Below are 43,266 nucleotides of genomic sequence, written 5' to 3' on the forward strand. Positions count from 1 at the left end.
GCCCGGCGCAGCGATCCGATATGGGCATCAAGCGCCCGGCGTGCCAGCTGATACTGGTCCTCGCTGGTGCGGGTGATGGACCCCGCCCAGCGGGAGGAGGACTGCGCCGTCAGCGCCTTCTTCCGCGCGGCCCGCTGGTTGAAGGCCGGGGACACATTGCCGATAGCCACCCGAGCTGCCAGATCCGCCCCCGCCAGAGCACCCAGGTGGGTACCCGCCGCGCGAAGCACCTCCTCGTCGGCGGGCGAGAGGTGCAGGCGGGTGCGGATGCGGCACCCGGAGGGCGGGGCGACCACGAACGGGACGCACAGCGCACGGTAGGGGCGCTGCTCCCGCCCTCTCGCTCCCCGCGCCCGCTTAACTGATCCCATCTGTACAGGAAGGGCCGAAGATGGCCGCCGGCCAGATCGTTCACCGCCGACCGCAGCACCCTGACCTGTCCGAAATGGCCGACGCCGGCCTACACATCCGGGAACTGCTTCGAACCCGTCGTGGGTGGTTCCGGATACGGTGCTGACATGGTGAACGACAGGGGGGACACGGACGCGAGGGCGACGGGCGGGGTCGGTTACGCACTGCTCGTCGCCGCCGCCCCGGGTGGCAGACAGCGGCTGATGGACGCGGCAGGGGCACTGCACCAGCTCGCGGCCGTACCGCCCGCCGCGTTACTGGGGACCGCGGGCGGGGCGAGCGTCGTACAACTGGTGGATCCGGCCGATCCGCAGACGGTGTTGACACATCTGCGGACCGCGGCCGCCCACGAGGGGCCGGTGTTGATCTATCTCGCCGGTCAGCTCACCTTTGACGCCAAGCAGCGGCTGCCGCACTTCGCACTGGCCCGTACGACGCCGAGGACCGCCCGCTACACCGCGCTGCCCTGGCACTGGCTGGCGGCCGAGCTCGCGCGGCGGCCGGCGGGCAGCTCCACGGTGCTCGTCGATCTGGTGGCCGACGAGACGGCGTGGCCGCGGCTGTCCTCCGACCCCGTCCCGGCCGGGCGGCTGCTGGCGGCCGGGCTCACCCTCTACGGCTCTGTCGCGTCCGCTCCGCCCAAGCGGCAGACCGCGGCGCCGTTCTACAGCCGGGCGTTCGCCGCGGCTCTGAGGGGCGCGGCCGAGGACGCGTCGTTCGCGCTGCTGCACGAGCGTGCGGTCGCCGAGGCGCATCTGGGCGGCGGCCCGGAGCTGCTGTTCGACGGGTCCGCCGCCCATGCCTACGTCCCGGCGGCCGCTCCCGCGGGCCTCCCGCACCAGCCCCAGGCCGCCGGTGCGAACGGCATAGTGACGCGCGTTGCGGACGGCCTGACGCAGGCGCAGGCGCAGGCAGAGGTGGAGGCAGAGGGCGACGCCCCGGCGCCCCGTCCGCAGGACCGCCTCCCGGACGGGCTGGCGCCCGAACCCTTCGCCGCGCTACCGCCCCCGCCGCCGCCCCCCGAATGGGAACAGACCCCGCCGCCCGCGACGGATCCGCACGCCGCGATCTTCGAGGCCGCGCACGCCGGGCGGCACAGCGAGGCCGCCTCCATTGCGGCGGCCTGGGAGCAGGAGGCCCTTCGCGCGGCCGGTCCGCGCTCCGGTGAGGCCATCCACTGGCTGGAGGTACGGGCCGACCTCGCGCGTCTCGCCGACGATCCCGCCCGCGCCTGCGAGCTGTGGATGTCGGTGGCGGACGCCCGGCTGGGCAACGGCCAGGCCGCCGACGACCCGGACGTCGAAGGGGCGGTGGACCGGGCCCATCACCAGTGGCAGTACGTCCAGGACTCGGCCAGGGCCGGCTCCCTCGCCCCCTTCCTGATATCGCTGCGCGGGCGGGTGCCCGGCCGCAGGCCCGGCGCCCTGGAGGCGGTTCGGCGCAGGGCCGAGTTCCTACAGGAGACCTCACAGACGGGCTGACGGCGGGCCCCCAGGACGGGCCCAGGACGGGCCCAGGACGGGCTCAGTGGTGGAACGCCGTCGCCAGGTTCTCGGGCCGGTCCAGCGGGTGCGGCTGGCTCCGCAGTTCGGGCAGCAGCGTCTCCAGGTCCTCCAGGAAGAGGTCGGAGAGGTCCGTCGTGAATCCGTTGCGGCACACCACCCGCAGCACGGACAGGTCCTGCCGGTTCGGCGGGAAGGTGTAGGCGGGCACCAGCCAGTTGTGTTCGCGCAGCCGCCGCGACACATCGAACACATCGAAGTTCCGCACGCCCTCGGCCGTGGTGAAGGCGAAGACCGGCAGTTCGTCCCCGCGCGTCAGCAGCCTGAAGTCGCCCAGCGCCTCGATCCGCTCGGCCAGCGAGCGCGCCACGTCCCGCGTCGTCTGTTGCACGGCGCGGTAGCCCTCGCGCCCCAGCCGCAGAAAGGTGTAGTACTGGGCGGCCACCTGGGAGCCGGGCCGGGAGAAGGTCAGCGCGAAGGTCGGCAGTTCACCGCCCAGATAGTTGACGCGGAAGACAAGCTCCTTGGGAAGGTTCTCCATCGTGCGCCACAGCGCCCATCCCACGCCGGGGTAGACCAGGCCGTACTTGTGCCCGGAGGTGTTGATGGAGGCGACCCGGGGCAGCCGGAAGTCCCACACCAGGTCCGTATCGAGGAAGGGCGCCACCATCGCGCCCGACGCGCCGTCCACATGGACCGGGATGTCCAGTCCGGTGCGCTCCTGTAGGTCGTCAAGCGCGGCGCAAACCTCCGCGACGGGTTCGTACGAGCCATCGAAGGTGGACCCGAGGACGGTGACGACGCCGATGGTGTTCTCGTCGCACAGATCGGCGGCCGCCTGGGGGTCGAGGTGGAACCGGTGGCCCTCCATGGGCACCTGGCGGGCCTCGACCTCCCAGAAGTTGCAGAACTTCTCCCAGCAGACCTGGACGTTGACCCCCATGACCAGGTTGGGCCGGGCCGTCGCCGGATAGCGTGCCGGGTTGCGCTTGGCCCAGCGGCGTTTGAAGGCCATTCCGGCGAGCATGCACGCCTCGCTCGAACCGGTGGTGGAACAGCCCATGACCGAGTCCGGGTCCGGGGCGTGCCACAGATGGGCCAGCATCGCGACGCAGCGCCGCTCCAGCTCGGCGGTGCGCGGGTACTCGTCCTTGTCGATCAGGTTCTTGTCGCGGCACGCGAACAGCACCTGGTCGCCCTGCGGCTCCATCCAGGTGGTGACGAAGGTCGCGAGGTTGAGCCGGGCGTTGACGTCCAGCATCAGCTCGTCGTGTACGAGCTGATGGGCGGTGGTGGGCGCCATCGGGCCGTCGGGCAGCCGGTTGCGCGGTACCTCGTCGGCCATGCCGCCGACCGGGTCGGCCACCCCGTAGAAGGGGTTGACGGCGACACTGCGCCGCCGCCTGCCGTCGTCCCGCTTGCCGTGTCTGCCCGTGTGGAGCGTCATGGGCCGCCCAGTCCCCTCGGTCGTATGAGAGCCGTCGGCTGACCTTGGCGACAATACGGGCGTATCAGTCGAATATCCTGCTCCCGCGCCGCTACCCCGCGCTGCTCAGCGACAGCTTCACCGCGAACCCCAGGAACGCCGTGCCCGCCGCCGCCGACAGCCCGGCGGTCAGCCGCTTCCGCCGCCGGAAGGCCGCCGCCAGATGCGCGCCGGTGAAGATCAGCACCGACAGATACGTCAGGCTGAACAGCTGCACCCAGGCGCCCAGCGCCACAAAGGACAGCACCGGGTGGGCGTAGTCCGGATCCACGAACTGCACGAAGAAGGAGATGAAGAACAGAATGGCCTTCGGGTTCAGCAGGCTGATCACCAGCGCCTTGCGGTACGGACGCTCCGCCGCCTTGGCGCCGTGACCCCCAATCTCAGCCTCGGCCATCGCCGGGCCGTCCTGCGCCCCGTGCGAGCCCCGCGTCCGCCACAGCCGCCACGCCCCGCGCAGCATGCCCACCGCCAGCCAGCTCAGATAGCCGGCGCCGGTGAACTTCACCACGGCGAAGAGCGCCGGGCTCGCCTGCAGCAGCGAGGCCACCCCGCCCGCCGACAGCACCATCAGCACCGTGTCCCCGCACACCACGCCCAGCGCCGCACGGTAGCCGGTGCGCGCGCCACTGCGGGCGGCGACGGAGACCACATAGAGCGAGTTCGGCCCCGGCAGCAGGATGATCAGGGCGAGACCCACCAGATACGTCGAAAGATCTGTTATTCCCAGCACAGCAGGCAGGATGCCAGCCGCCCCGGACACCTCCCACCGAGTTTCCGGGATGCGGACTTGCACCTCACGTCGCGTGAGGACGCACCGTGGAGCGCGTACCGAGGAAGGAGCGGACGGGCCATGAGCTACTCCGTGGGACAGGTGGCGGGCTTCGCCGGGGTCACGGTGCGCACGCTGCACCACTACGACGAGATCGGGCTGCTGAGCCCGAGCGCCCGCAGCCGGGCCGGGCACCGGCGTTACGACGACGCCGACCTGGACCGGCTGCAGCAGATCCTGTTCTACCGGGAGCTCGGCTTTCCGCTCGACGAGGTGGCGGTCCTGCTGGACGACCCGGACGTGGATCCGCAGGAGCATCTGCGGCGTCAGCACGCCGTGCTGGCCGAGCGGATCGAAAGGCTCCGGAAGATGGCCGCCGCCGTCGAACACGCCATGGAGGCACGGAAGATGGGCATCAACCTCACGCCGGAGGAGAAGTTCGAGCTCTTCGGGGCCAAGAACCCCGAGGCCTACGCGGAGGAGGCCGAGCGGCGCTGGGGCGGCACCGAGACCTACGCCGAGACCCAGCGGCGCACGGCCCGCTACACCAAGGAGGACTGGCGGCAAATACAGGAGGAGGTCGCCGACTGGAGCGCGCGGTTCGCCGCCCTCATGGAGGAGGGCGAGCCGGCTTCGGGTGAGCGGGCGATGGACATGGCCGAGGAGCACCGGCGCCATATCTCCACGTGGTTCTACGAGTGCACCTTCGAGATCCACCGGGGGATCGGCGAGACGTATGTGACCGACGAGCGGTTCCGGGAGTTCTACGACTCGATCCGGCCCGGTGCTGCCGAATTCCTGCGCGAGGCGATCGCGGCCAACGCCGCCCGCCACGGCTAGCCCGCGCCGCGCGCCCGCCACGCCCTGCGGCTGGGCCGTACGCCTCCCCGGGCGTACGGCCAGCGGGAACCGAGGGAACGCATACGGCGTTGATAGCTTTGGGCGGCACACTGTGATGACCCCACCCTGTCCGCCCCCACCCTGCGGCCGGGCCTCGCATGAGCCTGCACCCCTCGACCCAGGAGCCTGTCACCCGTGACCAATCTCGCGCTCGGCCCCAGTTGGCTGGACCCCGACCATCTGATCAACACTTTCGGCCTGCTCGGCGTCATGGCGATCGTCTTCGCGGAGTCCGGCCTGCTCATCGGCTTCTTCCTGCCGGGCGACTCGCTGCTGTTCACCACGGGCCTGCTGGTCACCACGGACGTGATCAAGCAGGACCTGTGGCTGGTCTGTGTCGGGGTCGCCGCCGCCGCGGTCATCGGTGACCAGGTCGGGTATCTCTTCGGCCGCAAGGTCGGCCCCTCGCTCTTCCGCCGCCCGGACTCCAAGCTCTTCAAGCAGGAGAACGTGGAGAAGGCCCATGAGTTCTTCGAGCAGCACGGGCCAAAGTCGCTGATCCTGGCCCGCTTCGTGCCCATCGTGCGCACGTTCACGCCGATCATCGCGGGCGTGAGCCGGATGAACTACCGCTCCTTCATCATCTTCAACATCATCGGCGGCGTGCTGTGGGGTTCGGGGGTCACCCTGCTCGGGGCCGCTCTGGGGAAGGTCGACTTCGTCCACGCGCACATCGAGCTGATCCTGGTCGGCATCGTGCTGCTGTCGGTGATCCCGATCGCCATCGAGTTCCTGCGCGCCCGCAGCAAGGCCAAGAAGGAGGCCGCGGCGGGCCCGGCGGAGCCGATGGGCGCCCAGGGCCCCACGGCGGGCCCGGCGGCCGGGCCGGGAGCCGGCCCCGAGGCGCGCTACCAGGCGCAGCAGCCCTCGGGCCCGGCGTCGCGCGGCCGTCACGCCAAGCGCTGACACCCAGCCACCCCACACGCACAAATCCCACACGCACAAACCCCACAACCCCCACCCTTCGGCTAGCGGCCATCGACCCGCACAATGGGCTCGGTGGCCGCCATGCTGCATGGCGGCCGGCGCACATCAGGCACAGAGGCGGGTGAGGAGCGAAGCGACGTGGGGTCCGAACGACAGCGCGGTCAGCGCGGTGCGAGCGTGCCGGAAGCGGAGGCGGCGGGGAGCTGCAAGCCGCAGTCGGACGAGGCGCACAGCGCCTTCACTCCGCCGCTCGGGATGCCCTTGCCGCCCGTACCCGAGGACGACCACCCCACCTCCGAGTTCGCCGTCCCCGAGGGGCTGGGCTCCGGCCGGTCCGAGTCCGCCACCGAAACCGACACCGAGGGCTCGGCCTTCGTACCGCCCGCCGGGGTCAGGACCGGCCCGCAGAGCGGCCAGGCCGCGAACTTCCCGGCGTTCACCCCGCCCAACGGCATCCCAGCCATCCAGCTCACCAATGAGGGCCCCTGGCAGGACCGGATGCGCACCATGCTGCGCATGCCGGTCAGCGAGCGCCCGGTCCCCGAGCGCCAGGAGCGGCAGGACGACGCGGGGCCCGCCGTGCCGCGCGTACTGGACCTGATCCTGCGCATCGGCGAGCTGCTGCTCGCGGGCGGGGAGGGGGCCGAGGACGTCGAGGCGGCGATGTTCGGCGTGGCGCATGCGTACGGGCTCGACCGCTGCGAGCCGACCGTCACCTTCACCCTGCTGTCGGTCAGCTACCAGCCCTCGCTCGTCGACGACCCGGTCACCGCCAGCCGGACCGTACGCCGCCGGGGCACCGACTACACCCGGCTGTCCGCCGTCTTCCGGCTGGTCGACGACATCACCTCCGGCGAGGACTTCACCCTGGAGGAGGCATACCGCCGCCTCGCCGAGATCCGCCGTAACCGCCACCCCTACCCCGGATGGGCGCTCACCCTGGCCGGCGGCGCGCTGGCCGGCGCGGCGAGCATGCTGGTCGGCGGCGACTGGCCGGTCTTCTTCGCGGCGGCGGTCGGCGCGATGCTCGGCGACCGGCTGGCCTGGCTGGCCTCGGGGCGCGGGCTGCCGGAGTTCTACCAGTTCGTGGCAGCGGCGATGCCGCCTGCCGCGATGGGCGTCGCGCTCAGCCTGGCCGGGGTGGGGCTGCAGTCCTCCGCGGTGATCACCGGCGGGCTGTTCGCACTGATCCCCGGGCGGGCGCTGGTGGCGGGCGTCCAGGACGGGCTGACCGGCTATTACATCACCGCCGCGGCCCGGCTCCTGGAGGTCGTCTATCTGATCGTCGGGATCGTGTGCGGCGTGCTGACCGTGCTGTACGGGGGCCTTCAACTGGACGCCAAGCTCAACCCGGAGGCGGCGCTGCGCCAGGTCGACCGGCCGGTGGTGCAGATCGTCGCGGCGATGCTGCTCGCGCTGACCTTCTCCATCCTGCTCCAGCAGGAACGTCACACCGTGCTGTTCGTGACCCTCAACGGCGGGGTCGCCTGGGTCGTCTACGGAGCGCTGCACAACACCGCGGGCGTCCCCGCGGTCGCCGCCACGACGGTCGCCGCCGGGCTGGTGGGGCTCTTCGGGCAGATGCTGTCCCGCTATCGCTACGCGTCCGCACTGCCATACGTCACGGCCGCGATCGGGCCGCTGCTGCCCGGTAGCGCCACGTACTTCGGCCTGCTGGCGCTGGCCCAGGGCAATCTGGACCGCGGTATCGCCCACCTCACCCAGGCGGCGGCGCTGGCCCTGGCCATCGCCATCGGGGTGAACCTGGGCAACGAGGCCGCGCGGCTGTTCCTGAAGGCCCCGCGGCCCGAGACCGAGGCATCGGGCCGCCGCGCCGCCAAGCGCACCCGCGGTTTCTGAGACCCCACACAGCACAGAGGGCGGGCCGGAAAACCGGTCCGCCCTCTGTGCTGTTAAGGCCTTTAAGGCTCAGCGCAACTCAAGAAGAGAAAAGCCGGCACGCTCAGTGGTGCGCGCCGCCCGCGGCCTCCAGCCGCTTCACGGACGCCTCGACCTCGGCCTCGGCCTCGGCGCGGCCCACCCAGTTGGCCCCCTCGACCGACTTGCCCGGCTCCAGGTCCTTGTAGACCTCGAAGAAGTGCTGGATCTCCAGGCGGTCGAACTCCGAAACGTGGTGAATATCACGCAGGTGCTCGACCCGCGGGTCGGACGCGGGCACGCACAGCAGCTTGTCGTCGCCGCCGGCCTCGTCCGTCATCCGGAACATGCCGATCGCGCGGCACTTGATCAGACAGCCCGGGAAGGTCGGCTCGTCCAGAATGACCAGCGCGTCCAGCGGGTCGCCGTCCTCGCCGAGGGTGTTCTCCACAAAGCCGTAGTCAGCCGGGTAGCTGGTCGAAGTAAAGAGTCGACGGTCGAGACGGATGCGCCCTGTCTCGTGGTCCACCTCGTACTTGTTGCGCGAACCCTTGGGGATCTCGATGGTGACGTCGAACTCCACGGGTGGCTCCTCCATGATCAACACATACGTCTGGTGATTAAGTGTCCCCCACGCAGGTGTGTGGTGGCGAAAGGGGCTGGTCCGACGTGCCTGAAGCCAGATCGTGGCAGGTCAGGTGGTGGCAGAGCCAGTGGCAGAGCGCCACGGGCCGGTGGCGGAGCGCCACGGTGGAGCAGCGGCTGACGTGGCGACTGTCGGCGATCTCCGCCGTCGTCGGCCTGGTGGTGGCGGTCGCGACGGTGTTCGCGGCCGGGCCGTGGGACTCCGGGCAGCGTACGGCCGAGCGGGCCCGCGCCGCCGGGAGTCCCGGCACAGGTGGCGAGCGTCACGGCGAGGGCCCCGGGCGGTCCGTGCCCAGCGCCTCGCCGGTGCTGGCCCCCCTGGGCACGGCCGCCGTCGCGCCTTCCCCGGACAGCGGCGACGACGCGGTCCCGCAGCCCACCCGGGCGGGCCTGGCCGACGCGCTTGAGCCGCTGCTGGACGACGGGGCGCTGGGCAAACCGCGCTCGGTGTCCGTCGTGGACTCGGCGACCGGGCGGCAGCTGTACGGGGCGCAGGCGGACACCCAGGCGGTGCCCGCCTCGATCATCAAGCTGGCGACCGGCGTCGCCGCGCTCTCCGCCCTCGGACCCGACCACCGCATCGAGACCACCGTCGTCGCCCCCGGAGACGGAGACAGTGCGAAGGGCGGCGCGAAGGGCAAGGGCAAGGCCAAAGACGAGGACCGCATCGTGCTGGTCGGCGGCGGCGACCCCACCCTCACCGCCCGCGCCACCAAGGGCGCCGACGCCCCGGCCAGCCTGCGCAAACTGGCCGACAAGACGGCCTCCGCGCTCAAGAAGAGCGGCACCGAAAGCGTCCGGCTGGGCTACGACACCTCGCTCTACTCCGGCCCGGTCCTGCACCCGATCGGCCCCAACGAGAACATCTCCCCCGTCACCCCCCTCATGGTCGACGAGGGCCGCCTGGACGACAGCGACCACGGCCCGGCCCCCCGCTCCCACGACCCCGCCGCCGACGCGGCGGAGGAGTTCGCCACGATGCTGCGCGACCGCGGGATCGATGTGAAGGGCGAGCCGCGGTCCGTAAAAGCCGCCAAGGCCGGGAAGAAGGCGCGGCCGCTCGCCACCGTTCGCTCTCAGCCGCTGTCCTCCCTGGTCGAGCGGGCGCTGACCAACAGCGACAACGACATCGCCGAAGCCCTCGCCCGGCAGACCGCCATCGCCGCGGGCGAACCTGCCAGCTTCGACGGCGCGGGACGGGCCGTCATGGACCGGCTGAACAGGCTCCGGCTGCCGCTGTCGGGCGCCCGTATCGTCGACGGCAGCGGCCTGAACCGGGCCGACCATGTGTCCGCGGCCCTGCTCGCCCAGGTCCTGGTGCGCGCCGCCGACCCCGACCACCCCGAGCTGCGCTCGGTCCTCACCGGCCTGCCGGTGGCCGGCTTCACCGGGACGCTGCGCGGCCGCTACGCCCAGCAGGCGGTCGGCCGTGGTGTGGTCCGGGCGAAGACCGGGACCCTGACGGGCGTCAACACGCTCGCGGGCACCGTCGTCGACGCGGATGGCCGCCTTCTGGTCTTCGCGTTTATGACGAACGGAACCACCGACCCCCAGGGCGCACAGCGCGCGCTGGACCGCATGGCGTCCGCACTCGCGAACTGCGGCTGCCGCTGATGACCTCGTCGCCTCCCGGAAGGACCGCGCGCCACGTACCGTGAAGCCATGACGAGCATCGGTGGTGCGGAGATGGTCGACTGGAACCTCGCGGTCGCGACCGCGACCCGGCTGGTGCGGCCGGGCCCCGACGTGAGCCGGGACGAGGCGCGCGCCGTCGTCGCGGAGCTGCGCCGGTACGCCAAGTCGTCGGAGGAGCACGTCCGGGCGTTCACCCGAATGGCCCCGGCGGGCGGACCGGGCTCGGACACCCCGGTTCTCGTCGTGGACCGCGCGGGCTGGATCAAGGCGAACGTGGCGGGCTTCCGCGAGGTGCTGAAGCCGCTGCTGGGCAAGATGCAGGAGCGGCGCGGGGGGCTGCCGGGCGGCGCCGTGCTCGGCGCGGTCGGCGGCAAGGTCACCGGGGTGGAGCTGGGGATGCTGCTGTCCTTCCTGGCCTCCCGGGTGCTCGGCCAGTACGAGACGTTCGCGCCGCCGAGCCGTGACCTGCCCGCCTCCTCGGGCGGCGGGCGGCTGCTGCTGGTGGCGCCCAACGTGGTGCATGTGGAGCGCGAGCTGGACGTCGCCCCGCACGACTTCCGGCTGTGGGTGTGTCTGCACGAGGAGACGCACCGTACGCAGTTCACCGCGGTGCCCTGGCTGCGCGACCACATCGAGTCCGAGATCCAGGCTTTCCTCGGCGAGACCGAGGTGGACCCGGCCACCCTCCTGGAGCGGTTCCGCGAGGCGGTGCAGTCGCTGGGCGGCGGCCGCCCGGAGGCGGACGGCGACCGGGAGGGCAGCACGCCCAGCATCATCGAGCTGGTGCAGACCCCGGCCCAGCGGGAGATTCTGGGCCGGCTGACCGCCGTGATGTCGCTGCTCGAGGGGCATGCGGACTATGTGATGGACGGGGTGGGGCCCGAGGTCGTGCCGTCCGTCGCGGAGATCCGCGAGAAGTTCCAGAAGCGCCGGGCCAGCGGCGCGGGCCGGCTGGACCAGGCGCTGCGCAAGCTGCTGGGGCTCGACGCCAAGCTGCGGCAGTACCGGGACGGGGAGCGGTTCGTACGGTCCGTCGTGGACCAGGTCGGGATGGACGGCTTCAACCGCGTCTGGACCTCTCCGAACACGCTTCCGACCAAAACGGAGATCAGCAAACCCGCGGACTGGGTCGCGCGGGTGCACCGTAGGACGGAGTCATAGGGGCGCTATGCCCTCTTAATCACCCGTCCGAGGGACCGTGAGCGACGGGTAGGCGTGCGATGCTCGGGGAACAGCGCACTTCTGTCACCATCGACGTACTCAGCGTGACGAACTCTGTGTGACGAAACCCTCGTAACGGCCCCGAGGCACCCCCTCGAACGACAGATGGGAAACGGACATGGGTCCCCATCCAGCGGTCGCCGCGATACGCCTGGCGGTCCGCCGCGTCCTCCACGACGTACTCGTCGGCCCCTCGACCTCGCCGCCCTCGCCCCCCGCCCCCGCCGCGGCGCCCCTGGTGCTCGTCGCCTGCTCCGGCGGCGCCGACTCCATGGCGCTCGCCTCCGCCCTCGCCTTCGAAGCCCCCAAGCTCGGGGTGCGCGCCGGAGGGGTCACCGTCGACCACGGTCTGCAGGACGGCTCCGAGGCGCGCGCGGCCGAGGTCGCCGAGCGGCTGCGGCTGCTCGGGCTCGAGCCGGTCGAGTGCATCGGCGTGTCCGTCGGCCGGGACGGCGGCCCCGAGGCCGCCGCCCGTGACGCGCGCTACGCCGCCCTCGACGCCGCGGCCGAGCGCCATGGCGCGGTCGCCGTGCTGCTCGGCCACACCCGCGACGATCAGGCCGAGACGGTCCTGCTGGGGCTGGCCCGCGGCTCCGGTATCCGCTCGCTGTCCGGTATGGCCCAGGTCTCCGGGGCGGGCGGCCGCTACCGCCGCCCCTTCCTGCGGCTCGACCGGCAGACCGTCCGCCGGGCGTGCCTGGCCCAGTCGCTGCCCGTATGGGACGACCCGCACAACGTGGACCCGGCCTACACCCGCTCCCGGGTCCGCCACGAGGCGCTGCCCATCCTGGAGAAGGCCCTCGGCAAGGGCGTCGTCGAGGCGCTGGCCCGCACCGCCCAGCTCTCGCGCGACGACGCCGACGCGCTCGACGCCTGGGCCGCCCGGGCGGAGGCGGAGGTGCGGACCGATGTACGGCCCGTCAAGGCCGCGAAGGCCGCCAAGCCCGCCCCGGCCGGCACCGAGGCCCCCGCCGAGCCCGGCACCGCCGAAACAGCGGCCCAGACAGCAGCCGAGCCCGGCACCGCCGAAACAGCCGCCCAAACAGCTGCCCAGACAGCCGCCGAAACAGCCGCCGTCGAGCTCGACGCCGTCGGGCTGCACGCGCTGCCCCCCGCCGTCCGCCGCCGGGTGCTGCGCCGCGCCGCGATCGCCGCGGGCGCCCCCGCCGGTTCGCTCTTCGCCCGCCACATCGAAGAGGTGGACCGCCTGATCACCGGCTGGCGCGGTCAGCGGGCCCTCAACCTCCCGGGCCGCGTGGAGGTCCGCCGGGAGGGTGGCAGACTGGTCATCCGGCAGGGCTGACCCGCCCAGCCAGTCAAGCCGGTAACCCTAACGAGAGTGGCGCGGGTGGACGACAAGGACATGGGCACCGAACTCAAGTCGGTCCTCATCACCGAGGAAGAGATCAACGCGAAGCTGGCCGAACTGGCCGCCAAGATCGACGCGGAGTACGCGGGCAAGGATCTACTGATCGTCGGAGTCCTCAAGGGCGCGGTGATGGTCATGGCGGACCTGGCACGCGCCCTGTCCACCCCGGTCACCATGGACTGGATGGCCGTGTCCTCGTACGGCGCGGGCACCCAGTCCTCGGGCGTGGTCCGCATCCTCAAGGACCTGGACACCGACATCAAGGGCAAGCACGTCCTGATCGTCGAGGACATCATCGACTCCGGCCTGACCCTGTCGTGGCTGCTGTCCAACCTGGGCTCGCGCGAGCCCGCCTCGCTGAACGTGTGCACCCTGCTGCGCAAGCCGGAGGCGGCCAAGGTCGCCATCGATGTGAAATGGGTCGGGTTCGACATCCCCAACGAGTTCGTCGTCGGCTATGGCCTCGACTACGCCGAGAAGTACCGCAACCTGCGCTTCGTCGGCACGCTCGCCCCGCACGTGTACGGCGGCTGAGCACCCTTCCCGGAGGGTGGCGCAGCCCCTGTTCGGACGGCGCGGGAACCGCCTGGGAACCTGGCGCGGTTTCCCGCCGTTGGAGCAGGGGAAGGCGGATTTGTTAACAGTCCACGGCGGCGTCGGGTGACAATGCTGGGGTACCGTCCGAAGGTCAGTCTTTTTTGAGACTGAGGATTACACAGCTCATTCACCACAAATACACCGCAATACACCGCACGCACAGGCGCCCCTCCAGGGCTGCCGTGCCTCACTGTGGCAGGAGGGACGGGGCGGCATCGCCCCGTATGGATGGACGTGAAGCGCTACTTCCGTGGGCCGGTCATGTGGATCGTGCTGGCCGTCCTCGCCGTGGTCGTGTTGATGCAGGTCGTCGGCTCGTCCGGCGGCTACAAGTCGGTGGACACCAGCCAGGTCGTCAAGGCGATCAACCGGAACCAGGTCCAGTCCGCCGAGCTGACGACCGGCGACGAGCACAAGATCAAGATCGAGCTCAAGGACAACGTCGCCAAGATCTCGGGCAGCAGTAAGCTCCAGGCCACCTACATCGGTGACCAGGGCCTCGACATCGCCCGGACCTTGCAGGCCAATGCTCAGAAGCAGGGCGGGATCCCGGACGGGTACAACGTCTCGACGTCGAAGCAGAACCCGTTCGTCGGGATCCTGCTGTCGCTGCTCCCGTTCGTGCTGATCGTCGTGGTCTTCCTGTTCCTGATGAACCAGATGCAGGGCGGCGGCTCCCGAGTGATGAACTTCGGGAAGTCGAAGGCCAAGCTGATCACCAAGGACACCCCGAAGACCACGTTCTCGGACGTGGCCGGGGCGGACGAGGCGGTCGAGGAGCTCCAGGAGATCAAGGAGTTCCTGCAGGAGCCGGCGAAGTTCCAGGCCGTGGGCGCCAAGATTCCCAAGGGCGTGCTGCTGTACGGCCCGCCCGGCACCGGTAAGACGCTGCTCGCGCGCGCCGTCGCGGGCGAGGCGGGTGTCCCCTTCTACTCGATCTCCGGCTCCGACTTCGTCGAGATGTTCGTGGGTGTGGGTGCCTCCCGCGTCCGCGACCTGTTCGAGCAGGCCAAGGCGAACGCGCCGGCGATCGTCTTCGTCGACGAGATCGACGCCGTCGGCCGCCACCGTGGCGCCGGCATGGGCGGCGGTCACGACGAGCGCGAGCAGACACTGAACCAGCTGCTGGTCGAGATGGACGGCTTCGACGTGAAGGGCGGCGTCATCCTGATCGCCGCCACCAACCGGCCCGACATCCTGGACCCGGCGCTGCTGCGCCCGGGCCGCTTCGACCGGCAGATCGCCGTGGACCGCCCGGATATGCAGGGCCGCCTGGAGATCCTCAAGGTCCACCAGAAGGGCAAGCCGGTCGCTCCGGACGTCGACCTCTCGGCCGTCGCCCGCCGCACCCCCGGGTTCACCGGTGCCGATCTGTCCAATGTGCTGAACGAGGCCGCGCTGCTGACGGCCCGCAGTGACAAGAAGCTGATCGACAACCACTTCCTGGACGAGGCGATCGACCGCGTCGTGGCCGGTCCGCAGAAGCGGACCCGGATCATGAGCGAGAAGGAGAAGAAGATCACCGCGTACCACGAGGGCGGTCACGCCCTGGTCGCGGCGGCCTCTCCGAACAGCGACCCGGTGCACAAGGTCACCATCCTCTCCCGCGGCCGGGCCCTGGGTTACACCATGGTCCTGCCCGAGGAGGACAAGTACTCGACCACGCGCAACGAGATGCTGGACCAGCTCGCCTACATGATGGGTGGCCGCGCCGCCGAGGAGCTTGTCTTCCACGACCCGACCACGGGCGCGTCCAACGACATCGAGAAGGCCACGACCACCGCCCGCGCGATGGTCACGCAGTACGGCATGACCGAGCGGCTGGGCGCGATCAAGTTCGGCTCCGACAACTCCGAGCCGTTCCTGGGCCGTGAGATGGCTCACCAGCGCGACTACTCCGAAGAGGTCGCCGCGCTGGTCGACGAGGAGGTCAAGAAGCTCATCGAGTCCGCGCACAACGAGGCGTGGGAAATCCTCGTCGAGAACCGCGACGTCCTGGACAACCTGGTCCTGGCGCTGCTGGAGAAGGAGACGCTCAACAAGGAGCAGATCGCCGAGATCTTCGCCCCGATCGTCAGGCGCCCGGCCCGCCCGGCCTGGACCGGTTCCTCGCGGCGTACGCCCTCCACCCGCCCGCCGGTGCTCTCCCCCCGGGAGCTCGCCCCGGCCAACGGTGCCCAGCCCCCCTCGGCGGCCGGTCTCGCGAAGGCCACCACCCCCGAGGACAGTGCGGAGCGCCCGGAAGAGGCCGGTCCCGAGAGCTGACCCGACGGGAGGGTCGTCTGCGGGCCGTACGGGCCCGTAGCGGCCCAAACCGACCCGGAATGAATGCCGCGCCCCCCAGGTTCTAGCCTGGGGGGCGCGGCATCCGCGTTTTGAGGTTTCGCGTTTTGAGGTTTTCTACGTCTTTTCGGTGCGCATGAGGAACGAGGCAGCTGAATGACCGACCCCATCTCGCTGGACGGCCAGGGCCCCGTCGGCGTGTTCGACGAAAAGCGCGCCGAGCAGGCGATCCGCGAGCTGCTTATCGCTGTCGGCGAGGACCCGGACCGGGAGGGGCTGCGGGAGACCCCGGGGCGGGTGGCCCGTGCGTACCGGGAGATATTCGCGGGGCTGCGGCAGAAGCCCGAGGAGGTCCTGACCACGACCTTCGACCTGGGCCATGACGAGATGGTGCTGGTGAAGGACATCGAGGTGATGTCCTCGTGCGAGCACCACCTGGTGCCCTTCGTGGGCGTCGCCCACGTCGGCTATATCCCGTCCAACGACGGGAAGATCACCGGGCTGTCCAAGCTGGCCCGGCTGGTCGATGTCTTCGCCCGCCGCCCGCAGGTCCAGGAGCGGCTGACCACGCAGATCGCCGACTCCCTGATGCGGATCCTGGAGCCGCGCGGTGTGATCGTGGTGGTCGAATGCGAGCACATGTGCATGACCATGCGCGGGGTGCGCAAGCCGGGGGCCAAGACGCTCACCTCGGCCGTACGTGGTCAGCTGCGCGACCCGGCGACCCGCGCCGAGGCGATGAGCCTCATCATGGCGCGCTAGCCGCGCGCCGTATTGCTGCCGTTGCCGTGCTGCCGCCGTGCTGAGCTATGCCCGGGCCGCAGCGCCCGGCCCGTTCCCGGTGTCGTCGTCCTCGGGCAGTTTGCAGACCCGCTCCAGGAAGAACGCGGCGGCGACCACGGCCGCCCCTGCCAGTACCGAGGCCGCCGCGTAGATCGCCTGGTCCTTGCGGGCGGGCACATCCAGCTGCTCCAGCAGCAGAAACACCCCGACCCCGCCGTACATCCCCGAGACCAGCGCCGCCACCAGCGCGCTCGCCTGACCGAAGACCACCGCGCGGGCGGCCACCAGCGGATCCACGCCCTTCGCACCGGGCCGGCGCTCGCGCTGGGCGCGCAGCCGGGCCCGTAGGGACAGGGCGGTCGCGGCCAGCACGACCGCGATCAGGGCCAGTACGATCGGCGCGGCCACCGGCACGCTGGGCAGCGAGCCCAGCGTGTCCCACAGCCGGGCGCCCGCCCATGACACCACACCGGCCACGACGAACAGCCCGAGCAGCACCCTGATCCGAAGTTGCTTCACCGAGCGGTCGCCCCTCAAGTCGTACGTAATCGCGAAGTCGTACGCAGTCGCGCGGAATCTACGGGATCCGCGGAATCTGCGGATCCGTGAAATCTACGGGATCCGTGGAACCTGGGTGATTCGCGGAATCCACGGCGCCCACGAGGATCAACGTCTATTCGGGCAGCCGCAGTTCCAGGTCCGCCCGCGCCTGTACGCCCTCCTGGCCCACCTCGGCCAGCAGCCGCGAGACCGCCCCGAGCCCCGGGACCTCGGCCCCCGGGTCCACGTCGTGCCAGGGGACGAGCACGAAGGCGCGCTCGTGGGCGCGGGGGTGCGGCAGGGTGAGCACCGGGTCGTCGGAGATCACGCCCTGGTACGTGACGATGTCCACATCCAGCGTCCGGGGGCCCCAGCGCTCATCGCGCACCCGCTCGAACGCCTCCTCGATGGCGTGGCCCCGCTCCAGCAGCGAGGAGGGCGGCAGCGTCGTTTTGATCAGCACCACGGCGTTGAAATACGTCGCCTGGGCGCCCGGTTCCACCCCCCACGGCTCGGTCTCGTACACCGGAGAGACCGCCTTGACCCGCAGGCCCGGGGTGTCCTCCAGCGCGTCGACCGCGCCCTGCAGGGTCTCCAGGCGATTGCCCAGATTGCTGCCGAGCGAGATCACCGCCCATTTCGGATTCGACAACGTCACATCGGCCGCGTCCACCCGCTCCACGACGGAGGCTGGGACGGGCTGCACGGTCGGGTCGCTGCTGCTCATGCTCGGCTCCGGGTGATGGTGATGGTCACGTCGTCGAAGGGCACGGTGATCGGGGCCTCCGGCTTGTGCACCACGACCTCGACCTCCCGCACCTGCTCGTGCTTGAGGCACCGCTCGGCGATCCGGTCGGCGAGGGTTTCGATCAGGGCGACCGGCTCCCCCTCCACCACCTCCACGACCTCCTCGGCCACCACGCCGTAGTGGACGGTTTTGGTGAGGTCGTCGGTGGCCGCGGCGGGCCGGGTGTCCAGGCCGAGCACCAGGTCCACGACGAAGGTCTGGCCCTCCTCGCGCTCATGGGGGAAAACCCCGTGGTGCCCGCGGGCCTTCAGGCCGCGCAGCGCGACACGATCCACCCGAATCACTCCTGCTGTCGTCGGTCGGGGCACGTCCGATCTGCCCGGAACGCACCACCCGTCCCCCGCCGTCGGCGGGGGTACCTCCTTCGAATCTACCTGCGAGCAAGGACAGCACTCGCCCACGGGGGCCCGTGGCGCGCGCTCCAGGAGCCCCCGCGCCACTTCCCCCTACCCGCCCTTGGCGCAGATCTCACGCACGGTTTGACGAGTGAACCGAAGGGGCGCGGCGCTGCCGAAAGGGCGCGGCGCTCAGGGCAGCAGCTGATCCGGGTCGTCGTCCGGGCCCTCGGGCTCGGCCGCGGCCGAGCCATCGTTTTCGTCCTGCTCCGCCAGCACCGGCGATCCGTGGTGCGCCCACACCTTCCAGCCGTCCTCGGTCCGCCGGAAGACGTTCGTGGCCACCACCAGCTGCCCCACCAGCGGGCCGAGCTGGCCCTCTTCCTCGGCCGGGGCGCCGCTGAGGATGTTCTCCGTACAGGTCAGCATCGCGGTGTCGGACATGATCGACACCTCCACATCCGTCAGAAAGAACTGGATGTAGTCGGTGTTCGCCATGATCAGCGCATAGGAGCGCAGCACCTCGCTGCGCCCGCGCAGCACCGGCCAGCCCGGGTGCACACAGGAGACCTCGGTGTCCGGGTCGTCGAGCCACAGCCGCGACATCGCCCCGTGGTCGCCCTGCTCCATGGCCTCGTACAGCGCGGTGTTGGCCAGTGCCACCCGCTCGCTGTCCGTCAGGGAAGTCACACCGCTCCCGCCGTGTCCGCCGCTTCGATCGCCCGGGCCACGCGCACCGCGTCGGCGCTCGCGCGCACCTCGTGCACCCGCACCGCCCATGCGCCTTCCCGCGCCGCGATCGCCGAGACCGCCGCCGTCGCCGCGTCCCGCTCCCGGGCGCGGGGCGGGCTGCCGCCGTCCCCGGCCAGTACGCGCCCCAGGAACCGCTTCCGCGAGGCCGCCACCAGCAGCGGCCGGCCCAGCTCCCGCAGTGCGCCAAGACGGGCGACGAGCGCCAGGTCGTGCTCGGCGTCCTTCGCGAAGCCGAGGCCGGGGTCGATCACGATCCGCTCCGGATCGACGCCGCCGGCCACCGCCCGCTCCAGGCTCGTCCGCAGCTCCGCGACGACCTCGCCGACCACATCCCCGTAGACCGCACGGTTGTTCATGTCGATCGACTGGCCGCGCCAGTGCATCACCACGAAGGGCACCCCGGCGGCGGCCACCACCGGGACCATCGCCGGGTCGGCGCCGCCCCCGCTCACATCGTTGACCAGCCGCGCCCCGGCCTCGACCGCGCGCTCGGCGACCGACGCGCGCATGGTGTCCACGCTGACCACGAGCCCCGCGGCGGCCAGCTCGCGCACCACCGGGACCACCCGGCGCAGTTCCTCGGCCTCGTCGACGCGCGGCGCGCCCGGGCGGGTCGACTCGCCGCCGACGTCCACCAGGTCCGCCCCGGCCGCGGCCAGGTCCAGGCCGTGCTTGACGGCCAGCTCGGTGTCGAACCACTGACCGCCGTCGGAGAACGAGTCGGGCGTGACATTGACCACGCCCATCACCGCGCACCGGTCCCACTCCGGCAGTCCGGCCACCCGGCCCCGTTCACGCAACGTCCTCATGACCCCAGCCTAGGCGTACGGGGACGAGCTGCCTCGCCCGCGCCCAGCAGAGCGCGCTGGCGCGTCACGCGGCCTGTTCGAGGCGGCCGTGCGAGGCGGCCGTGCCCTGGTGGGCGCAGGGCCTCGGCTCGGGGCGCCGCCCGCGGCGCAGCAGCCGGGGCAGGGCCAGCGAGACGAACCCCTCGGCCTGCATCGCCGCCAACCCGATGCGCGGCAGATCGCGGGTGCTGCGGAAGACCACGAAGCGCGGCTCCCAGCGCGGCTGGAACTTGGCGTTGAACTTGTACAGCGACTCGATCTGGAACCAGCGCGACAGGAACACCAGCAGCCCGCGCCAGCCCCGCAGCACCGGCCCCGCGCCCAGCTTCTCGCCGCGCGCCAGCGCGGAGCGGAACATCGCGAAGTTCAGCGACACCCGGCTGACCCCGAGCCCCCCGGCGGCCTGCAGGGAGGCGACGATCAGCAGTTCGTTCATGCCCGGGTCGGCGCCGCGGTCGCGGCGCATGAGGTCCAGCGACATCCCGTCCCGGCCCCACGGCACGAAATGCAGTACGGCCTTGAGGTCCCCGTACGGGCCGGGTTCGGTGCCCTCCTCGGGGGCCTTGTGGGCGGTGGCGATGACCGAGTCCCCGTCCGCCGGGTCGCCGATCCGGCCCAGCGCCATGGAGAAGCCCCGCTCGGTGTCGGTGCCCCGCCAGCCCGCGGCGGCCTGCCGGATGGTCTCCAGCTCGTCCTCGCTCAGGTCGCCGGCGCGCCGTACCCGGGTCTCGTACCCGGCCCGCTCGATGCGCTTGACCATCTGGCGGACGTTGCGCATGGCGCGCCCGGACAGGGTGAAGTCCGCCACGTCCACGATGGCCTCGTCGCCCAGCTCCAGTGCGTCGAGGCCGGTCTCCCGGGTCCACACCTCGCCCCCGGTCTCGCTGCACCCCATGACCGCCGGGGTCCAGGAGTGCGCCCGCGCCTCCTCCATGAAGCGGGAGATGGCGCCCGGCCAGGCCTCCACATCGCCGACCGGGTCGCCGCTGGCGAGCATCACCCCGGAGACGACCCGGTAGCAGACGGCGGCCTTGCCGCTCGGCGAGAAGACCACGCCCTTGTCGCGGCGGAGCGCGAAGTGGCCCAGCGAGTCGCGGTGTCCGTGCGCGGCGAGCAGGTCGCGCAGCCGCTCCTCGTCCGCGGGGGTCAGCCGGGCGGCGGGGTGCTCGGGGCGGAACGCGAGGTAGGCGGTGGTCGCGACGGTCAGCAGGCCGAGCGCGCCGAGGGAGTAGCCGACGGTGTAGTCCGTACCGTCCCGGTAGCCGACCGGCCCCTCGAAGCCGATCAGCCCCCACAGCACATGGTCCAGCTGCTGGCCGAACGACGGCCGGCCCACGATGTCGTCGGGGTCCGACCGTACGATCAGCAGCCCGACGCCGACGCTCACCGCGCCCAGCACCGCGAAGTTGGCCAGCGCCATCCAGCGGCTGCGCGGATCCGGCAGCGCCGCGAACTCCCGGCGGTAGCGGATCATGACGCCGAGCAGCACCAGCGAGAGCACCGCCCCGCATATGGAGTGCCGGTACAGCAGCTGGGCGGCCGCGCCGACCGGCAGCAGCCCCACGGCGGCGACCCAGGCGCGCCGCTTACGCCGCTTCAGCCCGTGCGCCAGCATCAGCAACAACAGCCCCACCACGATGGACGCGGCGGCGGCCAGCGAACTCACCGCGCCCGGCAGCACGTCGGCGAGGGCGTGCACCTTGCTGTAGCGGAGTCGTGGGAAAACGAGGTTCAGCAGCCCGATCAGCGTGCAGGCGGTGCCCACGGCGGTCGGCACAGCCTCCGGCCGGGGTCCGCGGGGCAGCCTCGGCACCCTGGAAGCAACCCTTCCGGACTTTTCGGCATCTTGACTGTCAGACATTCGTCTTTCCCGTCGTTCCGGCCTAGAGATCCGTCTCTGACGCGGTATCTGGACATATCGCGCCTACCAAGACGGCGTTTGACGGGGCGGGGTTCCATCGCGCGGCACGGGGGAGCCGGCCGCCCGACAGAAAGATAGTCATGGGTCTTACGAGCAACAACGTCGTGATGGTGTCAGTCGTCGCGTCGGTGCTGCTGTTCGGCGCCACGATCTGGGTCTGGCCCAGGCTCGCCCGACGCGGAGTCGCCCCGGTGCTCGGCCGGATCGGCATGCTGCTGGTCACACAGGTGTCCCTGTTCGCCGCGCTCGGTCTGTTCGCCAACCAGTCCTTCGGCTTCTACGGTTCCTGGTCGGACCTGTTCGGCACCGAGACCACGCCCGGCGTCGTCGTGAACCACGACGCCGCGAGCAGCAGCACCCGGGTGCAGGTCACCGACATCCGGAAGGTGAACGTGCCCGGCGGCTCGGAGCCGGCCGCCGCCGGGCGGATCGAGAAGGTCACCATCAAGGGGCCGCTGTCCGGGCTGGGCAGCCCGGCGTATGTCTATCTGCCGCCGGAGTACTTCCAGCCGGAGTACGCCCGGCGCGACTTCCCCGCCGTGCTGGTGCTGACCGGGTACCCGGGCACCACGGAGGCGCTGATCAACGGCCTGAAATACCCTCAGAACGCCCATAAGCTGGTCAAAGACGGCAGGATGCAGCCGATGATCCTGGTGATGCTGCGCCCGACCGTCGCCCCGCCGCGCGACACCGAGTGCGTGGACGTGCCCCGGGGCCCGCAGACCGAGACGTTCTTCACCAAGGACGTGCCGGACGCCGTGGCCGGGCACTACCGGGTGGGTCAGCAGGCCCGTAACTGGGGCGTCATCGGCAATTCGACCGGCGGCTACTGTGCGTTGAAGATGGCCATGCGCCACCCCGAGGCCTTCTCCGCCGCGGCCGGCCTGTCCCCTTCGTACAAGGCGCCGATCGACGCGACCACCGGCGATCTGTTCGGCGGCGACCAGCAGCTGGAGCGGGAGAACAACCTGATGTGGCGGCTGGACCACAAGCCCGCGCCGCCGGTGTCCCTCCTGGTCTCCAGCAGCGAGCACGGTGAGAAGAACTACAAGGACACCGTGAAGTTCATCGAGAAGGCCAAGGAGCTCAACCGCCGGGGCGAGCCCATCAGGATCTCCTCCATCATCCTCAAGACCGGCGGCCATAACTTCAACACCTGGAAGCGCGAGGTGCCCGCCTCGCTGGAGTGGCTGGGCGGCCGCCTCGGCGACCGCTGAGCCACAGCCACTGAAGCGCGCGCGGCGAGCCGCCGCGCGCGCTCATACGTCGGCGACCGTCTGCAGCTCCACCTCCGCCCGGGCGATCCCGCCCGCGTCGGCGTCGATCGAGCGGCGCAGCGCCTCGTGGAGGCGCGCCGGGGTGAGCACGCCGAGGAAGCGGTCGCCGTCGAGGACCGCTATCCAGCCCGCGTCGTGCTGCAGCATGGTGCTGAACGCCTGCTTGAGCGAGGAGCCGACCGGCAGCCACGCCTCCATGCGGCGGGAGTGGTCCCGTACGGTCCCTCCGGCCGCCGCCTCCTTGCCGGGCTTCTCCGCCGCGTCCGCCGCGTCCGCCGGGATCCAGCCGTGCAGCCGGTCCGCGTCGTCCAGTACGACGGCCCAGCGCGCCCCGTCGGCCGACAGCCGGGCGGCGGCCTTGGCCAGCGGGTCGTCGAGGTGGACCACCGGGGGCTGTTCGAGGTCGCCCGGCTCGATGGGCGTGACGGACAGCCGCTTCAGACCGCGGTCCGCGCCGACGAAGTCCGCGACGTACGGCGTGGCGGGCGCGCCCAGCACCGACGCGGGCGTGTCGAACTGCTCGATGCGCCCCGCCCCGTACACCGCGATGCGGTCGCCGAGCCGGACCGCCTCCTCGATGTCGTGGGTCACCAGCAGCACCGTCTTGCGGACCTGGGACTGCAGCCGCAGGAACTCGGTCTGCAGCCGCTCGCGGACCACCGGGTCCACGGCGCCGAACGGCTCGTCCATCAGCAGCACCGGCGGGTCGGCGGCCAGCGCCCGGGCCACGCCGACCCGCTGGCGCTGGCCGCCGGAGAGCTGGTCGGGGTAGCGGTCACCGTAGACGGAGGGGTCGAGGCCCACCAGGTCGAGGAGTTCGGTGGCGCGGTCCCGGGCCTTCTTGCGCTGCCAGCCCAGCAGCGCGGGGACGGTGGCGGTGTTCTCCAGCACGGTCTTGTGCGGGAACAGGCCGACCTGCTGGATGACATAGCCGATGCGGCGGCGCAGCTTCACCGGATCGACCGCGGCGATGTCCTCACCGTCCAGAAAGATCCGGCCCGAGGTCGGTTCGATGAGCCGGTTGACCATCTTCATGGTGGTGGTCTTGCCGCAGCCCGACGGTCCGACGAGCGTGACCAGCTCGCCCTCCGCGACCTCGAAGGACAGATCGTCCACGGCCGTCGTGCCGTCGGCGTAGCGCTTGGTGACGTTCTCGAAGCGGATCATGGCTCCCCATTGTGGTCGCATTACGGGTTTGAATTGTTGCTGTTGTGTGGCGAGCCGACGAGATTGTCGGTGCCCGGGGTTAGGGTCGCCAGGTCATCGGAGACGACGGGGAGGTGACCGAGTGGCCGGGCAGAGCTGCCTGATCAGCAATGACTGGATCTGCGGGGAATATGTACGTACGCGTAGTCAGGAGCTGACGGACGCCACGGTCCAGCATGTGTGGATCACGGTGGCGTCGGTCGCCATCGGTTTCGTGGTCGCTTTTCCGCTGGCGCTGCTGGCCCGCCGATGGCGGTCCGTGGCGGGCCCGGTGCTGGGGCTGACGACGATCCTCTATACGGTGCCCTCGCTGGCGATGTTCTCGCTGCTGCTGCCCTTCTTCGGGGTCTCGGCCGCGGTGGTGATCACCGGCCTGGTGCTGTATTCGCTGACGATCCTGGTGCGCAACATCATGGCCGGGCTCGCCTCGGTGCCCGAGGAGGCCCGCGAGGCGGCCCGCGGCATGGGCTACGGCCCGCTGCGCCTGCTGTTCGGCGTGGAACTGCCGCTCGCGCTGCCCGCGCTGATGGCCGGGCTGCGGATCACCACGGTCTCCACCATCTCGCTCACCACGGTCGGCGCGATCGTCGGATACGGCGGCCTCGGCAATCTGATCTATGAGGGCATGCGCAGCTTCTTCAAGGCACAGGTGCTCACCGCGTCGGTGCTGTGCGTGGCCCTGGCGGTCGTGGCTGATGTGCTGCTGCTCTTTGTGCAGCGGCTGCTCACGCCGTGGGCGCGAGGAGGAACGAAGAAGGCGCGGAAGGCGCAGAAGAGGGCGCAGGAGCAAGCGCGCGAGAGCGCGCGGGGGCAGGCGCAGGAGCCGGCCCAGGAGCAAGCGCGGGACAGGGCACGGCAGAAGGCGGGGGCGGCCTGATGGGGGTCATCGGCGAGGCCTGGACATGGCTGACCACCGGGTCGCACTGGTCGGGCACCGACGGCGTATGGCACCGGCTCGGCCAGCATCTGTATCTCACCGTCGCCTGTCTGGCGATCTCGTGCGCGATCGCCCTGCCGGTCGCCGTCGTGCTCGGGCATATCGGCAAGGGCGGCGCCGTCGCGGTCAACATCTCCAACGCGGGCCGTGCGGTGCCCACCTTCGCGGTCCTGGTCCTGCTGCTGCTCAGCCCGCTGGGGACGCACGGCGACTGGCCCACGATCGTCGCGCTGGTGCTGTTCGCCATCCCGCCGCTGCTCACCAACGCCTATGTGGGAATGCGCGAGGTGGACCGCGAGGTCGTCGAGGCGGCGCGCGGCATGGGGATGACCGGCGGTCAGCTGGTCGCCAGGGTCGAGCTGCCGCTCGCCTTCCCGCTGATGATGACGGGTGTACGCTCGGCCGCCGTTCAGGTGGTGGCGACGGCGACGCTCGCGGCGCTGCCCGGCGGCGGCGGGCTCGGCCGGATCATCACGGCGGGCTTCCGGGTCACCGACACCGCCCAGGTGGTGGCCGGGGCGGTGCTGGTCGCGGCGCTTGCGCTGACGGTCGAGGGCGTGCTCGTCGCTGTGCAGTGGCTGCTTGACCCGATGCGCCGCAGGCGCGTACGGTCCGCGGCCGCGGAGCAGCGCCCGCCCGCGGACCAGGCGCCGAAGGCGCTGGCGCTGACCGGCGCGGCGGGCCGGCCCTCGTGAACAGGCGCGTGGCCCACAACGGTGTGGGCGTGCTGAATACATATGCGCTATGTGCGCGCGCTGAATATTCGTGACCTCTCATGACATCGCATGTCATCTATGGACGGGGAATCCCAATGAGCAAGATCTTCCGCGTGGCCGGGGCGGCCGCGACCGTCACGGCGCTGGCGGCCGGACTCACCGCGTGTGGCGGCGACAGCCTGGAGAAGAAGAGCGAGGATTCGGTGGTGGTCGGGGCGGCCAACTTCACCGAGTCGAAGATCCTGGCGGCGCTGTACACAGGGCTGCTGGAGGACGCCGGCTATAAGACGTCGATCAAGACGGTCGACTCGCGTGAACTGTACGCACCGTCCCTGGAGAAGGGCGAGATCGATGTCGTGCCGGAGTACGCCGCCACGATGGCCGAATATCTGAATCTGAAGAAGAACGGGCCGAAAGCCAAGCCCGTCGCCTCCTCGGACGTCGACGCCACGGTGAAGGTGCTCCGCGAACTCGCCGAGCCCCGCGGACTGAAGGCGCTCGAGCCCGGCGAGGCCGTCGACCAGAATGCCTTCGCGGTGCGCAAGGACTTCGCTTCGGAGCACAGCCTCAAGACACTCTCCGACCTCGGAAAGTCCAAGCAGAAGATCAAGTTGGCGGCGGGCGACGAATGCCCCAAGCGCCCCTTCTGCCAGCCCGGCCTGGAGAAGACGTACGGGATAGACATCACCGGCATCGACCCGCTGGATATCGGCAGCGTCCAGGCCAAGCAGGCGGTCAAGGACGGCAAGGACCAGATGCTGCTGACCACGTCCACGGACGCCACCCTTGATCAATTCGGACTCGTCCTGCTGGCGGACGACAAGAAACTGCAGAATGCCGACAACGTCCTGCCCGTCGTGAATGCGAAGTCCGCGGGCTCGGAGAAGATCGCGAAGGCGCTCAACAAGCTCAACAAGGTGCTGACCACTGCCGATCTCACCGAACTCAACAAGAAGGTGGACTCGGAGCGGCTCAAGGCCTCCGACGTCGCCAAGGACTACCTGAAGGAGAAGGGACTGGTGAAGGACTAGTTTCGTGAAGGACTAGTGAAGTGCCCGGCCGAGATGGGGTATTGCCGGGGCCGACGCGCACTTCGCCGACCTGACGACGGCGGATGTCACGGCGGATGTCACGGCGGATGTCACGGCGGATGTCACGGCGGATACGCGATGGTTCCATGGCTGATCCACGGCTGATCCATCGTTGATCCATGGCGGAACGAAGCCGGAACGAAGGCGGATCGGGCGCGGAATTTGGCGGGGCGGGGCCCCATAGGAGCCGCCCGCACGGTAAGTTTCGGGCCATGCCACGTGGACGCCACCGCCAATCCCCACCTCTGCACAGGCTACTTCCCCCTTTGTCGGTCGCAGCCGCGTCAATAGCGTGCGCCTCCGGTGCCTGGCTGGTCGGCGATACGGTCGTGATCCGTGGCCTGGCGGCGACCGCGGCAGCCGCCGCGGTCGTCGGTGCCGTCCTGATGCGCAGCTGGGACCGCTCCGCCGGGCGGCGGGTCGCCGAGGTCGCGAGCGAGAACGCGCGGCAGGAGCTGAAGTACGAGGATCGGATCGCCGAACTCGAAGCGGACGCCGAGAAGGCCGCCGAGCTGCAGACCGCGCTCAACACCAAGTTGCGCGCCAAGCGCGCCGAGCTGGCCCGGCTGCGCAACGAGCACGCCTCGCTGCTGCGCCGCTACGCCACGGCCGAGACCGAGCGGGCCAGGGCCCTGGAGGGCCGCCGCCGGCTGGCGCTGGAGGCCGCGGCCCCGGTCAGGGAGCTGGAGCCCGAGCCGTCGGCCCCCGAGCTCCCGGCCCACGAGGCCCCCGCCCCCGGGGTCCCCGTGGCGGGTGCTCCGAGCAGCGAGGCGTACGCGCGGGCCGATGAGGCGCTGCGTCATCTGGTGCGCAATGCGCGCAGGCAGCGCGAGGAGCGCGAGCGGGTCCCGCGCCAGCCGAGCGCCGAAGAGCGCGCGGAGGATGAGCCGGGCGAGCGGGCGGACGGCGAGCGCGCGGCAGATGACCGGCTGATTGATGACCGGCTGGTCGAGGACCGGCTGATTGAGGACCGACCAGTTGAGGACCAGCTGGTCGAGGTTCAGTCGGGCGAGGACCAGGCCGCTGCCGCCGAGCCCGGCGCCGGGGAGTCCCGGCCCCACGCCCGTACGGCCCCCTCCGCGGTGGTGCCCTACGCCGCGGCGCGCCGGGCCGCCTCCCGCGCGGAGGGCGGCTTCGACTACTTCGGTACGCAGAAGAAGCAGCCCAAGAAGCGGGAGCCGGAGCCCGTCGAGCCCGCCGAACCTGTCGAGCCCGCGGAGTTGGCCGAGTCCGCCGAGCGCCCGGAGGCGTCGGACGAGGACCTTGCCGATGTGATCGGCGCGGAGACGCTTGCGCAGGAGGCCGGGAAGGGCGCGGTGGGCGAGGTCATCGACCTGACCGAGCACGACGAGGCCGAGCACATCGAGGCCGAGCACGTCGAGATGCCCAAGCTGCGCAGCGCGATCTCGTAGGGCCGCCGTAACGGCCCGTCGGCTCCTCGTACCGTTATTTGTCGATGTCGCCGACGACGAAGAAGAGCGAGCCGAGAATGGCCACCATGTCGGCGACCAGGGTGCCCGGCAGCAGCTCGGTCAGCGCCTGGATGTTGTTGTACGACGCCGACCGCAGCTTCAGCCGGTACGGCGTCTTCTCGCCCTTCGAGACGAGGTAGTAGCCGTTGAGGCCGAGCGGGTTCTCGGTCCAGGCGTAGGTGTGGCCCTCGGGCGCCTTGAGCACCTTGGGCAGCCGCTGGTTGATCGGACCCGGCGGGAGGTCCGCGATCCGGTCCAGGCAGGCGTCCGCGAGGTCCAGGGAGTTGTGGGTCTGCTCCAGCAGGCATTCGAAGCGGGCCAGGCAGTCGCCCTCCTCGCGGACGACGACCTTCAGGGTGTCGCGCAGCTCCCCGTACGCCAGATACGGCTCGTCGCGCCGCAGGTCGAAGTCGACGCCCGAGGCGCGGGCGATGGGGCCGCTGACCCCGTAGGCGTGCACCGTCTCGCGCGCCAGCGCGCCCACCCCGCGGGTGCGCCCCCGGAAGATCTCGTTGCCGAGGACCAGCTGGTCGTACACGTCCATGCGCGAGCGGACCTCGGCCACCGCCTGGCGGGCTCGGCCGAGCCAGCCCGCCGGAAGGTCCTCCTTGAGGCCGCCCACCCGGTTGAACATGTAGTGCATCCGGCCGCCGGAGACCTCCTCCATGACGTGCTGAAGGTCCTCGCGCTCGCGGAACGCGTAGAAGATCGGCGTGATGCCGCCCAGCTCCAGGGGATAGGACCCCAGGAACATGAGGTGGTTGAGCACCCGGTTCAGCTCGGCCAGCAGGGTGCGGGTCCATACGGCGCGCTCGGGCACCTCCATGCCCAGCATCCGCTCGACGGCGAGGACGACGCCCAGCTCGTTGGAGAAGGCGGAGAGCCAGTCGTGGCGGTTGGCGAGCATGATGATCTGGCGGTAGTCCCGCGCCTCGAACAGCTTCTCCGCCCCGCGGTGCATATACCCGATCACCGGCTCGACGCTCTGGATCCGCTCCCCGTCCAGGACGAGGCGCAGCCGCAGCACGCCGTGGGTGGACGGGTGCTGCGGGCCGATGTTGAGCACCATGTCCGTGCTCTCGGCGGCACCGCCGATGCCGACTGTCGTCTCCGTCATGAGCCCAGTCTCTCAGCCGCCGTCTCCCCGCCGGGCCGCCCCGGCCCCAGCAGCCCGCCGCACACCGCGACCGTCGGCTGCAGCAGCCAGGTGAAGCCCCCGAGCCCCGCCGGGTCCAGCAGCTCCGCCGCCTCGCCCGCCGCGCTCAGCGCGCGTACGTACGCCGCCGGGTCGGCGGTGGCCAGCGCCGGCGGCGGCCGCCGCCCCTCGACGCCGAGGGCGCGCAGCGCGTCGCGCTGGGGGAGGGCGACGGGGGCGAGCGAGGGATCCGCGAGCGGGGGATCCGCGGGCGGGGGATCCGCGGGCGGGGGACTCGCCGCTCCCCGCAGGGCCGCCTCGCCCGCCGCCGCGCACGCGTCGAGCGCCACATGGGCGGTCAGATCGCAGGAGCCGTCCGGTACGGGCCGCACCTCACGCCCCGCGCGGAAGCCGGTCAGCGTCCCGAACGGGGGCCGCGCCCCGCGCTCGTGCGCATAGTCCACGGCGACCGCGAGCCCCGACCGCAGGGCGCGTACCGCCTTCGCCCACGCCTCGTCCCGCGGCCGGCCGATCTCCGCCCGCAGCCCCGGCTCGTCCGCCGAGTCCCCCGCCGACGGCCACCAGCGCGCCAGCCAGTCCGCGTCCGGGCCGCCCACCGGCTCGCCCAGCCGTTCGGTGCCGTCCTCGGGGGCGACCAGGACCCGGCGCCAGGCGCCGTCCGCATCGGTCTCCGCCACGTCGACGGGGACGTTGTCGAGCCATTCGTTGGCGAAGAGGAGCCCGTCGAGGCCGTCGCGCGGGAGCTCACCGAGGTCCCCGAGGTCCCCGAGCCAGGTGATCCGGGGGTCGAGGCCGGGCGGGCGCGGCGCCCGCTCCACGGCGTACGGGCGCAGCCGCTCAGCCAGCCCGGAGCCCTGCCCCTCGGCCATCCCCGCCGCGCACGCCAGCACACCGGTCAGCAACTCGCCCCGCCCCGCGCCCACATCCACCAAGGCCAGCTCGGCCGGGTGGCCCAGCGCCCGGTCCACCCGTGCCAGCAGCTCGGCGACCGCCGCCGCGTACCGGGGCGAGGCATGCACCGATGTACGGAAATGCCCGGCCGGTCCTTCCGTACGCCGAAAGAAACCTTCCGGTCCATAGAGGGCGTGTTCGGCGGCGTCACGCCACCCCAGCCATTCCCGTGTCTCACTCGCCACACGCCTACGCTAAGCGGAGCCGTATCCACCTTGGGTCGTAGGGCGGCGGCTCACGGATCGCCCGTCCGGCTGACCCCCGGACGTATCCACCATGCCTACGCTGGGTGACGTGCAGCGCCTCTACGACTTTCTCCGCAGGCACCCGACAGGGGTGGACAGCTTCTGGGCCGTCCTCCTCTTCGGTTTCTCGCTTCTGTGGATGGTGAAGGCGCCCATGCACCCGGTGCCGCGCGCCGCGGCCGTGCCGATCGTCCTCGCGCTGTGCGCCGCCGTCGCGCTGCGCCGTCGTGCGCCCGAGAAGATGCTGATCCTCGTCACGGTGTGCGGGGTGGCCCAGGTCGTACTGAGCGTCGAGCAGAACCCCGCCGACTTCGCGATGCTGGTCGTCGTCTACACGGTGGCGGCCGAGGGGAAGCGCTGGGCGTCCCGCTTCGCGCTCGTCGCGGCCCTGATCGCGCCGATCGTCTCCACCATCCGCTGGCCCGGCCCGGATCACCCGGATACGGAGCAACGGACATGGTGGGGCGCCGCCATCGGCACGGTCTTCCTCACCATCCCGTTCGTCCTGGCCTGGGTGCTCGGCGACTCCATCCGCACCCGCCGCGCCTACTACGCCCAGCTGGAGGAGCGCGCCGCGCGCCTGGAGAAGGAGCGCGAGGCGCAGGCCAAGGTGGCGGTGGCCGCCGAGCGGGCGCGGATCGCGCGCGAACTGCACGACGTCGTCGCGCACAACGTGTCGGTGATGGTGGTCCAGGCCGACGGCGCCGCGTATGTCATGGACGCCGCCCCCGATCAGGCCCGGCAGGCCCTGGAGACGATCTCGGGCACCGGCCGCCAGGCGCTCGCCGAGATGCGGCGGCTGCTGGGCGTGCTGCGCTCGGGGGCGCCCAGCGACGACAGCGACTACGTCCCGCAGCCGGATGTGGAGCAGATAGACGATCTCGTGGAGCAGGTGCGCGGCGCCGGGCTGCCGGTGGACTTCAAGATCGTGGGCAGTCCGCGCCCGCTGCCCAGCGGCGTCGAGCTGACCGCCTACCGCATCGTGCAGGAAGCGCTTACCAACACCCGTAAGCACGGCGGCCCGGACGTCGGCGCCAGCGTGCGCCTGACCTACTTCGACGACGGGCTCGGCCTCCTCGTCGAGGACGACGGGCGGGGCGCGCGGCAGGAGATGTACGAGGACGGCGGCGCGGACGGCCAGGGGCACGGCCTGATCGGGATGCGGGAGCGGGTCGGCATGGTGGGGGGCACCCTCGACGCGGGCCCACGGCCGGGCGGCGGCTTCCGTATCAGCGCGTTGCTGCCGCTCAGCCGGTCGGCCGAGCGGCCCCGCTGATCTGCCGTGCTGCCGAGAGCGGCCGATTGGTGCCGATCGGTAGTGTCACCACGCACACCATGACCCGCTCACTGAGAAAACGCTCTCTGAGGGGCTGAGGGAAGGGACCCGACCGGATGCCGATCCGCGTCATGCTCGTCGACGACCAAGTGCTGCTGCGCACCGGCTTCCGGATGGTGCTCGCGGCCCAGCCCGACATGGAGGTCGTCGCCGAGGCGGGCGACGGCGCGGAGGCCCTGGAGGTGCTGCGCACCGCCGAGGTGGACGTCGTCCTCATGGACGTCCGGATGCCCAGGCTCGACGGGGTGGAGGCCACCCGCCGCATCTGCGCGCAGGAGGACGCGCCCAAGGTGCTCATCCTGACCACCTTCGACCTCGACGAGTACGCGTTCTCGGCGCTCAAGGCCGGAGCGGGCGGCTTCATGCTCAAGGACGTGCCGCCCGGCGAACTGCTCGCCGCCATCCGCGCCGTGCACAGCGGCGACGCGGTCGTCGCCCCCAGCACCACCCGCCGGCTGCTGGACCGCTTCGCGCCGATGCTGCCGGGCGCGGCCACCGGGCCCGGCGGATCGGCCCGCCCCGAGCTGGAGCGGCTGACCGACCGCGAACGCGAGGTCATGCTGCTGGTTGCGCAAGGGCTGTCGAACGGCGAGATAGCGGCGCGCCTGGTGCTCTCCGAGGCGACCGTGAAGACCCATGTGGGCCGCATCCTCACCAAGCTGGAGCTGCGCGACCGGGTGCAGGTGGTGGTGATGGCGTACGAGTCGGGGCTGGTACGCGCCCAGGGCCCGGGCGGCGGCTCCCGGCTCTGACGCCCGGTCGCTCTGCCCCCGGTCGCTCTGACCCCCCGGTCGCTCTGACCCCCCGGTCGCGCTGACCCCGGTCGCTCTGACGCCTGGGGGTGCTGCCTCAGAGCGCTCTCCGGCTATCTCAGAACGCTCTCCAGGAAGTCGCTGCCCAGCCGCGCCACCGCCGTCAGCTCCAGCTGATGCAGCACATACCGGCCGCGGCGGCGGGTGGTCAGCAGCCCCGCCTTCTTCATGACGGCGATATGGCGGGAGACCTCCGGCGGGCTGATGCCGCACCTCTCGGCCAGCTCGCCGGTGGTGTGCGGGCCTCGGGCGAGGCTGAGGCACATGCGCATCCGCATCGGGTGGGCCAGCGCGTCCATCCGGCGCTGGACGAGCTCAAGCGCGGCGGGCTGCGGCAGCTCCGGGGCCGCGACCGGGTACTGGATCACCGGGGGCCAGCCGGGCGCGTACAGCACGAGCAGATGCGGCCAGCCGAAGGCGGTCGGGACGAAGGTGAGCCCCTGGCCGACCGCCGTGGTCTCGCCCCCGGCGAGCTTGTCCACGTGGATGTGCCGTACGCCGCCTTCGCCCGGCACCACGGACAACGCGGCCGACGTCGCCGCCAGCGCCTCCTCGAGTCCCTTGCGCCGCAGCAGCTCCCCCTTGTGGCGGGCGTCGGCGGCCAGCTGGCCCCGCACCCGCTGCCAGGTGTCCGCGAAGAACGCCTGGTCGCAGTCCTCCAGCAGACGGCGCAGCCAGACCCGCAGCCCGTCCGGGTCCTCCAGCATCCGGTCGACGAACGCGGCCTGCTTCGGCCCGCGGGCCGCCGCCAGCTCCCGTACCCGCGCCCGCTCGCCCGCGTCGACCAGCGGCGACGGCGAGGGAAGTGCGTACGAGGTGAGGGAGCAGGTGATCTCGAAGGCGGCCGCCACGAACGTCTCGTCGTCGATCCGGTCCAGCGCGTCCAGCTCCTCCGCGAGCGTCGCCCCGGGCTCGGCGGGCAGCAGCAGATCGGAGCGGGAGGAGCGCCACAGGAAGTCCGCCTCGTGGAGCCGGTCGGCGAGGTCGGGCTTGAGCCCCGCGGCCGTGGCGGTCGCCCAGCCGTGCAGCCCCGGGTGGTGGCCGGGCTCGGACAGCACATGCAGCGCGGCCCCCAGCTCGGCGAGCGGGGAGGGGGTGAAGACGATGCGCTCGGGCGGCAGCCCGGTGATGTCGATGACGCTGGCCATGGCTCCTATGGTGCGGTCCGCTCCGGCGGCCTTCGACGTCGTTTGACGGCGATCGTCAATCGGGACGACCGGCGGCCGGGGGCGGGCGCAGCCTCGTGCCATGAGCCTCACCGAGCAGTACGTACTGGACCTGTACCGCGCCGCCCAGCGCGGCGAACCCGCCCCGCCCGCGCCCCGCCCCGGCGACTGGCGCACCATCCGGGAGCTGAGCCGGTACCGCGACTTCCGCGCGGTGGCCGAGGAGCGCCCGGCGCGGGGGAGCCGGACGGCCCGGCTGACCGTGCGCGCCGGTCAGGTCGTACGCCCCCGGCAGGTCGTACGCCCCCGGCAGGCCGTACGCGCCTGGCAGGCCGTACGCGAACGGCTGGCCGCCCTCTTCGCCCGGCGCCCGGCGACCGGCGCGGCGGCGACGGGCGCGGCGGCGACCGGCTCAGCCGACCGCCCGGTCACCCTCCGGAAGCCGCTTCAGGAAGGCGGCGACGGCGGCTGCGACATCGTCCGCCGTCCACTCCAGTGCGGATGAGGCGACCGTCACCTCGGTCATGGCCAGGCCAGGCGGCCCCGACTTCCACCACCGGCCGAACAGCGTCGTCCGGGTCTCCTCCGCCAGCCGCAGCCCCGCCTCGTCCAGGTCAGCGGCCGGATACGGCAGCCACACCTGGAACCGGTGGGTGTGCGGCTGGTGCGGATGCACCCGGAACCAGGCCACCCCGGCGGCCGTGAACGCCTCGTCCAGCGCCCGCGCCACGACCTGGGCGTGCGCCACGTACGACGGCAGCCGGGGCAGCTCGCGGTCCAGGCCGGCCAGCGCGGCCAGCGCCGCGGGCCACTGCTGGAACACCTGCCCGCCGTACCGGTGCCGCCACGCCTTCGCCTCCGCCACCATCGCCTCGGGTCCGGCCAGCGCGGCCCCCGAAATGCCGTCCAGCGACTTGTAGAACGACACATACACCGAGTCCGCGAGGGCGGCGATCTCCGACAGCTCGCGCCCGAAGTGCGCGGTGCACTCCCAGAGCCTCGCCCCGTCGAAGTGGACCACCGCCTCCCGCTCCCGCGCGGCCTCCACCACGGCGCTCAGCTCGTCCCAGGTGGGCAGCGTGAAGCCCGCGTCGCGCAGCGGAAGCTCCAGGGCGAGCGTCCCGAAGGGCTCGTCCAGCTCCCGGACCTCGTCGGCCGTGGGCAGCCGCGGCTCGCTCGTCGGGTGTACCGCGCGCAGCCCGCTCACCGTCAGATAGGCGTCGCGCTCGTGCACCTCCAGATGCGAGAGCGGATGCACGGCCACGGCCGGATTGCCGGTGCGCCCCGCCCAGCAGCGCAGCGCGATCTGCTGGGCCATGGTGCCGGTGGGGAAGAAGGCCGCGGCCTCCATGCCGAGCACCTCGGCGACCCGCCGCTCCAGCTCCTCGACGACCCCGTCCCCGTAGAAGTCCACCCAGTCGTCCAGGTCGTACGACCCGGCCGCGTCGGCCGTCAGCCGGGCCAGCCGCTCGCCGATTTGCTCACCGACCGCGAGGCTGGTCAGCTTCCGTTTCGAGCCGCGCCAGGCCGCGAGCCTGCGGGCCCGCAGGTCCGGTTCCGGCTGCTCCGGTTCCCCTGACTGTGCCGTTCCGTCTGCCATGGGCCGAGCATGTCGTACCCGCGCTCGGGCGGGCCACAGGGTTTTCCACAGCCCTGGGGACAGGGCCGGAGCATCTGGAAGCACTCGCGTAGCATGGCGGGGAATCGTCCGGTACCCCCTGAGGACTGGAACGGAAGGCCGTCGTCGAGTGAACGCACATCCACTTCCCGAGCCGCAGGACCGCCCTGCCCGGCTCACCGTCGGGGTCGTCGGCGCCGGTCGCGTCGGCCCCGCCCTCGCCGCCTCGCTGCGGCTCGCAGGGCACCGCCCCGTCGCCGCGTCCGGGGTCTCCGACGCCTCCGTGCGCCGGGCCGCCGCGCTGCTCCCCGAGGTCCCGATCGTCCCGCCCGCCGAGGTGCTGGCGCGGGCCGAGCTGGTCCTGCTGACCGTCCCCGACGACGCGCTGCCCGACCTGGTCAGCGGCCTCGCCGAGACCGGCGCGGTGCGCCCCGGGCAGCTGCTTGTGCACACCTCCGGGCGGTACGGCACATCCGTACTCGACCCCGCCCTGCGCGCCGGGGCACTGCCGCTCGCGCTGCACCCCGTCATGACCTTCACCGGCACGCCCGTCGACGTCCAGCGGATCGCGGGCTGCTCGTTCGGCGTCACCGCGCCCGAAGAGCTGCGGATGGCGGCCGAGGCGCTGGTCATCGAGATGGGCGGCGAGCCCGAGTGGATCGCCGAGGAGGCCCGGCCGCTCTACCACGCCGCCCTCGCCATCGGCTCCAACCACCTGGTCACCCTGGTCGCCCAGGCCATGGACCTGCTGCGCGCCGCCGGGGTCGGCACCCCGGACCGGATGCTCGGCCCGCTGCTGGGCGCCGCTTTGGACAACGCGCTGCGCAGCGGCGACGCCGCGCTGACCGGCCCGGTCGCGCGCGGCGACGCAGGCACTGTCGCCGCCCATGTCGCCGAGCTGCACCGCCATGCGCCCCAGGCCGTCCCCGGCTACCTCGCGATGGCCCGTTCGACCGCGGACCGCGCGCTCGCCGCCGGGCTGCTCAAGCCCGAGCTCGCCGAGGACCTGCTGGGTGTCCTCTCGGACGTCTCCGACGTCCCCGGCCTGGGGGGAGGGACGGGAGCATGAGCCCGAAGCTGTGGCGCAAGGCCGTCCCCGGAGAGCCGGACGTGGAGCTGTTCACCACCCGCGCCGACTTCGACGCCGCCCTGGCGCAGTTCGCCACCCCGGGGCGCGTCGCCGTCGTCATGACCATGGGCGCGCTCCACGAAGGACACGCCTCCCTCATACGCGCGGCCCGCGCCCGGGTCGGAGCCAAGGGAGTGGTGACGGTCACCGTCTTCGTCAACCCCCTGCAGTTCGGCGCGGGCGAGGACCTGGACCGCTATCCGCGCACGCTCGACGCCGACCTCGAGGTCGCGGCCGCCGCCGGCGCGGACATCGTCTTCGCGCCGCCGGTCGAGGAGGTGTACGGGGGCGGTGAGCCGCGGGTGCGGATGACCGCCGGTGCCATGGGGGAGCGGTACGAAGGCGCCTCGCGGCCCGGGCACTTCGACGGGGTGCTCACCGTCGTGGCCAAGCTGCTCCACCTCACCCGCCCGGACATCGCCTTCTTCGGCGAGAAGGACGCCCAGCAGCTGGCCGTGATCCGCCGCATGGTGCTCGATCTGGACTTCCCCGTCGAGATCGTCGGCGCTCCGACGGTCAGGGAGATCGACGGCCTCGCGCTGTCCAGCCGTAACCGCTACCTGTCGCCGCAGGAGCGGACCACCGCCCTGACCCTGTCCCGCGCGCTGTTCGCGGGCCGCGACGCGGGGCTGGACGTGGCGGCGGTCCGGTCCGCCGCGCGCGCGGTGCTCGACGAGGCGGCCTCCCTCCGACCACCCCTCGACCCACCCCTCGACCTCGACTATCTGGCGCTCGTCGACCCCTCGGACTTCACCGAGGTCCCCGACGACCACACGGGCGAGGCCGTCCTCGCCGTCGCCGCCAAGGTTGGCAGCACGCGCCTGATAGACAACGTCCGCCTGTGGTTCGGAGCCGCGTGATGATCCAAGACAACAAGCCGGCAGCCGTCGGCGCGGCGGCTCTGCGTGCCCCGGCCCTGCGTGCCCCGGCCCCCGGTTGGGCCATCGAGGCCGCTGTCGTGGTCGTCGGCTCGGGCGTAGCCGGTCTGACCGTCGCGCTGCGCTGCGCCGCCGCCGGAGCGAAGGTCATCGTCGTCACCAAGGCCCGCCTCGACGACGGCTCCACGCGCTGGGCGCAGGGCGGCATAGCGGCCGCCCTCGGCGAGGGCGACACCCCCGCGCAGCACCTCGACGACACCTTGGTCGCCGGCGCCGGGCTCTGCGACGAGACGGCCGTACGCACGCTGGTCACCGAGGGCCCCGACGCCGTACGCCGGCTGATCGGCACCGGCGCCCGGTTCGACGCCGACGACGACACCGGCGAGATCCTGCTGACCCGCGAAGGCGGCCATCACCGCCGCCGTATCGCGCACGCGGGCGGCGACGCGACCGGCGCGGAGATCTCCCGGGCGCTGGTCGAGGCGGTGCGCGCGGCCGGTATCGAGACCGTGGAGAACGCGCTGGTGCTCGACCTGCTCAAGGACGCCTCCGGCCGCGCGGCCGGAGTCACCCTGCATGTCATGGGCGAGGGCCAGCGGGACGGCGTCGGCGCGGTGCGCGCGGGCGCGGTGGTTCTCGCGACCGGCGGTATGGGCCAGGTGTTCTCCGCCACCACCAACCCCGCCGTCTCCACCGGCGACGGCGTGGCCCTGGCGCTGCGTGCCGGGGCGGAGGTCTCCGACCTGGAGTTCGTGCAGTTCCATCCCACGGTGCTGTGGCTCGGTCCGGAGGCGGAGGGGCAGCAGCCGCTGGTCTCGGAGGCGGTGCGGGGCGAGGGCGCGTATCTCGTCGACGCCGACGGCGTCCGCTTCATGCAGGGGCAGCACGAGCTGGCCGAGCTGGCGCCCCGCGACATCGTCGCCAAGGGCATCTTGCGGCGGATGCTCGAGCAGAGCGCCGAGCACATGTACCTGGACGCCCGCCACTTCGGCGCGCGGATGTGGGAGCACCGCTTCCCGACCATCCTCGCCGCCTGCCGCGCCCATGGCATCGACCCGGTCACCGAGCCCATCCCCGTGGCGCCCGCAGCCCACTACGCGAGCGGCGGCGTACGCACCGACCTGAGCGGCCGCACCACGGTCCCCGGGCTGTACGCGTGCGGCGAGGTCGCCTGCACCGGCGTCCACGGCGCGAACCGGCTCGCGTCCAACTCCCTCCTGGAGGGCCTGGTCTTCGCGGAGCGCATCGCCGAGGACATCACCTCGCCGATCACCTCCGCCCCGACTTCTCAGGCACGGCAGGCCCTTCAGGCACAGCAAACCCCTGAGGCCGCCACCGGGCTTGCCACCGGCGAGGGGCCGCTGCTGCCGCCCGAGGCCCGGTACGGCATCCAGCGGATCATGACCGCCGGGGCCGGGGTGCTCCGGTCCGCCGAGAGCCTGGCCCGCGCCGCCGCCCAGTTGGAGCGGGTCCACGACGAGGCCGCCGAGACGCTGCGCCGCGACGGCAAGACCGCCGAGCCGGGGGTCGACACCTGGGAGGCGACCAACCTCCTCCTCGTGGCCCGCGTCCTGGTGGCCGCCGCCCTCCGCCGCGAGGAGACCCGCGGCTGCCACTGGCGCGAGGACCGCCCCGACCGGGACGACCCGGTCTGGCGCCGGCACCTCCTGGTCACCCTGGGCCCCGGCGACACGCTGGACGTCCGTACGACGGACTCGGAGGCGTTCCCCGCGACGGAGGCGTTCCCCGCGACCGAGGCATCCGCCCCACTCACCACCCCCCGAACGAAGACGGAGTCCCACCCGTGAGCAGCACTCCCGACGACCGCCCACAGCCAGTGGCCCTCCCTCTGCTGCAGATCGGCCTCCCCGGCGGGGGCCCCGGCTGCGGTGACGCGTGCGGCTGTGGCGCCGACGACGACGAGGCGTACGACCTCGACCCGATGGAGTGCGGTCTGGACCCCGACCTCGCCCAGCTGCTGGCCGACGCCGGGCTCGACCCCGTCAAGGTCGAGGACATCGCGCATATGGCGATCGAGGAAGACCTCGACCACGGCGTGGATGTGACGACCGTGGCCACCATCCCCGAGGACGCCATGGCCACCGGCGATTTCACCGCCCGCGAGGCGGGCATCGTCGCCGGGCTGCGCGTCGCCGAGGCGGTGCTGTCCATCGTCTGCACCGACGAGTTCGAGGTCGAGCGGCATGTCGAGGACGGCGACCGGGTCGCCGCCGGCCAGCGGCTGCTCTCGGTCCGCACCCGCACCCGCGATCTGCTCACCGCCGAGCGCAGCGCGCTCAACCTGCTGTGCCGGCTGTCCGGTATCGCCACCGCGACCCGCGCCTGGGCGGACGCCCTGGAGGGCACCACGGCGAAGGTCCGCGACACCCGTAAGACCACCCCGGGGCTGCGTGTGCTGGAGAAGTACGCGGTGCGCTGCGGCGGTGGCGTCAACCACCGTATGTCGCTGTCGGACGCGGCCCTCGTCAAGGACAACCACGTGGTCGCGGCGGGCGGCGTGGCGCAGGCGTTCAAGGCCGTGCGCGCCGAGTTCCCGGACGTGGACGTGGAGGTGGAGGTCGACACCCTGGACCAGCTTCCGCCGGTGCTCGACGCGGGCGCGGACCTGATCCTGCTCGACAACTTCACCCTGGAGCAGACCCGGCAGGCCGTCGAGCTGGTCGCGGGGCGCGCCACCCTGGAGTCCTCGGGCCGCCTCACACTCGGACACGCGCGGGCGTACGGCGAGACGGGCGTCGACTATCTCGCGGTCGGCGCGCTCACCCACTCGTCCCCGATCCTCGACATCGGCCTGGACCTGCGCGAGGCCGAGGCGAACTGACGATGCTGCTGACCATCGATGTGGGAAACACCCACACCGTGCTGGGCCTGTTCGACGGTGACGAGATCGTCGAACACTGGCGGATCTCCACGGACGCCCGCCGCACCGCCGACGAGCTGGCCGTCATCCTGCAGGGTCTGATGGGCATGCACCCGCTGCTCGGCGAGGAGCTGGGCGACGGTATCGAGGGCATCTCCATCTGCTCCACCGTCCCCTCCGTACTGCACGAACTGCGCGAGGTGACCCGCCGCTACTACGGGGATGTGCCCTCCGTCCTGGTCGAGCCGGGGGTGAAGACCGGTGTGCCGATCCTGATGGACAACCCGAAGGAGGTCGGCGCCGACCGGATCATCAACGCCCTGGCGGCCGTCGAGCTGTACGAGGGCCCGTGCGTGGTCGTCGACTTCGGCACGGCGACGACCTTCGACGCGGTCAGCGCGCGCGGCGAGTACGTGGGCGGGGTGATCGCGCCGGGCATCGAGATCTCGGTCGAGGCGCTTGGTGTGCGCGGTGCGCAGCTGCGCAAGATCGAGCTGGCCCGGCCGCGCAGCGTCATCGGCAAGAACACGGTCGAGGCGATGCAGGCCGGCATCCTGTACGGGTTCGCCGGCCAGGTCGACGGCGTGGTCCGGCGGATGGCGCGCGAACTGGCCGACGACCCCGAGGACGTGACGGTCATCGCCACCGGGGGCCTGGCCCCCATGGTGCTGGGCGAAGCCTCGGTCATCGACGAGCACGAGCCGTGGCTGACCCTGATCGGCCTGCGCCTGGTGTACGAGCGCAACGTCTCGCGGGGCTGACCCCGCTTTCCCTCTCCTGCCCCTGCTCACAACTTTCCGTTCACCGGAGGGCAACCATCCGGTCAGCTGAACTGTCTGGCGTGCGAACGTAGTCGGGTAGTCGTGAGATGGGCGTGGGACGTATGTGGCATAAGGGGAAAACGATTCACGCGGCGGCCGCCGGAGCGGTGATCGCGCTCGGGACGGCCGTCGGCATGCCCTCCGCCTACGCGGAGGACGAGCCGACCCAGCCCTGGGCCGAGATCACCGCCCCCCGGCAGATCGCCCTGCCGTCGGCGGCCGACGGGCAGGGTGCCGTCGCCCCGAGCGTGAGTTATTCGTTCGCCGACGACGGAGCCGAATTCCCCCTCCCCAAGAACGCCAAAATGGTCATCGACGCCAGCGGCCTCGAAGGCGTCGCGACGATCAAGGCGAAAAACGAGCAGTGCACCGCCTCCGGCGCGGTCGTCACCTGCCTCGACAACGGCAACCTCCACGGCCCCTGGGAGCCGTTCACCCTCACCGCCGACTCCGCCGCCAAGCCCGGCGTCTCCGGCACCATCACCTACGAGGTGACGGCCGACGGCGCGACCGGGGACAAGAGCTCTTCCAAGGTCGTCGTCGGCTCGCCCCAACTGGTCGTGGGCAAGCTGCCCGATCGCGACAGCCTCAAGACCGGTTCCACGGTGGACCTGCCCCTGACGGTGCGGAACACCGGGGATCTGCCGGCCGAGCGCGTCAATATCGAGCTGAGCAGCGTCCCGGGCATCGAATTCACGAACAAACCGAAGAACTGTCGCTTCGGCTCCGAATGGGACGACTCCGCGCGCGTCTACTGCTCCATCGACACGGCCATCGAACCGGGCCAGTCCGCGAAGCTCAGCACCCCGCTGACCGTAAAGATCACCAAGGCCGCCCTGGCCCCCTGGATCGACTACGAGGTCCAGGCCGTCCCTGCGGGCAGCGAGGAGAACCCGAACGGCACCCCCGGCACCGGGTCCCCGATCGCCTTCACCACCACCTCCGGCGGCGACTTCGAGACCGACGGCAAGAGCAGCGTCTCCCTCCGCACCGACAACCACGCCGACTTCCGCGCCGTGGGCGGCGCCATCGACCCGGAGGCGGGCAACGGCACCACGGGCGGGCTGAAGTTCGGGCTGACCAACGACGGCCCGGCGGCCGCGTACCGCCAGGACCGCAAGCCGATCCTGTACGCCGACATCACCTTGCCCGAGGGCGTCACCGGGCTCACCAACCACATCGACGAAGAGCCGGACCAGGACACCACCGGTGAGTGCCTGACGTATGTGAGCGAGACCGAGACCAAGAAGTTCGAGCCGGGCCACCGCCGCTATCTGTGCCCCGAGGCATCGACCGAACTGCCCGGCGAGGGCCAGACGTACGGCATCGGCGTGAAGATCGCCAAGGAGGCCGACAAGAACGCCACCGGCACCGTCAAGCTGGTCCCCGGCCCGGCGGGCTTCAGCACCAATGACCCGAACTCCGCCAACGACACCGCGAAGATCACCTTCAAGGGCGCGGCCGGCGGCTCCGGCGGCTCCGACGGGTCCTCCACCGGCGGCGACGATTCGGCCGACTCGGCCGGCGGCTCCGGGTCCGACTCGGCCTCCGGTTCACAAGACGGCGCCACGTCCGGCTCCGGCGGCTCCGGTGACGGCGCCACGAGCGGCGGTTCCTCCGACGACAGCGGCTCCACCGGCGGCACGATGGCCCTGACCGGCGCGGGCGGCATCGGCCTGATGGCAGGCGGCGCCGCGGCCGCGCTCGCGCTGGGCGGCGCCGCGGTCGTCATCACCCGCCGCCGCCGGGCGACCCGCGCCTGAAGCACCCCGGCACCCCTCTCCCCGACGCCCCCGGCCGTCAGCCCGCTCGCCCCGCGAGCGGCCACGGCCGGGGGCGCCGCCGTGAGAGGCCCGCCGACGCAGCCTGCCCCCGCTGTGCCGCCTGCGCCTGCCGTTGGTACGCGGCGCCGGCCCGCCGTTCGCCCGCGCTGGCCGCCCTCGGCCCGTGCCTGCGGTGC

The 43,266-nt window shown here is 71.8% G+C and carries 38 protein-coding genes and 1 pseudogene; 24 read left to right on the top strand and 15 right to left on the bottom strand.

The genetic code is table 11. The features are described 5' to 3' along the window. Positions 1-371 (bottom strand): annotated as a pseudogene (locus ACWDSL_RS26905) (hypothetical protein); the annotation flags it as partial. 147 nt (positions 372-518) lie between these two features. Between ACWDSL_RS26905 and ACWDSL_RS26910 the strand changes: the two are divergent. Beyond that, positions 519-1,892 carry a hypothetical protein gene (locus tag ACWDSL_RS26910; protein ID WP_450489581.1) on the top strand — a complete coding sequence of 458 codons (1,374 nt, stop codon included), beginning with the start codon at positions 519-521 and terminating at the stop codon, positions 1,890-1,892. 43 nt (positions 1,893-1,935) lie between these two features. On the opposite strand, the gene ACWDSL_RS26915 is transcribed toward ACWDSL_RS26910, so the two are convergent. Continuing rightward, positions 1,936-3,360 (bottom strand): glutamate decarboxylase, encoded by a 1,425-nt coding sequence (locus ACWDSL_RS26915; RefSeq protein WP_450489583.1) that lies wholly within the window; start codon positions 3,358-3,360, stop codon positions 1,936-1,938. A gap of 91 nt (positions 3,361-3,451) precedes the next feature. Beyond that, positions 3,452-4,132, bottom strand: coding sequence for a leucine efflux protein LeuE (gene leuE / locus ACWDSL_RS26920; protein ID WP_450489585.1), 681 nt, complete (start codon positions 4,130-4,132; stop codon positions 3,452-3,454). A gap of 120 nt (positions 4,133-4,252) precedes the next feature. On the opposite strand from leuE, the gene ACWDSL_RS26925 reads away from it, so the two are divergent. The 3 genes from ACWDSL_RS26925 to ACWDSL_RS26935 all read left to right on the top strand — a co-directional run bounded on the left by ACWDSL_RS26925 (position 4,253) and on the right by ACWDSL_RS26935 (position 7,858). Beyond that, a complete protein-coding gene (locus tag ACWDSL_RS26925) occupies positions 4,253-5,011 on the top strand; it encodes a MerR family transcriptional regulator (protein WP_450489587.1) in 759 nt (252 codons plus the stop codon). A gap of 195 nt (positions 5,012-5,206) precedes the next feature. Beyond that, the gene (locus tag ACWDSL_RS26930; RefSeq protein WP_450489589.1) at positions 5,207-5,977 is read left to right on the top strand and encodes a DedA family protein; all 771 of its coding nucleotides are present in this window, start codon (positions 5,207-5,209) and stop codon (positions 5,975-5,977) included. Between the two features lie 159 nt (positions 5,978-6,136). Continuing rightward, on the top strand, positions 6,137-7,858 hold the full coding sequence (locus ACWDSL_RS26935; protein WP_450489591.1) for a threonine/serine ThrE exporter family protein: 1,722 nt from the start codon (positions 6,137-6,139) through the stop codon (positions 7,856-7,858). Between the two features lie 103 nt (positions 7,859-7,961). Here ACWDSL_RS26935 and ACWDSL_RS26940 read toward each other — a convergent pair whose 3' ends face one another. Next, the gene (locus ACWDSL_RS26940; protein ID WP_450489641.1) at positions 7,962-8,459 is read right to left on the bottom strand and encodes an inorganic diphosphatase; all 498 of its coding nucleotides are present in this window, start codon (positions 8,457-8,459) and stop codon (positions 7,962-7,964) included. A gap of 86 nt (positions 8,460-8,545) precedes the next feature. Between ACWDSL_RS26940 and dacB the strand changes: the two genes are divergently transcribed. The 6 genes from dacB (at position 8,546) to folE (ending at position 16,388) form a co-directional block, all read left to right on the top strand. Next, positions 8,546-10,135 carry a D-alanyl-D-alanine carboxypeptidase/D-alanyl-D-alanine endopeptidase gene (gene dacB / locus ACWDSL_RS26945; RefSeq protein WP_450489593.1) on the top strand — a complete coding sequence of 530 codons (1,590 nt, stop codon included), beginning with the start codon at positions 8,546-8,548 and terminating at the stop codon, positions 10,133-10,135. Positions 10,136-10,183: 48 nt separating this feature from the next. Then, positions 10,184-11,317 carry a zinc-dependent metalloprotease gene (locus ACWDSL_RS26950; RefSeq protein ID WP_358638584.1) on the top strand — a complete coding sequence of 378 codons (1,134 nt, stop codon included), beginning with the start codon at positions 10,184-10,186 and terminating at the stop codon, positions 11,315-11,317. Positions 11,318-11,495: 178 nt separating this feature from the next. Further along, positions 11,496-12,680 carry a tRNA lysidine(34) synthetase TilS gene (tilS, locus tag ACWDSL_RS26955; RefSeq protein WP_450489595.1) on the top strand — a complete coding sequence of 395 codons (1,185 nt, stop codon included), beginning with the start codon at positions 11,496-11,498 and terminating at the stop codon, positions 12,678-12,680. A 60-nt stretch (positions 12,681-12,740) separates the two neighbouring features. Further along, the gene (gene hpt, locus ACWDSL_RS26960) at positions 12,741-13,280 is read left to right on the top strand and encodes a hypoxanthine phosphoribosyltransferase (RefSeq protein WP_450489643.1); all 540 of its coding nucleotides are present in this window, start codon (positions 12,741-12,743) and stop codon (positions 13,278-13,280) included. A 291-nt stretch (positions 13,281-13,571) separates the two neighbouring features. Next, the gene (gene ftsH, locus ACWDSL_RS26965) at positions 13,572-15,608 is read left to right on the top strand and encodes an ATP-dependent zinc metalloprotease FtsH (RefSeq protein WP_450489597.1); all 2,037 of its coding nucleotides are present in this window, start codon (positions 13,572-13,574) and stop codon (positions 15,606-15,608) included. 174 nt (positions 15,609-15,782) lie between these two features. Further along, on the top strand, positions 15,783-16,388 hold the full coding sequence (gene folE, locus ACWDSL_RS26970; protein WP_089512710.1) for a GTP cyclohydrolase I FolE: 606 nt from the start codon (positions 15,783-15,785) through the stop codon (positions 16,386-16,388). A gap of 45 nt (positions 16,389-16,433) precedes the next feature. Here folE and ACWDSL_RS26975 read toward each other — a convergent pair whose 3' ends face one another. The 6 genes from ACWDSL_RS26975 to ACWDSL_RS27000 all read right to left on the bottom strand — a co-directional run bounded on the left by ACWDSL_RS26975 (position 16,434) and on the right by ACWDSL_RS27000 (position 21,554). Next, entirely contained in the window at positions 16,434-16,928 is a 495-nt protein-coding gene (locus ACWDSL_RS26975) for a DUF3180 domain-containing protein (RefSeq protein ID WP_385625596.1), read from the bottom strand. A 154-nt stretch (positions 16,929-17,082) separates the two neighbouring features. Then, a complete protein-coding gene (folK, locus tag ACWDSL_RS26980) occupies positions 17,083-17,676 on the bottom strand; it encodes a 2-amino-4-hydroxy-6-hydroxymethyldihydropteridine diphosphokinase (protein WP_450489600.1) in 594 nt (197 codons plus the stop codon). Next, on the bottom strand, positions 17,673-18,032 hold the full coding sequence (gene folB, locus ACWDSL_RS26985; protein ID WP_014178507.1) for a dihydroneopterin aldolase: 360 nt from the start codon (positions 18,030-18,032) through the stop codon (positions 17,673-17,675). Before folB ends, folK begins: the two co-directional genes overlap by 4 nt. Before the next feature lie 252 nt (positions 18,033-18,284). After that, positions 18,285-18,782 carry a nuclear transport factor 2 family protein gene (locus tag ACWDSL_RS26990; RefSeq protein ID WP_450489602.1) on the bottom strand — a complete coding sequence of 166 codons (498 nt, stop codon included), beginning with the start codon at positions 18,780-18,782 and terminating at the stop codon, positions 18,285-18,287. Next, complete coding sequence (gene folP / locus ACWDSL_RS26995; RefSeq protein WP_450489604.1) at positions 18,779-19,654, bottom strand: dihydropteroate synthase; 876 nt, start codon at positions 19,652-19,654, stop codon at positions 18,779-18,781. The genes ACWDSL_RS26990 and folP overlap by 4 nt, the downstream gene beginning before the upstream one ends. A gap of 64 nt (positions 19,655-19,718) precedes the next feature. After that, complete coding sequence (locus tag ACWDSL_RS27000; protein ID WP_450489606.1) at positions 19,719-21,554, bottom strand: phosphatidylglycerol lysyltransferase domain-containing protein; 1,836 nt, start codon at positions 21,552-21,554, stop codon at positions 19,719-19,721. Positions 21,555-21,694: 140 nt separating this feature from the next. On the opposite strand from ACWDSL_RS27000, the gene ACWDSL_RS27005 reads away from it, so the two are divergent. Then, positions 21,695-22,831: an alpha/beta hydrolase gene (locus ACWDSL_RS27005; protein WP_450489608.1), complete on the top strand. Its 1,137-nt coding sequence runs from the start codon at positions 21,695-21,697 to the stop codon at positions 22,829-22,831. Positions 22,832-22,873: 42 nt separating this feature from the next. Here the strand turns inward: ACWDSL_RS27005 and ACWDSL_RS27010 are convergent, their stop codons facing one another. Continuing rightward, entirely contained in the window at positions 22,874-24,058 is a 1,185-nt protein-coding gene (locus ACWDSL_RS27010; RefSeq protein ID WP_450489610.1) for an ABC transporter ATP-binding protein, read from the bottom strand. 121 nt (positions 24,059-24,179) lie between these two features. On the opposite strand from ACWDSL_RS27010, the gene ACWDSL_RS27015 reads away from it, so the two are divergent. From ACWDSL_RS27015 to ACWDSL_RS27030, 4 genes are all read left to right on the top strand, one after another. Next, complete coding sequence (locus ACWDSL_RS27015) at positions 24,180-24,974, top strand: ABC transporter permease (protein ID WP_385625585.1); 795 nt, start codon at positions 24,180-24,182, stop codon at positions 24,972-24,974. Beyond that, positions 24,974-25,729, top strand: coding sequence for an ABC transporter permease (locus ACWDSL_RS27020; protein ID WP_450489613.1), 756 nt, complete (start codon positions 24,974-24,976; stop codon positions 25,727-25,729). The genes ACWDSL_RS27015 and ACWDSL_RS27020 overlap by 1 nt, the downstream gene beginning before the upstream one ends. A 116-nt stretch (positions 25,730-25,845) precedes the next feature. Then, the gene (locus ACWDSL_RS27025) at positions 25,846-26,781 is read left to right on the top strand and encodes an ABC transporter substrate-binding protein (protein ID WP_450489615.1); all 936 of its coding nucleotides are present in this window, start codon (positions 25,846-25,848) and stop codon (positions 26,779-26,781) included. Between the two features lie 389 nt (positions 26,782-27,170). Beyond that, positions 27,171-28,253, top strand: coding sequence for a hypothetical protein (locus ACWDSL_RS27030; protein ID WP_450489617.1), 1,083 nt, complete (start codon positions 27,171-27,173; stop codon positions 28,251-28,253). A 34-nt stretch (positions 28,254-28,287) separates the two neighbouring features. On the opposite strand, the gene ACWDSL_RS27035 is transcribed toward ACWDSL_RS27030, so the two are convergent. Together ACWDSL_RS27035 and ACWDSL_RS27040 are read right to left on the bottom strand one after the other, a co-directional pair. Beyond that, positions 28,288-29,430 carry an NADH-quinone oxidoreductase subunit D gene (locus ACWDSL_RS27035; RefSeq protein WP_450489618.1) on the bottom strand — a complete coding sequence of 381 codons (1,143 nt, stop codon included), beginning with the start codon at positions 29,428-29,430 and terminating at the stop codon, positions 28,288-28,290. Continuing rightward, a complete protein-coding gene (locus tag ACWDSL_RS27040) occupies positions 29,427-30,605 on the bottom strand; it encodes an SAM-dependent methyltransferase (protein WP_450489620.1) in 1,179 nt (392 codons plus the stop codon). The genes ACWDSL_RS27035 and ACWDSL_RS27040 overlap by 4 nt, the downstream gene beginning before the upstream one ends. Before the next feature lie 109 nt (positions 30,606-30,714). Between ACWDSL_RS27040 and ACWDSL_RS27045 the strand changes: the two genes are divergently transcribed. Further along, complete coding sequence (locus ACWDSL_RS27045) at positions 30,715-31,941, top strand: sensor histidine kinase (RefSeq protein WP_450489622.1); 1,227 nt, start codon at positions 30,715-30,717, stop codon at positions 31,939-31,941. A gap of 116 nt (positions 31,942-32,057) precedes the next feature. After that, positions 32,058-32,753: a response regulator gene (locus ACWDSL_RS27050; RefSeq protein ID WP_450489624.1), complete on the top strand. Its 696-nt coding sequence runs from the start codon at positions 32,058-32,060 to the stop codon at positions 32,751-32,753. A 113-nt stretch (positions 32,754-32,866) separates the two neighbouring features. Here ACWDSL_RS27050 and ACWDSL_RS27055 read toward each other — a convergent pair whose 3' ends face one another. After that, positions 32,867-33,961, bottom strand: a complete 1,095-nt coding sequence (locus ACWDSL_RS27055) for a DUF5937 family protein (RefSeq protein ID WP_450489626.1) — start codon at positions 33,959-33,961, stop codon at positions 32,867-32,869. Positions 33,962-34,061: 100 nt separating this feature from the next. Here ACWDSL_RS27055 and ACWDSL_RS27060 point away from each other — a divergent pair, with 100 nt between their 5' ends. Further along, positions 34,062-34,484: a hypothetical protein gene (locus ACWDSL_RS27060; protein ID WP_450489628.1), complete on the top strand. Its 423-nt coding sequence runs from the start codon at positions 34,062-34,064 to the stop codon at positions 34,482-34,484. Here ACWDSL_RS27060 and ACWDSL_RS27065 read toward each other — a convergent pair. Further along, positions 34,392-35,579 carry a threonine aldolase family protein gene (locus tag ACWDSL_RS27065; protein WP_450489630.1) on the bottom strand — a complete coding sequence of 396 codons (1,188 nt, stop codon included), beginning with the start codon at positions 35,577-35,579 and terminating at the stop codon, positions 34,392-34,394. The two genes, ACWDSL_RS27060 and ACWDSL_RS27065, sit on opposite strands and share 93 nt — an antisense overlap. A gap of 148 nt (positions 35,580-35,727) precedes the next feature. On the opposite strand from ACWDSL_RS27065, the gene ACWDSL_RS27070 reads away from it, so the two are divergent. The 6 genes from ACWDSL_RS27070 to ACWDSL_RS27095 all read left to right on the top strand — a co-directional run bounded on the left by ACWDSL_RS27070 (position 35,728) and on the right by ACWDSL_RS27095 (position 43,069). After that, positions 35,728-36,666 carry a Rossmann-like and DUF2520 domain-containing protein gene (locus tag ACWDSL_RS27070; RefSeq protein WP_450489631.1) on the top strand — a complete coding sequence of 313 codons (939 nt, stop codon included), beginning with the start codon at positions 35,728-35,730 and terminating at the stop codon, positions 36,664-36,666. Continuing rightward, positions 36,663-37,586, top strand: coding sequence for a pantoate--beta-alanine ligase (panC, locus tag ACWDSL_RS27075; protein ID WP_450489633.1), 924 nt, complete (start codon positions 36,663-36,665; stop codon positions 37,584-37,586). The genes ACWDSL_RS27070 and panC overlap by 4 nt, the downstream gene beginning before the upstream one ends. After that, positions 37,586-39,412: an L-aspartate oxidase gene (locus ACWDSL_RS27080; protein WP_450489635.1), complete on the top strand. Its 1,827-nt coding sequence runs from the start codon at positions 37,586-37,588 to the stop codon at positions 39,410-39,412. Before panC ends, ACWDSL_RS27080 begins: the two co-directional genes overlap by 1 nt. Continuing rightward, positions 39,409-40,446, top strand: coding sequence for a carboxylating nicotinate-nucleotide diphosphorylase (gene nadC, locus ACWDSL_RS27085; RefSeq protein WP_450489637.1), 1,038 nt, complete (start codon positions 39,409-39,411; stop codon positions 40,444-40,446). Before ACWDSL_RS27080 ends, nadC begins: the two co-directional genes overlap by 4 nt. Before the next feature lie 2 nt (positions 40,447-40,448). After that, a complete protein-coding gene (locus ACWDSL_RS27090; RefSeq protein WP_089512689.1) occupies positions 40,449-41,246 on the top strand; it encodes a type III pantothenate kinase in 798 nt (265 codons plus the stop codon). Between the two features lie 167 nt (positions 41,247-41,413). Beyond that, positions 41,414-43,069: a hypothetical protein gene (locus tag ACWDSL_RS27095; protein ID WP_450489639.1), complete on the top strand. Its 1,656-nt coding sequence runs from the start codon at positions 41,414-41,416 to the stop codon at positions 43,067-43,069. The last annotated feature ends 197 nt before the right edge of the window (positions 43,070-43,266 follow it).

It is taken from the genome of Streptomyces sp. NPDC000941 (genome assembly GCF_053599555.1).

Coding starts and splice junctions, on each gene's coding strand:
- tilS (WP_450489595.1), top strand. CDS start 11,496: ATGGGTCCCCATCCAGCGGTCGCCGCGATACGCCTGGCGGTCCGCCGC.
- ACWDSL_RS27000 (WP_450489606.1), bottom strand. CDS start 21,554: ATGTCTGACAGTCAAGATGCCGAAAAGTCCGGAAGGGTTGCTTCCAGG.
- ACWDSL_RS27025 (WP_450489615.1), top strand. CDS start 25,846: ATGAGCAAGATCTTCCGCGTGGCCGGGGCGGCCGCGACCGTCACGGCG.
- ACWDSL_RS26910 (WP_450489581.1), top strand. CDS start 519: ATGGTGAACGACAGGGGGGACACGGACGCGAGGGCGACGGGCGGGGTC.
- ACWDSL_RS27060 (WP_450489628.1), top strand. CDS start 34,062: ATGAGCCTCACCGAGCAGTACGTACTGGACCTGTACCGCGCCGCCCAG.
- ACWDSL_RS27020 (WP_450489613.1), top strand. CDS start 24,974: ATGGGGGTCATCGGCGAGGCCTGGACATGGCTGACCACCGGGTCGCAC.
- ACWDSL_RS27080 (WP_450489635.1), top strand. CDS start 37,586: ATGATCCAAGACAACAAGCCGGCAGCCGTCGGCGCGGCGGCTCTGCGT.
- ACWDSL_RS27035 (WP_450489618.1), bottom strand. CDS start 29,430: ATGACGGAGACGACAGTCGGCATCGGCGGTGCCGCCGAGAGCACGGAC.
- ACWDSL_RS26950 (WP_358638584.1), top strand. CDS start 10,184: ATGACGAGCATCGGTGGTGCGGAGATGGTCGACTGGAACCTCGCGGTC.
- folE (WP_089512710.1), top strand. CDS start 15,783: ATGACCGACCCCATCTCGCTGGACGGCCAGGGCCCCGTCGGCGTGTTC.
- ACWDSL_RS27065 (WP_450489630.1), bottom strand. CDS start 35,579: ATGGCAGACGGAACGGCACAGTCAGGGGAACCGGAGCAGCCGGAACCG.
- ftsH (WP_450489597.1), top strand. CDS start 13,572: ATGGACGTGAAGCGCTACTTCCGTGGGCCGGTCATGTGGATCGTGCTG.
- hpt (WP_450489643.1), top strand. CDS start 12,741: ATGGGCACCGAACTCAAGTCGGTCCTCATCACCGAGGAAGAGATCAAC.
- folK (WP_450489600.1), bottom strand. CDS start 17,676: ATGAGCAGCAGCGACCCGACCGTGCAGCCCGTCCCAGCCTCCGTCGTG.
- ACWDSL_RS27005 (WP_450489608.1), top strand. CDS start 21,695: ATGGGTCTTACGAGCAACAACGTCGTGATGGTGTCAGTCGTCGCGTCG.
- ACWDSL_RS26925 (WP_450489587.1), top strand. CDS start 4,253: ATGAGCTACTCCGTGGGACAGGTGGCGGGCTTCGCCGGGGTCACGGTG.
- folP (WP_450489604.1), bottom strand. CDS start 19,654: ATGAGGACGTTGCGTGAACGGGGCCGGGTGGCCGGACTGCCGGAGTGG.
- ACWDSL_RS27090 (WP_089512689.1), top strand. CDS start 40,449: ATGCTGCTGACCATCGATGTGGGAAACACCCACACCGTGCTGGGCCTG.
- panC (WP_450489633.1), top strand. CDS start 36,663: ATGAGCCCGAAGCTGTGGCGCAAGGCCGTCCCCGGAGAGCCGGACGTG.
- ACWDSL_RS27055 (WP_450489626.1), bottom strand. CDS start 33,961: ATGGCCAGCGTCATCGACATCACCGGGCTGCCGCCCGAGCGCATCGTC.
- ACWDSL_RS26915 (WP_450489583.1), bottom strand. CDS start 3,360: ATGACGCTCCACACGGGCAGACACGGCAAGCGGGACGACGGCAGGCGG.
- ACWDSL_RS27050 (WP_450489624.1), top strand. CDS start 32,058: ATGCCGATCCGCGTCATGCTCGTCGACGACCAAGTGCTGCTGCGCACC.
- ACWDSL_RS27010 (WP_450489610.1), bottom strand. CDS start 24,058: ATGATCCGCTTCGAGAACGTCACCAAGCGCTACGCCGACGGCACGACG.